The sequence below is a fragment of the Pseudomonas sp. WMBT8 genome (assembly GCF_050916005.1).
Classification (GTDB): Bacteria; Pseudomonadota; Gammaproteobacteria; order Pseudomonadales; family Pseudomonadaceae; genus Aquipseudomonas.
Genome location: NZ_CP188096.1, coordinates 2501269 through 2554438, shown reverse-complemented (window position 1 = coordinate 2554438; position 53170 = coordinate 2501269). Strand labels below are relative to the sequence as shown.

The following is a 53170-nucleotide window of genomic DNA, read 5'->3' as shown; positions in this document are numbered from 1 at the left end:
ACACACCACCGGCAGTGAAGACAGAAGTCCCCACTCATAAAATGAGCGTTGGCAACTTCATTTCACCGAAAGCGTGTACGAGTGGCAGCAATACGCTGAATGGCAAATTGATTGGGGCCAGCCTATGTATCCGATCGCAGAAATATGAAGTCTTCGGCGGCCCAGATATCACCCTGAGCTTCAACCGTGAGCTCGTTACGGTGCTTACCCCTGAGGAGGCAGTCAAAGGATTCACAGCTACAAAATACGGCATCACTGTTTCATTCAAGTGTGAAGATGTTCCGAAAAAAGACACCGATGATGGGCGGTCGTATCATTGCTCCTACGATGCAAGCAATCTTCCTTTGATCAGGGCCGACATCACATTTCCATAGACGAGCATGAACTCCAATCTCGCGCCACGATTTAGCGCATTCGAAAACGTGGCGCGGATTACTGCCCCGCACCGCTCCTGGGAAATTTGAACTCGGCGACCCGATCAGCAAAGTCGGCCAGCTTCTTCACGCCCAGGAACCCGATAAACACCCCGGCAGCCGTCGCAAGATTCTGCGGCAGACCGAAGTATTCAAGGACCGGGATCAGACCAATCGTGATCAAGGTGCAGATCGCCGCCTCGAGCAGAGCCTGGCGCCGGGTACCGCCGCCATAAATGATCCTGATACCAGCCATCAAGGCAGATAGGCCTGCGGCATAAAGCGTCGGCGAATGCTGACTCAGCCATGCAAGCACGATGAGCCAGGTGTCTGGTTTGTCTGGCATATTGGACATCTCGGTTCCTCCCCGTCAGGGAGTTAGGAATAAAGCAGGCCATGACCTGCGAATTTGAATCAGCCCCAGCAGCACTCCCTGCTCGGAGCGAAGGGTGTGGTGGAGCCGAAAACGAAAAAGCCCCGGCTTTTGCAGAGGCCTAAAAAGATGCTCGCCATGCGCCACCAGTTTCAGGAGCGCACAGCAAGCAAGTCACCGAACAATCTCTGAGAGCCTGTACACGATCTACTGAAAGCCGCTCAACCATGCTTAAGGCGGCATAAGCTACGCGCAGCAGCAAATCGTGATCCGACTCTAAAGCCGCCCTCCTTTCGCTTACGACAACAGGTCGTAAGAAATGTGTGTGTAGCCATCGTTGGTGCCGTTGATCCAAAGCCCATAACCAGCGGGAAGTTCAATCTGAAACGGACAAATTACGAAGTCGTTACCCGCACGTAAAACCAGCGGAAAATTATCCTCGTTAGCCCAGTTTGGCTTTACCTGCCCAGTGAACAACTTCGCGCCAATGAGATTTATGGTGCGAAGTACCACCCCCTTGGTGTTGATAGCAGGGTCAACGATTTGTACGTAGTCGCCCGTACGCGAGTACGCATACTTTGAGCCGAATTTTACTGGTTCCATTTTTTCACCTATTGAGTCGAATGATTAGTCGCGGAGGATTCCGCTTTCATGTCGCTCAAAGGCGATTGCTCGAGGCTCGTGGCCTTCACATGATTCAACGTCCCGCATCGGGAACATTTGATCTGGAGCTCTGTAAACCCACCCGTACGGGCGAGAAGTCTTTTGCAGTTACCGCATCTGAATTCTTTCAACATCTGCAAATTCCTTTTGCTGAATCACCCTTTCCTTGGGCAATAAAAAACCCGGCACAATGGCCGGGGTTTCTGAGTTCTTGCCATAGCTCCGCCAGTATGGCCGGTGATGACTTGTGTAAAGCGGTTATTTCAAATCCCGCGCCAACTGTGCCTCCACCTTCTTGCGAAACTCATCCAAAGCAGCCCGCTCTTCGACGCTGTATTCCTTGGCATCCTCGTGCAAGGCGCAGACGGTGCCATACACCTCACCGTCAGGGCCGCGTACTGGATAGCCTAAATAGTTGCTCAGCCCGAACTCTACCTCATCTTCATTGCCAGCCCAGTCGGACTCCAAACGCGAGTCCTTGACGTATAGCGGCTGTTCAGCGTCCACAACCCGCTCACAGTAGAGCTCTTGGCCGTTGTGGGCCAGGCTACTTTTCTTGCCCTGGGCGCCTATGGGATAGGTATCTTCATGACGTCCGCCAGAAGCCTCTACCTGCATATGCTGGGGCAGGGAACGCATGACAAGGATAGAGCTGACACCGAGTTGTGCGGCTAGCGCATCAATGTCCTGGCGTAGCGAGTCGAATACTGAGCTGGATTTGGCCACAAGAAGGTCCGGACTATTGGTTGGAAAAGTCCAACTATAGGGCGCCGGATCGAGGATCCTAAATACCCAATGAGCATTAGGATAGAAGTCTGCGAGGCACACCAAGCGGTGCCACAAGACGCCAAATTTACTAAGCAAAAAACCCGACACTTGGCCGGGCTTCCTTGAATGGTTAGTACAAGTTGCCGAAGGCAAAATACTAACTATGGGGAAATAATGCCCTCAGCCGTGCGGGAAGTCAAGCGGCCTCTTTCATCTTGTAAATTATCCCGCCAATTGGGCTTAGTGCCTTGGCGTCAATGTCATAGCAGGCATCGAAGCAGAGCTGCACAAAAGGCTCCCAGTCCCTCCCCCAAGCTGCCGACGGGAGCTTGATGCCGTACTCCCCTTCCAACCAGGCACGAAAAATCTCTGGTTTGATGAGTGGATCAGGGTTCGAAGACTGCCCGCCCTGGTGCATATATCGATACCGGCGAAATACACCCTTAGCGACGTACGTGGCGCGATCACGCTTGCTGGAAGTCATGCGCTCTACTCGGGAGCAAGCCAGGTTGAAAACTGCCTCTTCCGCTTCCTCCCGATCATCATCGGTCGGCTCTGCCGCGTACATAGCATTGCCAAAGGCGCGCAACTGGTAATGGAGACGCGCGATCGCCGACTGGATGTGACCAGCAAGCGCTCCGTGCACCGCGTGATTTGCAGTAGGTCCTCGCTGGGTGCTCTGCACCACCACCCCAAGCTCTGCGGCATCTGAGGACTGGCCAGGCGCTGGGTTGTAGTTGCAGTCATGCCATGCCTGGCGCGCTGAATTGATCTTCATGCGGCAGCCCTCTTCAGTTCTTTTGTCTTCGCCCGGTAGTCGGCGGTCATAGCCTTCAGCTCTTCGACCGTGTACTTCTTGGCCTCATGAGGGCCTTCAAGCCATGCCACCTTTTCCTCGCCAATTCTCTGTAGGAGCGAGATTCGGTAATTGATGAGGTTTCCTGAGAGGTGGTTATTGCACGGGGCGCATTGTTTCCAGGCGTTGAGCGGTTCATATCTCAACTCTGGGTTCGCTCCTACAGTGCGGTAATGGCCTGCATGATATTGGCCGTCATGGTGGCGACCGCAACTGATGCAAGGCAGATCCGCGTCACGGGCGCGCACCCAGGCGTTGAAGGCCTGCTGCGTGTCTTTGAGGTGATCCGCCCTGCTCTTCAGCTTCTCCTTGCGCACCTTGATGTCCCGGCGACCAACATCAGCTAGGGCCTTCTTGGCGCTCGCCTGCCCCTTCTCCGACTTACCGTAAGCGATGGCGCACTCGATATCGCCGCATACCGCCTGCGAATCGCGCGTTTTAGTGAACATTACTCGGCACACAGGGCAGCGCTTGCGGCGTGGCCCACCGGACGTGAGCGGGGTTTTGCGTTGTAATGGGGTGCGCTTCATGCGGCCTCCTTGAATGCTTCGAACTCTGCCATTTCGGTCAGGCGCTCTTCCGTGAGCGTCGGCCAGTCATGCAGCACCAGGTACGCACAGCACTGGCGCCAGAAGTCTTGGAATGTCTCCTCCCCCATCGAATCGTAGGAAAGGCTGCGGGGTGTCTTGCGGGTGAGTTGGCCCAGACCAGGGATATCGAACTGCTCCTCGTCGCAGTACACGCCCGACTCAAGTTGCAGTGCCTTGATTGCGTCGTGGGACTGCTTGCCAGAGAACCGATCGATGTTCTGGCTCAGTACCCGGCCCAGGCCGTGGACCAAACCGTTGAACCGTGGATTGCGCGGCTGCTTTAGTTCGGCGCGGATCTTGGTATTGATTCGGAAATCACGCTCACGAAGGATCGATCGGTCAGCGTCGGAGGACGGCACGAAAGCGGCCACCTCCCTGCCGGTGGCAGGATCAATCAGGCGGCGCAGCACCAGGTACACGGGCATTGGGCAGGGCTTTGCCGGTTTGGTCATGTCAGAACCCCTCCTTGCCGCGCTGCGACTCCCACTCGAACGGGATGACGATCACCCCGCCCTCCCGCAACCGATCAATGCAGCGCTCACCGAGTGCGTCCGGCAGCGCCTTCGCATCAAGGTTGGAGACGATCACAGTCGGGCGCATTTGCTCGTACCGGCCGTTAATGATTGCGAACAGGGTGGTCAGCTCAAAGTCGCTTGGCTTTTCCTTGCTGACGCCGACCTCATCCAGGATGAGCAGAGAGGGGCTGATCAGGCTCGACAGAATCTGGCTTTCACTCTGGTCACTGGAGTGGTCGTAGGTGGCACGAATGGACTGAAGGACGGCGCCGATAGTGCGGTACACCGCCGTTGCGCTGGACTTGGCCATGATCTCGTTGGCGATGGCGACAGACAGGTGTGTCTTGCCGGTACCGGGCTTGCCCAGCAGCAATAGGCAGCGGCCCGATTCGGCGATCTGCGCGAACTCAGCGGCATACCGACGGCAGGTGTTCAGCGCCTTTCGCTGTTCCGTGGAGGTGGCGACGTATCCATCCAGCGTCTTGCTGGCGAAGCGCTTGGGGACCAGAGCGGCGCCGAGTTTGCGCTCCATGGCCATGCGTAGCTCCATCGCCTTGCTGGCCAGCTCAGCAGCTTCAGCCTTCTCACGGATGATCCGGCCGCACTCAGGGCAACCACTTCTCAGCTCTTTGCCAAGTACTGGGAAAACCTTCTGTTCGTACTGGCCGTGGGTCTCGCAATCAGCGGGCTGGATGCGGGTGCCCGGCGGTAGTTCAGGCGTTGGGGGAATTGGCTCAGATCGCATAGGAACCGTCCTCACGCTGAATCAGGCCATCGGTGTAGTTGCGTTCAGCAAATCCCGTGTGGCGCGACTGAGGGGCCGGCACCGGTGCGGACTCCGCCAAACGCTTAATAACCCAGGACGCCTTGAAGCCCTGCCAACCGGAATTCAGCGCTTCGGTTATTGCGTCGTCTGCGTTGATACCGGCCTCAGCACACTTGGCCAGTTCGGTGTTCACGGTTGACCAGACAGTGGCGGTCACGGCGGCACGTTTGGCCTTGCGCTGGATCAGCCAGTCGGCGAGCAGCTGCTCAGGGACGTTGTGCGGGTTGTCGGCCAGCAACTGGGCCATGCCGAACGGAGCCTTGCGATCAGGCTTCGGCATCTCGGTTTTTGGTTGGGGCGGATTAATCTCTTTCGAAGAAAGAGTTAATAGGGGTTCTTTCTTTGTATAAAGAAGGGAGTCGTCGGTTATGGTCTGTTTCGCGGCTGAGCCGATTCGGACCACTTGAGCCGAATCAGACGATATGGTCTGTTTCGGCTCTACTACGAAGATCCACTCTTTTGGGTCACAAACGCCGATGTCACCGCGTGCACCACCCTCTCGGTACAGCACGCGACGGCGCAACAGGCCGGATATAGCCTTCGACACGGTGTCAGGGTGGATGTGGGTTGCCTTGGCGATATCGACCGCCGGGATGCGATGGGCGCCCGTGCTGAAGTTCAAGGTGGCTTTTGCCACGTACAGAACGATCTTCATTTCGCGCGCTGACAAATCGATGGCCATCAAGCCATCCATCATCTGGTTGTCCATTCGGGTGAACCCCCGAGGGTTGTGTATCGGAACAATGTTTGGCATGATTTCTCTCGCTTGAAGCTGTTGAAGAAGCCGACCTCGTACGTCGGCTTTTTTATTGCCTGTAATTCAGCGCCGAAGCGCCACCATCCCCGCCCGACTCCCCGCTCAGCCTCTCTCAAAGCCCACTGGATAAAACTCCAGCGACTTCAGGTTTCTTACTTCGCAGACCGTCTGGGCCGATACTGGGTACACGGATTTGCGGATAGAGATCTCGCTTAGGCGGCCATCTCGGCCCAGGGAAACGAAGGACAAAGGAACTCTTTTTTGAAAACACCTCCGGTCACCGCCTCTGCTCGTTTGGCAACCACTGGAGACATGCCGTGCTTCCCGCGAACCCAACCGGAAACGGTGCTTTGATCAACCTTGAGCTTTTCAGCGGTGACCTCCTGGGTGCCAATGAAGGCAACGAGGTCTTTGTAAATAGTGTTCATATCGCCCCTCCATACGGGAATACCCATATAGTAGGTTATGGGAATACCGATTTGCAAGGATATGGGAGCACCCGTAATACTCGAGGAATGGAATTCAAAGACCGTTTAAAGACAGCGCGCCGGCACGCCAAGCTCAATCAGGGCGAATTGGCCGCTAAAGCTGGTATCACGCAGACGTCGATTTCTGACCTTGAGCGTGGAAAATCGAAAGCCACCGCGCACGTCGTGAAGATCGCCGATGCATGCGGGGTGAGCGCCAAATGGCTTTCCGATGAGATCGGGCCAATGCTGACCCAGGGGTCGAGTGCAGGCTCTGTTGAATCGAACATCTCAATTGCCGCCCAGCCCAACAAATCATTCCGCTACCCATTAATCAGCTGGGTTGCTGCTGGCGCCTGGGCGGAGGCCGTCGAGCCCTACCCGGCCGGCTTCTCGGACACCTACGAGTTCTCGGAGTATGACTCCAAGGGCACAGCTTTTTGGCTGAAGGTGAAAGGTGACTCGATGACAGCGCCCGCCGGCCAGAGCATCACCGAGGGCACTCTGATCCTGGTGGACACAGAAGCTGAGGTCGCACCAGGTAAGCTGGTGGTGGCCAAGCTACCGGATAGCAATGAGGCGACGTTCAAGAAGCTGGTCAGCGATGGCGGCCGGCTGTTCCTGAAGCCACTGAACCCGAGCTACCCAATTGAGGCGGTAGACGAGAACTGCCGGATCGTGGGCGTAGTTGTTCAGGCGCTGCAGAAATTTTACTGATCAAGGGATTTGATTAAATTTTGCAGAACATCTGAAAAGGAAATCGAGATGCGAATGCCCGCAGTTCTAATCCTGATAGCAGCGCTTTATGGCTGCGCCGACTCCCATCAATGGCTACCAAGTCAGTCTGGCTCTACTCAGCAGCTCAATCGAACAAACAAGATAATCATCGCTACTCCGGTAGATGGTGAATACGGCGACCACGTTTACAAAGGCTCCGGTCGTAATACAGCTCAAATCCTCTACGCGGCGTTTGCGAGGCGATCGGCAGGAGTAACGGTGGATTCAGAAGCCTCGAGCTATGATCTGGCCTTAGAGAAAGCGAAACGCAGCGGGCAAGACATCCTGGTTCTTCCGACCATCCTGCATTGGGAAGATCGCGCAACTGAATGGTCGATGATCCCTGACCAGGTAGAGGTCAAGATAAGCGTAATTCAGGTTTCTTCAGGGGCTGTAATCAGCTCCGGGATCGCGTCCGGTGAAAGCGGTATTGCAACATTTGGCGGGGATCACCCCCAGGATTTACTGCCCGAGCCGATTGAGGCTTTCGTCTCATCTTTATACTGAGCAGGCGCCAACATCTAGCGCCTACCAACTCGGAGGCCACCATGCCCCTCACCAAGCCCAACCAGCAACTGCGCCGCGATCTCAAGGCGATCGCCTCAAACCTTGAGGAGTCCTGTATCGACCTGGGCAAGCTCGCAGAAAAACTAAGCGATGCAGACGCCATAGCCATGATGGGATTGGTAGGTACGCTTTATGAGGAAGCTGACAGGCTAGTGGGTTACGCGGATGAGGTGAAGGCCGGCCGGATAGGCCGGGCTTCGAGACAGACCAAATGACTGCATGGCGAGAGCAGAGCTTCTGGAGCAAGGCTGGAGTCATAGCTTGCCTAGCGTTCCTTATGATGCTCCCCGGCTATTCCGACGCGGCAGGGTTGGGCGGAAGCCAATGCGGCCGCAAGCGGGTATTCAGTCCTGGGTTCGTTGTACTTTGCATTTTCGTGGCGGTGCTTGAACTGATCGTGCTGAAACACCTCTACGCTGCACCTTGATGAAGGAATGTGGGTTGGACCAAGGAAGTAGCGAAAATCAAATTACTTAGTTACTGTCATAAAGGGACTTAAATGAATTACTACCAAGATACAGTCGCAAACATTGAAGGCAATAGCAAGCTACGCTCTCCCCAGATAGAAGCGTACTTACAAATAAAAAAATACTTCTCAGACAATCCTAATGGAGAGGCGCTGGTAGTACTACCAACTGGCACTGGCAAAAGTGGCTTAATCTCAATAGCACCTTATGGCGTTGCGAATGGCAGAGTATTAATAATCACACCAGGACTCGTCACAAAGAACAGCATAAAAAAAACCCAAGAAGCTTTGGAGGATAACTTCTGGGTAAATTGCAACGTTCTATTAGATCCGGATGACCTGCCAACAATCACAGAGTATGATTCAAGCACGCTCATCGCCAATCTTGACACATGCAACATGGTGTACACCAACATCCACCAAGTCTATAATACAAGAGGCAACAGCCTTGTAGATCGAGTACCCAAAAACTATTTTGACTTGATTATAGTAGACGAGGCTCATCACGCACCAGCAGAAAGCTGGACTCAGACATTAAGCTACTTTAATGCGGCAAAAAAACTATTCTTAACGGGTACTCCTTTCAGAGGGGACAACCAAGAGTTGCCAGGCGAGCTAATTCACGAAACACAATTATCTGAAGTAATGCGCGACAGATACGTGAAATGGCTTCGCAAGGAAACCGTTAATGCACACAACTTATCTTTCACGCTAGCGGCCTACCCAGGGCGAAACTTTTCTAAAGAGGAAGTTCTTCAATTAAAGGATAGAGAGTGGCTTGAGAAAAGTGTCGCCTTATCAGAAGCATGCTCTAAAGACGTCATTCAACACAGCTACTCCAAGCTCAGAGAGCTTAAAAGTGAATCCCCCTCTGTACCTCATAAAATCCTTGCTGTAGGTTGTAGTATTCGTCATGCCAACGATCTTCACTCGTGGTATGAAGAGCTCGGCACAACAGTAGTTACAATTCATAGCGAGATGAGCCAGGAAGACCAAGAACAAGCGTTCCGAAAAATTGAAAATCATGAATGCGAAGTTGTTGTTTCGGTAAATATGCTTATGGAGGGATATGACCATCGCTACCTCACAGTCCTTGCGCTTTTTCGTCCGTACCGGAGCCTGAACGCGTTTGCTCAAATTGTCGGTCGGGTGCTGCGAGCGATACCGGAAAACGAAATCAAAGCATTTGAGATAGACAATAACGCACTGATAGTTTTTCATCAGGAAACGGGGCTTGATGTGATGTGGCAAGCATTCCAAACAGAAGTCGATCGAGCCAAGCATAAACGCACTAGAGAGTATGAATTCAGCGAATACGAATACACCGAACGAGATAACGCTCTAGCAGGTATAAGTACAGAGGACGTTTTTGCAGGACAAACGGACTCCTATCTGGACGATATAGATTTTAATGAGCTATTCGAAAAAAAGCGATTAGAGATCTCGCAATCAGCAGACAAACAACTTGAAAAACTGAAAACTTCCGGACCAGCTCTAGATCTATCCACCATCGAAAAATTACGCAGCGTATTAATAGACGCTGAGCTAAAGAAGGCATCTTCAGAAATAAATCCAAACCTTATTGCGAAGCGTCCCGAGCTAGCACGCAAAGATCTTAGAGCTCTTTTGGTGAAAAAATCCCAAGACGCTGCCGCAAGCTTGATTAGCGACAAAGGCCTTGAGGACAAGGGCACAGAGCTATTTCCTAGATTTGCCAGACATCTTAAGTACATGAAGAAGGACACTCCAAACGATGGCGTGCTTGTAATGTACATCAATGCCAAGATACACTCACGCTATGGTGCGCGCGATCAGATGGACAACAGACAGCTTTTAAACGCTGTAGATATGATGCCGCACATTGTTAATGAGCTTCGAGGCATGTTGAAATGAACAAACTACTGAAGGAAGCCTTAGATGAGCTTACTGCACTGCATCTTTTTAATGGGGTGCAGCCTTCAGACCTAGCAGATGCTATGTATGAAACCCCATATTTAGAGTTTAAAACTACTAAAACCGTCGAGCACTTAACTGTTGAGCTTAGCTTTATTGATGAGTATGAAGAGACTGCAAACACAGTAAAGATGAAATACGTTTACAGCTTAGATAGAAAATTGCAGCGCATTGACCAAAAAATAGGTTCAAAAAAATTCGCCACGCAGTGGTGCCGAAAAACTGCTACTAGCGATGCCATTACCAAGGTTGAATCAGCCTTCAGAAAAATGAGAGTTACTGATAAAAAAATCAGCGAGATTATGTCCACTCTCCCAAGTAGCGCAAGATCTCAAGTTCGTGCGAGACTGTCTTTAGTCGCTTGAGGCAACTACTCACATAAAGCCCGGCCTAGCGCCGGGCTTCTTGTATCTGCCCTCTCCCACTCAACCGCTCTATCCGAGAACTCAATATGCTCGCAGATCTTCCCAAGATGCTTCGTTGTCCAGAGGCGAAGGCCAGTCGCATATTGCAGATCGGAGAATCCCATATTCGCCCTTTAACTCATTTTGTTGACCAGCTACGCGAAAATGCTGGGCCAGGTGCGGGCATCCCCTACTTTGACCCGTGGGATGGTGGCGTCGATGCTGAAGTGCTGTTCTTGCTGGAGGCACCAGGGGCTAAAGCGGTAGCTTCGGGGTTTATTTCACGAAACAATCCTGACGAAACAGCGAAGAATATGTTCGAACTCGGGGTTGAGGCTGGCATTGATCGCAAACACACAGTGCTTTGGAATGTCGTACCTTGGTACATCGGGACTGGAACAAAAATACGAGCAGCCACCCCTCTAGATCTCGAGGCTGGACTTCAACCGCTGCCTCGATTGTTAGCGCTACTACCAAAGCTACGGGCTGTCGTTTTACTGGGCAAAAAGGCAGAGAGGGCCGCAGCAGCCATTGCCTCAGTCCGGCCAGGTCTGAAGCTGTTCATTTGCGCTCACCCGAGCCCGCTATACGTAAATAACGCAATAGGCAACCGCGAAAAAATCCTTACAACTCTTCGTCTAGTCAGCGCACATTTACGGCAAGGTTGACTCGAAGCCCGGCCCAGCGCCGGGCTTCTTGTATCTGCCCATTCACACTCGGGCTCCTCTGGTCATCCCAATTACTCGTAAACCCGCTTAAGCCCGACCTCCGCGGACAAATCCGCCGAGGCATATCTTGTTACAACCATTCGCCCGTAGGCAGTCCCCGTAGAGAACTTCAAACTTTGAGTCTAGTCCTAATGCTAGGCGTGCTTTAAACCGTGAGCGCCTGCTGACAACCCATAGAGGTTCACAAAATGAAAATGACACTACCCGCCCTAGCTTTGGGTGTCCTCATTTCGCAAGGAGCGATGGCAGCCGGAGATGGCACAGCCGCTCTTGGAGGCGGCGTTGGTGGTGCACTTGGCAATATCGTAGGTCAACAGCTCGGCGGCTCAACCGGCGCAGCCGTAGGTGCAGGCGTAGGTGGTGCTGCCGGTAGTGCTGTTGGTGCCCAAAAAGGCAACAGAGCCGAAGCTGCATTAGGTGGAGGTATCGGCTCTGCTGGTGGCTCACTAATTGGTAATCGCCTGGGCGGCACAACTGGCTCGACTATCGGTGCAGGTCTCGGCGGCGCCGCGGGTGGTGCGATCGGAAACAACCTGGCGGACGATGAGAGCAATCATCGATCTGATGGTAAGAAGCACAAAGGCAACAACAAGCATAAACACAAGAACAAACATCGTTAGTTTCTGACGCTATTCCATCGAAGTCCGGCCCAGCGCCGGGCTTCTTGTTTCTGCCCTTACCAGTTAGGATCGGTGATCGCATCCGTATGGAGGGGGGCTGCATGAAACCCACCGCAACCAAGCTCGTCAAAATCACCGCGCTCATGAGTGTGTGCGCTAGCGTGAGCTATGTGGCCCATGTCGTGAGCCGAGAAGTGGCTTACGTCCATGCGAAGGTGAACAGATCAACGAGCACTGACGCCCCACGGCAAGAGCTTCGATGGCCAGAAGCTGTCGCTCTGCCAGAGTTGCGAGTACCTCCGTTGAAAGTGCAAGACCAACTGGGTGCTGATGATTAATTAATCTCGCAGACTTTGACGTCCGGCATTTCACAAACCTTTCACAGCTGAACGCATATGGTTACCACAGCTCCTAAAGAACATCCCTTTAAGCCCGCTACTCCCCATCGCGGGCTTTTCTTTGCCTGCGATTTGGAGGGCCGACTCTCGCCCTCCCCGACTTACCCGACGACGGCTATACACGCCCACCTTCAAAATGACACGATAACGCCTCGCCTTCGTAAGTAGGAATACAGGATGTTCAGTCACGTAACCGTTGGGACAAACGATCTTGATAAGGCCTCGACCTTCTATGACGCGGTGCTGATCCCCCTGGGGCTCTATCGTAGGCCTGTAACGCCTGATGGCGGGCCACCTTCGGCTTGCTGGATTAAGCCAGATAGCGTTCTCCCTCGCTTTTATGTGTACAGCCCTTATGACCGCAATGAAGCCGGAGCAGGGAATGGAAGCATGGTGGCTTTCACCGCACCATCTCCAAATGCGGTAGACAGCGCCTATGCAGCTGGGCTTCTTGCGGGCGGATCTGATGATGGTGAACCTGGCCAACGTCCCCACTATGGTGACGGTTACTACGGTGCGTACCTACGTGATCCAGATGGCAACAAGGTACATATCGCTCATCGTGGTGATTTGGACTTGGCGCGGTAGCCGCCGTTCACCGTATTTGCTTGGAGCCCGCCCAACGCGGGCTTTTTCATGCCTGCCGGAAAGCACTCATCATAAAATATGCATTTATGCATGAAACTTCTTGCTGTCCTCTTGCCAATACATGACAGCATCAATACTGTGTATGCATACAGCAATCGCAAGGAGCGAAGCATGAATCAGGTACCCTACCCCACATCAAAACCGCGCAATTCCTATGAGCTTGTTGGCCGCCGCCTGCAAGGCTTGATCGCTTCCCCTCGAGTACAGAGGATCCAACTGATCGAGGTAGCCAGACGTGACGACGAAAGCCCTGAAGCTTGGCGCCAGGTTATTCAAGACATCGGCGACACCGTCGGAATAAGGATTGAACATTTGGATGATGGCGCCGTCCGGATAGGCTGGCGCGAGTACTGCGACACATAAAAGATCCCGCCAGTGAGCGGTTTTTTTATTGTCTCCCATAAAAAATATGGGAATACCCATTGACGACAAATATGGGATTGCCTATATTTACATCCAGACCAGCGACGAACACCGCCGGCCAGCAGCGAAAGCTGCGCCGCTCTTTAACAGTCAGCGAAATACAGAAATACCAACAGACCGCATTGCCTCTACCGGCGACCGGCGATCAGACGGGTCAGATAGCCCGCCCACGACAGGAACACCCTGTACGGCTGATCGAGAGCGAAACGCTCGAACCGCGCGAATGACCTGGCAAGCAATGCGCCCCGAGAATCCCAGCGGCAGAAGGGAGATTCAACTGAACAGAATTAGCGGTCCCGATAGCCTCGGCAGGGAACGCCGGACCTCATGCACCCTGCCCCACTAAACCAGGGCATTCAGAGCTGTAGCGTGCATGTTGTAAGGACCTGTGATCCACGGCGAACAGATGCTGTTTGACGCCGTGAGGAGGAAGCTCACCGCCCACCCACGAAGACGACCGGCCAGCCCTGCAATCAGCAGCGGGCAACGAGCCACACCGCTGACGCAACAACCCCGGCCTGTCGCCAGTAGCGAGGCCGGGGGTTTCACCGATAGTCCTTGGCAACAGGGCCTAACGGGAAACCAACTGGGAGAAATGTATGGCCAAGAAAGTTGGCAGAACGACCAAGACAGAGCCGATCGGGGCCCGGGTCAACCCACGAACGCGGTACCTCATGGATGTAATGGGGCGAATTCAACGGCGATCTTTGACGGCGGTCATCGAAGCGGCTGTAGAGAGCTACGCGACAGAGGCGGAAAGCTCGCTAGCCGCCCACACCTGGTCAACCGATGAAGGCGAGCGCCTGCTTAATTTGTACTCGAAGGCACCGCACCTCTGCTCATTTGACGAGGAGATTGATGCCAAAGCAGCCCTAGCCGCGCGCAGCGAGTAATCGGAAATTTTCACTTCTGCCACCGCCTCGGTGGCAGCGGGAAACCAACCGAGGGTTACAACGATGGAAGCAACAATCATCAACGGTTCATGGAAAGGCCACCTCGGACGTGGCCTAGCGCCGCGAGAACTTCAGTTCCTGCTTTGGATTGCCCAGGGCTTCACCTCGAAAGAGATCGCCCGGGAAGCAGGGATTGAGGCAGGCACCGTCAAGAAGCGCCTGACCAATGCGATGTTCAAGCTGGGCGTGACGAAGCGTACGGCGTTAGTGGCTGAGGCCATGAAGCGCCAGATCATCACGCCGGTTTGCTTTGTACTGGCGGCGCTGCTTGCCATGCACTCAATGATCAGTGACGACTCAATGCGTCGTGATCGCCGGGCGCCGGAAAGGTGCATGACTCAGGTGCGGATGGTGCGCCGGGCAGAGCGTGTTGAGCTGACAGCCTAAGCGCTCCAGACTTTTTCACCGATGCACCTGGTTACCCGGGTGCATTGGGAAAACAACCGGAGCAAGACGAGATGGTCATCATTGAAGACGACTTCACAAGCGGCGCACAGGTGAGCATGCAGATGGACAAAGAGGCGGGTGAGCTGTTTGTGTTTCATTGCCCTGCTGGTCAAGGCTGCAAGGTTAGCAAGTGGCCTCTGGATAGCTACCACATGCCAATCGCAGTGGCTCATTACGAACAATGCTGCGAGCTGGAACGCGCCGGCTGAACAACCAGCACCACGACAGCCTGTCGCAAACTGCCCGAGGGCCTGGTACTTCCCAGAACCAGGCCTTATCGGGGAGAGATCTGAAACGCTGCCGAAAGGATCCCTCGGACAGCCGGAATCCCTGAGTAAGTCAGGGAAAATCACACCCCGAGCTGGCCTGATTAAAGAGCTTCAAACGTCCAGGGTGTGATCTCTGCATCACGAGGACGAATCGTTAGATTTAGAACAACGTGATCGGTAGGTTCGTTTGGCATCGTCGCCGGCAAGCAATAAACGGGGCCGTAAATGCATGGGCACGCGGACATATTGAAGTCGTCCCGAGAGTTAACAAACTCCTCTTTAAGCCTCTTCATGAGCACCTGCTCAACGGATATCGCATCCTCTACGTCTGGCATCCGTTTCGCGTCGAAAAGCAATTGAGCAGTAGCTTTCAGGTTGCCTTTATCGATGAAAAACTTTGGCATTGCATCACTCCTTAGATGGGCATCAAAAAAGCTTGATCGATCAATAATGCCACAACGCCACCATCGAGAGAGCTACTTTCCTTCCCCGCCTCTACCCGTCAGCACTCCTCCCCCGCGCCCATCGGCAACCAGCGGGAGGCATGAGTGCTGACGAATACAGGTGAACAACCCGCCAAACTGGAGGCGATCATGATCCAAAGTCACCAAGCTCACTGCGATGTAGCACTTGCAATGAACCAGCGCCGCAATATGTCCTTGGCCCTTTGTCTTGGGCTGGTCGGCTCCAGCACGCCAAAGAGCTCCCCCCGCTACCGTGTAGTTCCAGCGGGCCACGAGTTCTTCCACGTCGTTGATTCCGCCACCGGCAAGGTGAAAGGGTTTCGCCGCAACCACAACGAAGCCTGCGCCCTTGCCCGCTCCCTGGAGTCTCGTCATGCAAACAAGCTATGCGGATAGCGCCCAGGCCCGGGAATCCGAAAGGCGCTGGGATTTACCGAACTTCGGAAGGACTCAGCATATCGATCTGTTCCACGAGTACACGGCAGATGACCTGGCAGAGCGTGAGGCGCGTCGTCTCAAAGAGCGCGCCAGCCTAAAGCTGCGTATCAGCGTTGCTATGGGGCAGATGGAACTGATCTGCCCGCCAGTAAGGAATGCTGAATGAACATCGCCCAGCGAGACCACCAGATAGCCGTGGGCTGGATAGAGGCCGAGATAGAAAACCTGATCCGGGATCTGGGTAAGGAAAATGCCAGCGCCGCGGCGCGGTCATGCATAACCCTGGCTTTTATGCTGAGAGCCATCGACGAAGCTGAGCACCGTCATTACCAGGCGCAAATTGACCAGATCTACGCCAAACACAACGCCTCTACCGTTTCCGCCGCATAACTCTGCTGACCCACACCACTTTCAATGCTGCGCCAAGCGCGGCGAGGGATCGTCATGTCCAAAAATACCAATCAAGCACTCGCACAAGAATCGCTCGAAACATCTGAGGCTCAAGAAGTACATAAATCTGTAGCGCCTGCTGTTTCGATCACCGACATCGTCGAATATCAACCGCATGAAGAGCAGATCGTTCGCCTGGAGACCACCTACGCGAAGCTGGTCGTTGATTGCTCGACGAGCGAAGGTTTGGCAAATGCCAAAGAGGTTCGCGTTGACATCCGCGACGTGCGCTATGCCCTGGCGAACACCACCAAGACAGCACTGGTGCCATACCAGCAGAAGGTGAAAGAAGCTCAGGCCCGAGTTAATCAGGTCAAGGATTTTGGCGAGGCGTTGAAGGCCCGCGTTTTGGTGCTCGAAGAGCCAGTTGATGAAGCCATCAAAGCTGAAGAAAAACGTGTCGCTGACGCGAAGGCGGAGAAAGAGCGCCTGGAACATGAGCGCATAGAAGCCATCCGGGCAAAAATCAACCGCTTCAGCTCTGTTGCTGCCGCCTATGCAAGCCGAAGCGCAGCCGACGTCTTTAACACCCTGCAGAACGTCAAGGAAGCGGTGATCCTGCCTGAAGAATATGGCGAGTTTGAAGCTGAAGCCACCATCGCCCGCGACAATGCGATTGATCAGTTGGAAGCGCTGCACAAGTCTGCCCTGGAGCGCGAAGCGGCCGCTGAAAAGCTACTGACCCAGCAAAGGGAGCTTGATGAGCTACGCGAAAAGCAGCGAATCGCCGACGCCGAGGCTGAAGAACTGCGCAAACAGCGCGCAGAGGAAGACCGCAAGCGCTTGAAGCAGCAACAGGATGAGTTGGACCAGCAGCGACGTGACATGGAGGCTCAGCAACGTCAACAGCGTGAGCAACAGGAAGAGCAACAACGCCAGCAGCGCGAGCGCGAGGCACAGTATCAGCGCGACCAGGAAGAGCTGGCCCGTCTGCGCGCCCAGGCTGCCGCGCCTGCTCCATTAGCGGCTGTCGCTGCCGCTCCAATCGAAAAGGAAGTTGAAACTGTGCCTGTTGCAGTAGTCGCCGCCTCCATGGCTTCCATCGACGTAGACCCGACTACACCCCCGGCTGAAGACATTGTCGAAGTGGTCGCCCTGGGCTTCGACGTTGACATCGACACCGCTCGCACTTGGCTGCGTGCCCACAGCTTCTAACCACCCTTTCCATCTGACGGCCAGCACAACCCATGCTGGCTACGGAGAGTGCTATGACCGACACAGACACCCAAGCACAAACCGGCCTCGCCACTTATCACGACCCATCGCACAACGCTGCGGCACTCATCCTCGACCCAGGCACCATGAAGTCGATGAGCGATCTCGCGATGATGATGTCGAAGGGCGTTACAACAGTCCCTAAGCACCTCAAAGGCAACCAGGCTGACTGCATGGCGGTAGTGCTACAAGCAATGCAATGGCAGATGAACCCATTCGCGGTGGCGCAGAAGACCTTTATCGTCAACGGTGGCGCATTGAGCTATGAGGCCCAGCTCGTGAACGCAGTGATCACCGCCAAGGCGCCGGTCAAAAGTCGCTTGAACTTTGAGTGGTTCGGCTCCTGGGAAAACGTCATCGGGAAGATGCGCGAAGTCACCAGTAAGACCAAGAAGGACGAAGATACAGGCGAGCCCAAAAAGTATCGTGTTCCAGCCTGGAGCTTTGATGATGAGAAAGGCTTAGGGATCAAGGTCTGGGCAACCTTCAAAGGCGAAGACGAACCGCGCACTCTTGAGCTGTTACTGACCCAGGTTCGCACACGTAACTCTACGCTCTGGGCGGAAGACCCGAAGCAGCAAATCGCATACCTGGTCACCAAAAAATGGGCGCGACTCTTCTGCCCTGACGTGATCCTTGGTGTTTACACCCCTGACGAATTCGAGGACTCGTATGGCGGCGAGATCGACATCACCCCCGCCAAGCAGACTGCGAACACCGCTGCCGCGGCGGGAGTTTCGTTCGGGCCTAAATCTCCGTCGCCTGAAATCGACGGAGTATTTGCTGACCTTCTGGTCGTCGCGAAGCGCCAGGACATCGAAGCCTACGCAGCAGCTTGGGCAGGCCTCAAGCCGAAGCAACGTGCGGCAATCGGTCTGGAATGCCACGAAGCACTCAAGAGCATGGCAGCGACTGTTGATGCTGACTTCACCGACATGAGCAGCTCCAACGCAGACCAGCCCCATACAGAGGAGGCCGCGTAGTGAGAACTGAGCTTCAGGGCACGGACAAGTGGCATGCAGACCGATCTGGTCGCGTGACAGCCAGCCGCTTTAAAGACGTGTTGGCCTGGGGAAAGCCTGACAAACATGGGAAGCGCGAGCCGATGGGCGCGCGCACCTCCTACATGCGCGAACTGTGCTTCGAGCGGCTAGCAAAGAAGTCCAAACACAACGTCAGCAGCGCCTCCCTGAAATGGGGGCACGCTGAAGAGCAAAAGGCCCAGGACGCCTACGAGATGCTGACCGGCAACATCGTCCTCCCCTCCGAATTCATCGTCCACCCCAAGTACGACTGGCTTGGCTGCTCTCCAGACGGCCTGATCAACGATGACGGCGGTACTGAATCAAAGTGCCCTTTCAACGAAGCAATTCACATCAGAACCTGGCTCGAAGGCATGCCCGAAGAACACATCCCGCAGATTCAGGGATGCATGTTCGTTACAGGTCGCAAGTGGTGGGACTTTATTTCGTTCGATTCTCGCCAGGATGAAGAGTGTCAGCTCTATATCGAGACGATTTACCGCGACGAGGACTACATCGCAAACCTGCACAAGGAGCTGGTCCAGTTCAACCTGGAACTCAATCGCATGGTCGACGAGGTCGCAGACAAGGCGCGGGCGCAAGCCCACCGCCTGGGAGCCTGACCATGCGCCGCATAACCCGCATCCAGCAACGCAAACGTCAAACCTGGCTCGCATTGCCGGCCAGCGGAATAGAAGAGGCAGGCCATGGCAGCCGAACAAAAGGAGCGCACGGCAAAGCTTGCCGAGAAGCGGCAGGAACTGGGCGAGCAGGAGTTGCGGCACACGGTACCGCACGGCACCCGGCAGATGCTCGACGAGTTGATGCTCTGGCATAAGGTCGAGGAAGTAAGCGAGGCGGTGCAACTGCTGGTGCTGAATGGCCGGGCTGAGGATCTGTCGCCGGCGCCGCCGAAGGTCAAAGGGCCGTCCGACATCATCCGCCACTACTTCCGCCAGGGAATGCGGGACCGGTTGGCAGCGCTCACCGCCGAACTGGGCCAGACGAAGGACCGGGCTACCATCTGGAGACTGATCGCGCATGCCCACTCTCTGGGCCCCAAGAAATCCGCAGCCCTCTTCAAAATTAAGCGCCACGGTTACGAAATAACTAAAAACGTGGCGCGCAAATTACGGCAAGCAGGATTTGCCGAATCGCTCCAGATGAACGCTATAGACGACGGCGACGAATAAGCCACCCTCCCCGCGGTATCCTGAAGGCGACCTTTCCCTAGAAATGATCATTGCAGCGAGGGGAAAAAGGTAATGCGCAAACCGCTATCTGAGCCCTCTATTGAACTGTAGAGTTGCTGTCCGGGTAAACTGCATCGCCGACGCTACTCGCTCTGAATCAGAAAGGCACGGACGCGTATTTCCTTTTTCTGGATTTAGGCACCAGAACATGAATATCGAAGGATAGGGATATGAATCACATCTACAAAACGTTTCTACTACCTATGGGTATCGGTATTGCGGTGTTGTGCTCGATGAATGTCGAAGCGATAACGCGGGAAGAAATGCTCAAGCTCAATGCCGCGTACCCGCCCGGTAGCGTTGTTAGCTGTGAGACGCAGCTTGAAGGAAACGGCAAAAATATATTGCCAACGCTCCTAAAAACTCGCGCACACATCAAAGAGAGAACGGGAAACCTGACGCGTACTGATGTCAGCGTAACGTTTATCCCAAAGGGATTATCATCCAACACAATGACCGTGAATTACCAGTCGCGGGCAACCATGGAAGATGACGGTGAGTTAATTGATATTGACCCTGCTAGTCTAACTGTCTCCTTCAGCGCCGCGAATCCAGCGGGTGAGGAAATTGTGGCGAACAAAATGCGCAGTACTCTCCCTCCTACTGGAAGCGATCTCAGGCTATACAAGACGGTAAAAATCACCGATTTCCCTTCCTTCATAATCACTCCCCAAGATCAGCCTCCCACCTACTGTTCTAAGGAAGAATAAGCAGTGACACTTTGCATCATCGATGCCGTGTCAGACTTGGAATACGCTAGACCCTGGCCGACCTGATGGAATGGTCAGGCATTACTGAGCAGGGCGAGGCGATGACGCTGATGATTCATCACCTGCATGCCTTGGGCGCTGCGAAGTGCCAGCCTCTACTGCATCCACCGCGCCACGAAATCGAGATATCGCAAAACGTGGCGCGGGAATTTCGCAATAAAAGCCTGCTCGCTATCCAAAAAGACCCTGGCGACGAGATTATTGAGCCCGGGTAAGCTTATTTTTGCGCATCGCTTTCGCTGTAGATTACTTGCGATGATCCAACGCCAGTGATTTTCCGAACAGGTGATCGAGTCGTAATGAGCTCCGTAGCCACTCTGCGTCCTTCTGTTTCTGCCTCTTCGAACGTAGTCCAGTTTTTCCTGATTGCGTCAGAAGATGCTGCCAAATTGGTGTTACGAGCAGGCTCCCGGATAGAGACTTTTACACTCGTCGGGATATTGCCAAGCTCTGCCCAGCCGAAGCCGATAAAAACTTCAAACTGGCCTTCGATGTAGCTTATGTTGCGGGGGCGATCCTCGGCCAAACGATTATCTGACATATTTTTCTCCTTGTACCGACCCCATGCCGGTCACCCGTAATACCCCAACCTAAACCAAATTGTCACCACCGGACACCGGAGGGCGGTGCCTACCCAATATCGCGATCAACCCAATGCTTTGCGAGCCAGGCTGGGATCAATAACGTTCGTGCTGCATTCAACTTTGTCCTGGCATCTGGCGAGCGATCGATCTCAGTGCCGAAGTAAGCGATCCAGCTTCCGTCAGGCTGCAACACAAGCTCCGTCAAGTACGTGCCGACTTCAGCTACGGTCAGTCCACTTTGCTCTGCTAGCAGCTTATTAGAAGGTTTTCTGTCCACTCTTTCCTCCTTGATCCGGCTCCATGCCGGTCACCCGTAATACCCCATATCAACGAATCACGCCAGCCGGCGAGGATCCCCTATGTCTCCCTACAAATTGTCCGGGACGACGGTCGTCAGCTTTTCCGGCGGACGCACCAGCGCCTACATGCTGCGCCAGGTGCTGGACAACAACGATGACTTGAGCGATCTGGTCGTCACCTTCGCCAACACCGGGAAGGAACACCCAGCCACCCTGCAGTTTGTTAGGGAGTGCGCCGAGCGATGGTCGGTGCCCATTGTCTGGTTGGAGTTTCGCGACGATGACGCGGGATTTGCGGTGGTGGATTACGACACTGCAAGCCGCCAGGGCGAGCCGTTCGAGGCCCTGATCCGCAAACGCAAGTACCTGCGCAGCCTGGGCCTTTCGACCGAGGAGTCGCCGGTGGACATGATGACCGGCATCCGTGCCGACGAACCGCGCCGAGTCGTGAAGATCCGGCACCGCAAAAGCACGAGCGAAAGCAAGTGGGCAACCATGGTGATGCCGTTGGCCGATGCCGGTGTCGGCGTGCAGGACGTGACCGACTTCTGGGCGGACCAGGTTTTCGACCTGATGCTGCCGACGATCAACGGCAGGACACTGGAAGGCAACTGCGACCTTTGCTTCCTTAAAGGTGCCAAGCAGGTCTATTCAATCATCGCCAGCGACCGCGATGAACCGATCCGCAAGGGAGATTGGTGGGCACGCATGGAGAGCTCAGTTGTCTCCGGCGGGAAGTTCACCGGCGACGGGGCCCGCTTCCGCAGTGACCGCCCTAGTTACCAGCAGATGATCGACTACTCGGACATCCAGTTCGATTTGTTCGCTGAGCACGACGAGGCCATTCACTGCTTCTGCGGGGATTAATCTAGAAATTAATTGCTTCGAAACGGCGTGGTTGATCGAATTACATTAATTCCACTGCACTGAGATCCGTCGGCCTGTTTCACTCTAATGATTTCATCAACAAACATACTCATTGAACTACAGGCTAGGTCTTGGTCTCTCATCGGACCGACATGAACAGCCTTAATGCTATGAAACGGAAACGGAACCTTAATGTAAGGAATTAAAACTCCCGACCTAGAACGAAATTGCAACGGAAAACTGCAATCAATTTTCTCAACCAGCATCCTAATTTCTTGCTCCTCTGAAAAGCTCTCATGCTTCAAAGTCGCAGCAGCTATTGCTAAATCAGAATATGCCCTAAGCCCTTTTAAACATGGGACGCCACTATTAGATCGCATAGATCTACCAAGCCCACGAACAGCTGTCAAAGTGGCATCGTAGGCTCTTCGCCCTTTTTCTTGAGGCCCATACAAGCACTCATATAAATCATGACTTATAGAGTCTTCGCAAAACTCAAGCGCATAGTTACCATACGCCCTCCACTGACTTAGCAGATCAGGCGCCCGGCTAAATGAACAGACAAAAATCGGGTTTAGATTCATCAACGTTCCCACGTGTGAAGAAAGTCCCTTGGTAATAAAATCTGTCGCAGCAACGGCATATTCTTTACTGATCCTCTCCTGAACCCCTCGCCCATTTATGAGACTCATAATTAATTCTACGCCATGGGTCATTTCTTCCGAGTCATTTAAGAATCGCATATCTGTCAACCACATCTCTCCATGTTCGATAATGGCTTTAACAGCATTCACGTCCGTGTAGTGGAATAAACTCATAGCGACCTCTAATGATTTTTCACTTCGCAATATACCGGCGAGGAGCCAGCATGCCCATCACTTACGGAAGCGTGTGCAGCGGCATAGAAGCCGCGACACAGGCCTGGCACCCGCTGGGCATGCGCGCCGCCTGGTTCGCCGAGATTGAGCCGTTCCCCTCGGCGGTCCTGGCCCACCACTACCCCGACGTGCCGAATCACGGCGACATGACCAAGCTGGCCGCCCTGGTGCTGGCCGGCAAGATCCCGGCACCGGACGTGCTGGTCGGCGGTACCCCATGCCAAGCCTTTTCGGTAGCCGGTATGCGCGAAGGCCTCACCGACCCGCGCGGCGCCTTAACCATCAAATACGTGGAGCTTGCAGATGCAGTTGACTATGTTCGAGCCGGCCAGCGAAAGCCCGCCAGCGTTATCGTCTGGGAGAACGTCCCCGGCGTCCTCAGCGACAAAGGGAACGCCTTCGGATGCTTTCTTGGCGCGCTTGCTGGGGAAGACTGCGAGCTGCAGCCTCCAGGGAAGAAATGGCAGGACGCTGGTTGTGTGTATGGACCCAAAAGAACAATCGCGTGGCGGATCCTGGACGCCCAATATTTCGGCCTGGCCCAGCGACGCCGTCGTGTGTTCGTTGTCGCAAGTGCTCGAGACGGGTTCGATCCCACCGAGGTACTTTTTGAGCGCGAAGGCGTGCGCCGGGATACTGCGCCGAGCCGAGGCCAGGGGCAGGACGTTACCGGAACAGCTCCTTTCGGCCCTGCGCTCCAGTGCGGAGAAGGATGTGAGCACGTCTTCCCTGAGCAGCTAGGCGTCTATGGCTGCCCGAACTGTGAGGGTGACTTCGGGCCGGCGGTATCGATGTTCGGCGGCATCCCGGCCTTTGGTGCTGGGCGCATGTCCGGATCCATCGAGAAGGCTGGCACCCTCACACATCATGAAGGCGGCAACGACCTGGACAGCGAGACGTTCTTTGTTCAGCCCGATGTGATCGGGGCCCTAACAAGCCACGCCTACAGCGGCGGTGCAGGAGGAAGGCCCGAGGGCGCCGCGGCTGGGCACTTCCTGGCGGTAGCCGGTGCGCTGCGCAGCACAGAAGGCGGCGCCGATGTCGACCACGCCCAGGCCGGCCACTTAATCGCGGGCACGCTCAACGCCAACGGCAAGGCAGCAGGCAGCGCAACCAACCAAGACGCCGAGTCGGGCTTGCTCGTAGTGCATGGTACCCAAGACCCTGGCGTTAGCGACAAACTTGCCTTCGCCTTGGGTAGGAACAACGGCCAGGAAAACGCCGTGCTGGCGTTCTCCTGCAAGGATCACGGCGCCGATGCCGGAGTAATCGCACCTACGCTGCGCGCAATGAATCACTCAGGCAGCCACGCCAACGCCGGTGGCCAGGTGGCCGTGTGTATCACCGGTGATGTCACACACACCCTGAAGACTGAAGGTTTCGACGGCAGCGAGGACGGTACCGGGCGCGGACAACCAATCGTTCCCGCTTATTCCACTAAGCTGCATCACACAGCCGCTCTTGGCGCTGGCAAGTGGTACGAGGAATACACGGCGTCATTGGATGCATGCAGTCCGCCTCCCGCCCTGCTTGCGCCAACCCAGGTCCGCCGCCTGACTCCCATCGAGTGCGAACGCCTCCAGGGCATGGCCGACAACTACACCCTGATCCCTTGGCGCGGCAAGGCCGCCGAGGAATGCCCGGACGGCCCCCGCTACAAGGCGATCGGCAACAGCAAGGCAGTCACCGTGGTCCGCTGGATCGGGAGGCGCCTTATACGTCAGCTTGGCGCTACGTAGAGAACAACTGATATGCCGCCACCTCCGCGCGGGAAATTACGGCGGGCTTACCGGCAGCGACAAATCCATTGATGCAAGCCCTGGTGATAGGGATGTTGAAGTGGCTGCCTCTTGCCTTCATGTCATCTAACACCGTTTGTGACATCAGATACTTACCGCAATCGGGGCACTCAACATCTCTGAACTCCCCTACCGCAAATGCCTCCTTGCCTTTCCCGCCACATACAACACACACGTAATTGTCCATAACCACCTCCGTTTGGTTGTTCGCTGAACTGTAGCTGACCCCGTCCAAAATTCCACGGCCCGGGCTTGGCCCGGCAAGGACACCCCATGTACGCAACGAAACTCACCCTGCTCATAACGGCCATCGTGTTGTACGTGGCGGGGTCCACCTTCTGGTTTTTCTGGCAGGTGCCGGAGCTGCTCTCCACCGGTACCGAACAAACCCTGATCGCAGCATTCGCCGGCACCGTCGCCTGGATGCTGCTCACTTTCGGTTTCATCATCCACATCATCAAGACGGCGCGGCCCACTGCGGTCGACGGGAGGTAGGTATGCAAGCAGAGATCCTGTCGGACGACGAGCTCGCCGACCTAACTGGCTACAAGCAGCGCGCTCACCAGCGCAAATGGCTGAAAGACCGAAACTGGGTATTCATCGAGAGCCGTGGCGGCCGCCCTCTGGTAGGCCGGATGTTCGCGCGCATGAAGCTTGGCATGGTTAACGCCGCGATCGCAGATCCAAACCCGCAGCCGACGCGTCCGGCTTGGACGCCTGATTTCTCCAGAGTGAACTGATATGCGTCCCCGGAATACGGAAAACAGGGACTTGCCACCAGGCATGGTGCGCCGTAAGCGCCCAAGGAAAAATGGCAAGGTCTGGATCGGCTACTACTACCGTGACTCAGCGGGAAAAGAGATCCCGCTTGGAACAGACCTGAGCAAAGCCCGTTTAAAGTGGGCCGAGCTGGAGGCCAAAGAAAAGCCGGCGGATCTGACAACGATGAAGGGCATCTTCGACCGGTACGTGCGCGACGTCATCCCAAAAAAGGGAGAGCGGACCCAGAAGGACAACATCGCCGAACTGAAACAGCTCCGCCCTACGTTTGATGAGGCGCCCATCGATTCAATTACGCCGTTCAACATCGCCGGTTACCGGGATGCCCGCTCAGCGAAGGTTCGTGCCAACCGCGAGATCGCGCTCCTGTCCCACGTTTTCAACATGGCCAGGGAGTGGGGGCTCACGGAGCGGGAGAACCCTTGCCAGGGCATCAGGAAGAACAAGGAGGCGCCGCGTGATTACTACGCCAACGCGGCTGTTTGGGATGCCGTCTACGCGGTTGCCGAACAAGAACTAAAGGAAGCCATGGACCTGGGCTATTTGACCGGTCAGAGGCCTGCTGACGTGCTGATCATGCGCAGCGACGATACCGAGGGTGACTACTTCTTGGTAACGCAGGGCAAGACTGGGCAGAAGCTCAGAATCCTGATGCGTACGGAAGCCGGGGAAAACAGCTTAGGGAGATTGGTTAGGGAGATCAGCGAAAGGAATGTCGGTCATTCGTCCAAGTACCTGTTGATCAACAGACACGGAAAGCGGATGACGAAGGGGATGTTGCGCTTGCGCTGGGATAAGGCGAGGGAAAAAGCCAAGCAGAACGCCATCGAACAAGGCGACCCGCTGCTCGCTACCAAGATTGGAGGGTTTCAGTTCCGCGACATCCGGCCGAAGGCCGCGTCGGAAATCATCGATATCGGGGATGCCAGCCTGCTACTGGGACACAGCAAACAGGAGATCACAAAGCGGGTTTACAGGAGGATTGGCGCCACCGCGAAACCCTCCAAATAGGCAGAGTTTCGGAACTCCTACCCGAAAGTTTCGGAACTCCAGCCAAAAGCAGGAGAAACCTTCTCAAACCCCAGAAACACAAAAGCCCCGCAATCGCGAGGCTTTCGTCTGAATCTTGGCGGGAAACCAGGGATTCGAACCCTGGGAACGCTATTAACGTTCGCCGGTTTTCAAGACCGGTGCATTCAACCACTCTGCCAATTTCCCTTGTGCAACACAGGATTATAGTAGCCCATCCTGTCTCAGCGGGCGCCATAATACCCGAATGAAACACACTGTCAAACTCTCTGCATAGCTTGTTACAGAGCGTCTGTTATGATCTTTGCGACTGAACGTTTCAAAACTGAAGGAGTGTCGCCATGCGCGAACAGGATTACGCAGTTAATAGCAACGTGCAGGCTGAGCAGCTAGAGGTTAGCCGCGTCCTGCGCAATACATACGGCCTGCTCGCCCTCACCCTCGCATTTAGCGGCGTGATGGCGTATGTGGCGCAACAGATGCGTGTCGGCTACCCGAATATTTTCGTGGTACTGATCGGTTTCTACGGCCTGTTTTTCCTCACCAACAAGCTGCGCGACTCGGCCTGGGGCCTGGTGTCGGCGTTTGCCCTGACCGGTTTCATGGGGTTCCTGCTCGGCCCGATCCTTAACCGTTACCTGGGCATGCAGGGCGGCGCGGAAGTGGTCAGCTCGGCATTTGCCATGACGGCCTTGGTATTTGGTGGCCTGTCGGCGTATGTGCTGATTACCCGTAAGGACATGAGCTTCCTCGGCGGCTTCATCACTGCAGGTTTCTTCGTGTTGCTGGCGGCTGTGCTGGCGAGCATGTTCTTCCAGATCAGCGGCCTGCAATTGGCAATCAGCGCAGGTTTCGTGCTGTTTTCCTCGGTCTGCATTCTGTTCCAGACCAGCGCTATCATCCATGGCGGCGAGCGTAACTACATCATGGCGACCATCAGCCTGTATGTATCGATCTACAACCTGTTTGTCAGCCTGTTGCAGATCTTCGGCATCATGAGCCGCGACGACTGATCCCAGCCTTACCAAAAAGCCCGCTTCGGCGGGCTTTTTGTTGCCTGCGGCTTTATCATTGGCAAAGGTTTGCCAACAGAGTGTTCCATGAAGTTCGCGATTGCGCTTTTTTCCGCCGCCCATGCGCCCTCCTCGCGCCGCGCCCTGCAGTTTGCCCAGGCTGTGCTGGCCGGTGGGCATGAGATTGTGCGGCTGTTTTTCTATCAGGATGGCGTCTACAGCGCCGCCAATTCGGTGGTCACGCCCCAGGATGAGCAGGATATCGCCCAACAATGGAGCGCCTTCGTCAGCAAGCATCAGCTTGATGGCGTGGTCTGTATCGCTGCGGCGCTGCGCCGTGGGGTGTTGAATGCTGAAGAAGCTGCGCGCTACCAGCGCAGCGCGGTGAATCTGGATGCGCCGTGGGCGCTGTCAGGCCTTGGGCAGTTGCATGATGCCATCCAGGATGCCGACCGCCTGATCTGCTTTGGAGGGCCATGAAATGTCCAGATCCTTGTTGGTAATCAGCCGTCAGGCGCCGTGGTCCGGACCCAGTGCGCGAGAAGCGCTGGATGTGGTGCTGGCCGGCGGCGCATTCGACTTGCCGATTGGCCTGCTGTTTCTTGATGACGGGGTGTTTCAACTGGCAACCGCCCAAGATGCCAAGGCCGTGCAACAAAAGGACGTGACGGCCAACCTGCAGGCACTCTCGCTGTTTGGCATCGACGACGTGTTCGCCTGCAGCCACAGCCTGGCGGAGCGTGGATTGACCGCCCCTGATAGCGCGCAGCCACTAAGCAGCGCACAGATTTCCCAGATGATTGACCGTTACGACCAGGTGATGACCCTCTGATGTCGACCTTGCATGTGTTGTCCCACTCCCCTTTTTCCGACAGCCGCCTGGACAGTTGCCTACGCCTGTGTGGCGCGCAAGATGTGATCTTGCTGTGCGGCGATGCAACCTATGCCCTGCAAGCCGGCAGCGCGCCCTTCCAGGCCCTGCAAGCCAAGGCCCTGGGCATCTTTGTACTGGCCGAAGATGCCCAGGCCCGCGGCCTGGTGTTGCCGCAGTGGGCCAAGAGTGTCGACTACCCGGGGTTTGTGCAGCTGTCGATCGAGCATGACAAGGTCAACACCTGGCTATGAACACCTTGACCGTAGGCACACACACCCTTGAGCTGGACAAGGATGGTTACCTGGTTGACCTGGATGCCTGGTCGACCGAGGTGGCCAACGCCCTGGCGAGCACCGAAGCGCTGGAGCTGACTGACGAACACTGGGAAATTCTTGAGCTGCTCAGGGGTTTTTACCAGGAGTTCCAGTTGTCCCCGGCCACCCGCCCACTGATCAAGTACACCGCCCTGAAGCTGGGCCCGGAAAAGGGCAACAGCCTGCACCTCAACCGACTGTTCAAAGGCACTCCCGCCAAACTTGCCGCCAAGCTGGCGGGCCTGCCCAGGCCGACGAATTGCTTATGACCGACTTTGCTCCGTTGATCACCGAAACTCCCGCCGAACACCCCTTTGCGCCGTTTGTGCGGATCCTCGGCAAAGGCAAGCGTGGCGCCCGCAGCCTGACGCGCGAAGAAGCCCGGCAAGCCATGGGCATGCTGCTCGACGAGCAGGTCGAGGACTCCCAGCTCGGCGCGTTCCTGATGCTGCTGCGCCACAAGGAAGAAAGCCCGGAGGAACTCGCAGGCTTCACCGAGGCCCTGCGCGAGCGCCTCAACCCGCCATCTCTGAGAGTGGATGTCGATTGGCCCACCTACGCCGGGAAAAAGCGCCACCTGCCGTGGTACCTGCTGGCCGCCAAGTGCCTGGCGCAGAGCGGCGTGCGGATTTTCATGCACGGCGGCGGCGCACACACGGCCGGCCGGCTGTACACCGAACAGTTGCTGGGTGAACTGCAGATTCCACTGTGCCGCAATTGGCAACAGGTCGAGACCGCCCTGGAGCAAGGCAGCCTGGCGTTTATGCCGCTGGGCGACTGGGCCCCACAGCTGCAACGCATGATTGACCTGCGCAATATCCTCGGCCTGCGCTCGCCCATCCACTCCCTGGCCCGCATCCTCAACCCGCTGGGCGCACGCTGCGGCCTGCAAAGCATCTTCCATCCCGGTTACCAGGGCGTACACCGCGATGCCAGTGGTTTGCTAGGTGACAACACCATTGTGATCAAGGGCGATGGCGGCGAGATCGAGATCAATCCCGACACCACCAGCCACTTGTACGGCACCACCGGCGGCGCAAGCTGGGATGAGGAGTGGCCTGCCCTCTCCACCCAGCGCCACGTCAAGCCGGCCAGCCTCGACCCCGAGCATTTGAAGGCGATGTGGCGCGGCGAGGTGCAGGACAGCTACCCGCAATTGGCGCTGATCGCCACCATGGCCCTGGCCTTACGCGGCCTTGGGCAACCACGGGAACAGGCCTTTGTACTGGCCCAACAGTACTGGGACGCGCGGGATAGATCGATTTAATCGATCATTAACTCTGACCCTTTGCGCTATTTGTTCGAACCCAGACGATTAGACTGCACTCCAACGCTTAATAGCCAAGGAGTCAGTCATGGGTTTGCTGATTGAAGGACGCTGGCACGACCAGTGGTACGAAAGTAGCGCAGATGGCGCCTTCCAACGGGAACAGGCGCAACGCCGCAACTGGGTCACCGTCGACGGCCAACCTGGCCCGAGCGGTGATGGTGGCTTCAAGGCCGAAGCCGGCCGCTACCATCTCTATGTTTCACTAGCCTGCCCGTGGGCGCACCGCACCCTGATCCTGCGCAAGCTCAAGGGCCTGGAAAGCCTGATCGACGTGTCGGTGGTCAGTTGGTTGATGCTGGAAAATGGCTGGACCTTCGACAAGGCCCATGGCTCAACCGGTGACAGACTCGACGACTTTGCCTACATGCACCAGCGCTATACCGCCGATACCGCCGACTACACCGGGCGTGTCACGGTGCCGGTGCTGTGGGACAAGAAGCTCAAGCGCATCGTCAGCAATGAATCGGCGGAGATCATCCGCATGCTCAATAGCGCGTTCAACGGGCTAACTGGCAATAACCTGGACTTCTACCCCGAACCACTGCACCCCACCATCGATGCGCTGAACGAGCGGATCTATCCCGCCGTGAACAATGGCGTGTATCGCGCAGGCTTTGCCACGTCGCAGCAGGCGTATGAAAGCGCATTTGATGAGGTGTTTGCCGAACTGGATCACCTGGAACAACACCTGGGCAAGCATCGTTACCTGGCCGGTGAATACCTAACCGAGGCCGATGTACGACTGTTTACCACGCTGATTCGTTTTGATGCGGTGTATTACAGCCACTTCAAATGCAACCTACGGCGGATTGCGGATTATCCGAATCTGTCGAATTGGCTGCGGGAGCTGTATCAATGGCCGGGGGTGGCCGAGACCGTGGATTTTGCGCATATCAAGGGGCATTACTATGCCAGCCACCGGACGATCAATCCGACAGGGATCGTGCCGAAGGGGCCGTTGCAGGTGTTTGATAGCAAACATGATCGAGAAAGATTGAGCGGTAAAGAGATCTGGCGCTGATGCGCCAGCCTCATCGCGGGCAAGCCCGGCTCCCACAGTGGGTCTGTGTGCAGCCGGGCGAACAGGTTATACCTGGGACTGGGCGCCTTCAAACCACTTTAGCTTCTCACGCAACACCACCACTTCGCCTACGATCACCAGGGTCGGCGCATGCACTTCATGCTCCGCCACCAGGCGCGGCAAGTCGGCCAGGGTGCCGGTAAACACACGCTGGTTGGACGTGGTGCCTTGCTGGATCAGCGCAGCCGGGGTGTCCGCCGAACGACCATGGCGAATCAATTGCTCGCAGATGACCGGCAAACCGATCAGGCCCATGTAGAACACCAGGGTCTGCGACGGTCCCACCAGGTCATTCCAGGGCAAATCAGAGGTCCCGTCCTTCAGATGGCCGGTGATGAAGCGTACCGATTGCGCATAGTCGCGATGGGTCAAAGGGATGCCAGCGTAAGCCGCGCAACCACTGGCCGCGGTAATCCCCGGCACCACCTGGAACGGGATGCCATTGGCCGCCAGCTCCTCGATCTCTTCACCGCCACGCCCAAAAATAAACGGATCGCCGCCCTTGAGGCGCAGTACACGCTTGCCCTGCTTGGCCAGTTTCACCAGTTGCTGGTTGATCTGGTCCTGCGGCACCGCGTGATCGGCGCGGCGCTTGCCGACATACACGCGCTCGGCGTCGCGCCGGCACAGTTCAAGAATCGCTGGCGCCACTAGGCGGTCGTACAGCACCACATCGGCTTGCTGCATCAAGCGCAAGGCGCGAAAGGTCAAGAGGTCCGGGTCACCGGGGCCCGCGCCCACCAGATACACCTCACCCGGGGCATGGGGCGGCTTGCCATTGACCTTTTCTACCAGCAAACGCTCGGCTTCATCGCCTTGCCCAGCCAGTTGCCGATCAGCAATCGGGCCCTGGAAAACCTCTTCCCAGAAAGCCCGGCGTTGCTGCACATCAGGATACAAACCCTTGACCTGGGCGCGAAAGCGCGCGGCCAGCCCGGCCAATTGGCCGTAGGTGGACGGAATCCACGTTTCCAGCTTGGCGCGAATCAAGCGCGCCAGCACCGGCGCATCGCCGCCGCTGGACACTGCAATCACCAAGGGCGAACGGTCGACAATCGCCGGGAAGATCACGCTGCACAGTGCCGGCGCATCGACGACATTGACCGGTACGCACCGGCGCCGGGCATCGCTGGACACTTGCGCGTTCAGCGGCTCGTCGTCGGTTGCCGCGATGATCAGGGTGCAGCCATCAAGGTCCGCCTCCTGGTAACCACGCACAATCAATTCACCGCCACTGCCCTGCACCAGTTCACGCAACTGGTCTTCGATCAGGGGAGCAACCACCCGCAACAACGCGCCGGCATCGGCCAGCAGCCGGGATTTGCGCAAGGCAATCTCCCCGCCACCGACGACCAACACACGACTGCCGCGCAGGTTATGAAACAGTGGCAGAAATTCCATTTAGCCGATGACCTCAACGCCCGCCATGTACGGCTTGAGCACTTCAGGTACGCGGATCGAACCATCGGCCTGCTGGTAGTTTTCCAGCACCGCGACCAGGGTCCGCCCTACCGCCAGGCCCGAGCCGTTGAGGGTGTGGACCAGCTCCGGCTTGCCGGTTTCCGGGTTGCGGAAACGCGCCTGCATACGTCGGGCCTGGAAATCACCGCAGTTGGAGCACGAGGAAATCTCGCGGTATTTGTCCTGGCTCGGCACCCAGACTTCGAGGTCGTAGGTCTTCACCGCGCTGAAACCCATGTCGCCGGTGCACAGCGCCAATACGCGGTACGGCAGCTCCAGCAGTTGCAGGACGCGCTCGGCGTTGGCGGTCAGGCCTTCCAGGGCTTCCATGGAGGTCGATGGCTCGACGACCTGCACCATCTCGACCTTGTCGAACTGGTGCTGGCGGATCATGCCGCGAGTGTCACGCCCCGAGGCACCGGCTTCGCTGCGAAAGCACGGGCTGTGGGCGACGAACTTGATCGGCAATTGCTTGGCGTCGAGGATCTCGCCGGCCACGATGTTGGTCAGCGACACTTCGGCGGTCGGGATCAGGTACAGATCGGCTTCGCCGTCGCGGCTGATCTTGAACAGGTCTTCTTCGAATTTCGGCAGTTGACTGGTGCCCATCAACGCCGGCGCCTGCACCAGGTACGGGGTGTAAGCCTCTTCGTAACCGTGCTCGCCGGTATGCAGGTTGAGCATGAACTGCGCCAGGGCACGGTGCATGCGCGCGATCGGGCCGCGCAGCAAGGCAAAGCGCGCGCCGGACATTTTGGCCGCGGTTTCAAAATCCAGGCCGCCGGTCAATTCGCCCAGGGCGACGTGGTCCTTGATCTCGAAATCAAAGGTTTTTGGCGTGCCCCAGCGGCGTACTTCGACGTTGCCGTCTTCATCTTCGCCAACCGGTACCGACTCGTGCGGCAGGTTGGGAATACCCAGCAGGATCGAATCCAACTCGGACTGAATCTTGTCCAGCTCGACTTTACCGTCGGACAGCTCGCTGCCCATGCGTTCGACGTCCGCCATCAACGGCGCGATGTCTTCACCACGCTGCTTGGCCTGACCGATGGATTTGGAACGTGCATTGCGCTCAGCCTGCAGTGCTTCGGTGCGGGTCTGGACGGTCTTGCGCTGTTCTTCCAGCGCTTCGATGCGCGCAACATCCAAGGCAAAGCCACGGGATGCAAGGCGGTCCGCTACGTCCTGAAGGTTGCTACGTAACAGTTTGGAATCGAGCATGTCGGTCTCTCGTTTATCAAAGTTTGGTCAAGGACAGGCCAGCCCAGGTGGCAAGCAGCCCGCCGAATACACTGATGGCCACATAGCTTAAAGCCAGCGGCACTTGCCCGCTTTCCAGCAGGCGCACGGTATCCAGTGAAAAGGATGAAAAAGTCGTCAGGCCGCCAAGGAAGCCCACCATCAACCCGGCGCGCACTTCAACAGGCACCTCCGGGCGTAACAGGAACAGGCCGTATAACACCCCGATCAGCAGGCAGCCCACGATATTAACGACCAGCGTCGCGGTATAGAAGTGTTTCGGCCAATTGGCGTTGATCCAATTGCCGGTGGCAAAGCGCAATAGGGTGCCGGCCACACCGCCTACGGAAACAGCAATCACCAAGGGAATCATGGTTTTCTCCGCTGTTTGGGGCTCAGGCGGTCAAGTTGCGCCAGATGGTTGAGCTTTTCCCCGATCTTCAACTCCAGGCCACGAGGCACCGGCTGGTAGAACGGTTGTGGCTCAAGGTCGTCGGGAAAGTAGTCTTCACCGGCGGCATAGGCATCTGGTTCATCGTGGGCGTAACGGTATTCGTCGCCGTAACCCAGTTGTTTCATCAGCTTGGTCGGCGCGTTGCGCAGGTGCAGCGGCACTTCCAGCGAGCCATGCTCGGCCGCCGCACGCAGCGCCGACTTGAAGCCCATGTAAACTGCATTACTTTTCGGCGCGCAGGCCAGGTAGGTGATGGCCTGCGCCACCGCCAACTCGCCTTCCGGGCTGCCCAGGCGCTCCTGGACCTCCCACGCCGCCAGGCACAGGCTCAGGGCCCGCGGGTCGGCGTTGCCAATGTCTTCGCTGGCCATGCGCACCACACGCCGGGCCAGGTACAACGGATCGCAGCCACCGTCGATCATGCGCGCAAACCAGTACAGCGCGCCGTCCGGGTTGGAACCGCGCACGGATTTGTGCAGCGCGGAAATCTGGTCGTAGAAGGCCTCACCACCCTTGTCGAAACGCCGCCGGGTATCGCCCAGCAGGCTTTGCAGCAGGTCGACGCCAATCTCGCTATTGTCTTCAGCCAGGTCAGAGGCGTTTTCCAGCAGGTTGAGGAAACGTCGGCCATCGCCGTCGGCCGCCGCCAGCAGGATCTTGAAACCCTCGTCACCCAGGCTCAGGTGGCGCTTGCCCAACCCCTTGTCCTCGCCCAGCGCCCGCTGCAGCAACCTCTGCATCGCGGCTTCGTCGAGGCTCTTGAGCACATACACCCGTGCCCGCGAGAGCAAGGCGTTGTTCAGTTCAAACGAGGGGTTTTCCGTGGTAGCGCCAATAAAAATCAGCGTGCCATCTTCCACGTAAGGCAGGAATGCATCCTGCTGCGACTTGTTGAAACGATGCACTTCGTCGACGAACAGGATAGTGCGCCGGCCATACTGCCCCGCCTGCTGCTTGGCGACTTCCACCGCCTGGCGGATCTCCTTGACCCCGGCCAATACCGCCGAGACCGTTTCAAAGTGCGCATCCGAGACTTTCGCCAGCAGTCGCGCCAGGGTGGTCTTGCCCACGCCCGGCGGCCCCCAGAAGATCATCGAGTGCAGGGCACCCTGCTCCAGGGCCTCGCGCAGGGGCTTGCCGCGGGCCAGCAAGTGCTCTTGCCCGACATACTCATCCAGGTTGGTCGAGCGCAAGCGCGCGGCCAGGGGCTGGGCAATCGGGTCACTGCGAAACAGGTCCATGGGCAGCGATTTACTCCTGGATCACATCGGCACCCTTGGGGATGTCGAACTTGAACGTGGAGGCCGGGACCGGCTCATTGGCCTTGACCCCGGTGAACAAGATATTGGTGCGTTGGCCGACGCTGTCGACCAGTTGCATATCGTTGATCACGCCATTGCGAAACGACAGGCGCAGGCTGTCGAACAACGTGTCCTTAGACTTGGGCTTGAGGGTGAAGTCGATCACGTTGCTTTGTTGCTTGGAGGTAATCTCGAAACTCTCGCTGATCTGCGACACATCACCCGACAGCAGCAAGGCCGGGGTCTGGCTCAGGCGTGGGTCGAGGGTCTTGATGGTCGCCTGCTCCAGGTCCGGGTCCCACAGCGTGACTTTCTTGCCATCGGAGACGATGGTCTGCTCGTTGGGCGCGTCGGTCTTCCAGAAGAACAGCCCTGGGCGTTGCACGGCCATTTCACCGGCTGTTTCCTGCAACTGGGTGCCGCCACCGTCCAGGGTCAACTGGGAGAAGCGCGCAGTCAGGGTCTTGGATTTGTCCAGCAGGTTGGTCAGGCTCGCGACGGATGCCTGGTCTGCGTGGGCCGAAAACGCGGTCAGGGCCAATGCCGGCAACAACAGCATGCGGATAAGACGCATGGGAGTCCTCATAGAATAATGTGAAAGGCGCGCCGCATGCTGCCACGCGGCACGAGGTCAGTCGCGCATCGGCCCTGGCGCGATCACTTCGCGCGAGCCGTTGGTGTTCATGGCCGTGACGACGCCGGCCATTTCCATGGATTCGATCATACGCGCGGCGCGGTTGTAGCCGATCTTCAGTTTACGTTGCACCGCCGAGATCGAGGCGCGACGGCTTTCCAGCACGAACGCCACCGCTTCGTCGTACAGCGCGTCGGTCTCGGCATCATCGTCGCCGCCGCTGCCACCGTCGAAGCCGCTGCCGGCCTCCTCGACACCGGCCAGGATATCGTCGTTGTATTCCGGCGCGCCGCGCAGTTTCCAAGCCTCGACCACACGGTGCACTTCGTCATCGGAAACGAAGGCGCCGTGAACACGGATCGGTAGGCTGGTGCCGGGCGGCATGTAGAGCATGTCACCATGGCCCAGCAGTTGCTCGGCGCCACCCTGGTCGATGATGGTCCGTGAGTCGATCTTGCTCGATACCTGGAACGCCATACGGGTCGGGATGTTGGCCTTGATCAGGCCGGTAATCACATCCACCGACGGCCGCTGGGTCGCGAGGATCAAGTGGATCCCGGCCGCACGGGCCTTCTGCGCGATACGCGCGATCAATTCTTCGACCTTCTTGCCGACGATCATCATCATGTCGGCGAATTCGTCGACCACCACGACAATGGTCGGCAGCTTGGTCAGTAGCGGCGCTTCATCGTGAATGCTTTCGCGCTTGTACAGCGGGTCGGTCAATGGCGTACCGGCGTCCTGGGCTTCCTTGACCTTGGCGTTGAAGCCAGACAGGTTACGCACGCCCATCTTCGCCATCAGTTTGTAGCGCCGCTCCATCTCGGCCACGCTCCAGCGCAGGGCGTTGGCGGCGTCCTTCATGTCGGTCACCACCGGGCACAGCAGGTGCGGGATGCCTTCGTAGATCGACAGTTCAAGCATCTTCGGGTCGATCATGATCAGCTTGGCGTCTTCCGGGCCGGACTTGAACAGGATCGACAGGATCATTGCGTTCACACCCACCGATTTACCGGAGCCGGTGGTACCGGCAACCAGCAGGTGAGGCATTTTCGCCAGGTCCGTGATCACCGGCTTACCGCCGATGTCATGCCCGAGAGCCAGGGTGACCGGCGATTTGAAGTTGTCGTATTCCGGGGTCGACAGCACTTCGGAGAAGCGCACGATCTGCCGGTCTTCGTTGGGAATCTCGATACCCACGGTGGTTTTGCCGGGAATTACTTCCACCACGCGCACGCTGGTCACGGCCAGGGAGCGCGCCAGGTCTTTGGCCAGGTTTGCAATACGGCTGACCTTGACCCCAGCGGCCGGCTGGATTTCGTAACGGGTGATCACAGGGCCCGGGTGGATCGAGTCCACCGACACCTCGACGCCAAACTCCTTGAGTTTGATTTCCAGCAGATGGCCGACCGCCGCCAGGGATTCCGGGGAATAGTTGAGCTGTTTCTTTTCCGCCGGATCGAGGATCGAGATCGGCGGCAAGGTGCCTTCGACGGCGCTGTCGATAAATAGCGGCGCCTGCTTTTCTTTCTGCACCCGATGGCTTGGCTCGGGTGCCTTGACGGGCGCCGGGGCGATAACCGGCGGCACTTGCTTCTCGCGGTCGGACATGTGCTTGGTCAGGGCCTGCTCGCGTTCGATCAGGCGCTCCTTGACCTTGGCCTGCTCACGGCGGTCCGGCGTGCTCGGGGCCACTACTTCGTTGACCCGGGTATCGACTTCACGCAATTGCGCAACCATGCGCTTGCGGTCCACACGGGCGGCCCACCAGCGGTTGGCGGCGCCCTGGAACAGCTCGAACAGGTCGAGGGTGATCTTGCCGGTCACATCCATGACCTTGAACCACGACAAGTCGGTAAATACCGTCAGGCCGAACAAGAACAGGGCGATGAACATCAGTGTGCTGCCCTGGATATTCAAGGTCTTGCGGGCCAGGTCACCCAGGCTTTCGCCCAGGGCACCACCCGCACCCGCCGGCAGGCCAGTCGGCGCATGGAAATGAATATGTGCCAGCGCTGCGCCCGACAACACCAGGAACACTAGGCCGATCAGGCGCCAGGAGAACAGCCAGCCGCTCCACTGCCACGGTTCATGGCGCTGGCGGAAGATCTGCCAGGTCTTGATCGCCAGCAGCAGCGGGAAGATATAAGCGAAATAGCCGAGGATCATGAACAGGATATCGGCGCTGTAGGAGCCCACGGGCCCGCCGAAGTTCTGCACATCGTCGATCTTGCTGTTATGGCTCCAGCCTGGATCATCCTTGCCATAGGTCAGCAAGGCCATCATCAGGAACAGGCATAAAGCACCGATGGCAATCAGCGCGCCTTCCTTGAGCCGATAGTGCAGGTGCTGGCGCCAGGCCGGTACCACTGCTGTTTTGGGTGCTGCGGCGGATTTCTTCAAAACGGGTCTTTTCCTGCGCCTTAAGCGCGTCCAACAGTTGAATGACTATAAAAATACTGCCCAATCCGGGCAGATGAAAAGTGAACGAGCGTCGTCAAACGTCCTTTAACACTCCGTGACTCATTCATGAACGGGCGTTAATGCCGGCCCACAAGGACATAGTGCCGCCATTGTACGGGTTTGTGTGCCCGTTGCCACGCTGCCGGCCTCGCTCATGTAGCATAGACAAGCGCATTGCTCATACGCTTCAATTTGAGCATGCATTGTCTTTACTGACAAAGGCTTATGAGCTGTTTTTATCAGACTGGACAAGCTTTACCCAGCATTCCCGCCCAACGGATGGCGACATGACGCGATTACGACCGCACCACCGCTATAGAGTTGCAGAAACACGCGCTCATGCATCAGGGCATTGATTACATGATCGGGCTGGCCGAGTGGCGCCGTGTCGACAATAATCACTGCTTACACGACGGGCCCTGGCCTGTCACCGCCCTCCCCTTCCGTAAGCCTGACTACCCATGCTCACCTGGCTGCAACGCAACACCCTGACGTTTCCACCGCTGGCCAAAGCCATGCGTGAACCCAACGGCCTGCTGGCTGCCGGTGGCGACCTGTCTGCCGACCGCCTGGTCCAGGCCTATCGCCATGGCTGCTTCCCCTGGTTCTCCGAAGGCCAGCCCATCCTGTGGTGGTCGCCAGACCCGCGCACGGTACTGTTCCCCACAGAGCTGCACGTGTCCCGCAGCCTCGCCAAGCTGCTGCGCCAGCAACGCTACGAGGTGACCTTTGACCAGGACTTCGCCGCCGTCATCCAGGCCTGCGCTGCGCCTCGCAGCTATGCAGACGGCACCTGGATCACCGAGGCCATGCAGAATGCCTACCTGCAACTTCACCAACGGGGCTATGCCCATTCCGTCGAGGTATGGGACCAGGGCGAACTGGTCGGCGGCCTGTATGGCCTGGCCATGGGCCAGCTGTTTTTTGGCGAATCGATGTTCAGTCGAGCAGACAACGCCTCGAAATACGGCTTTGCCACGCTCGTCAGGCAATTGCAGGCCTGGGGCTTTGTGCTGATCGACTGCCAGATGCCCACCGATCACCTGCACAGCCTCGGTGCCCGCGCCATTCCCCGCAGCGACTTTGCCGGTTACCTGCGCGACCATCTTGATCAGGCCAGCAGTGGGCCATGGGTTTCTTAGGCGACTTGCGCGCACCTGGCTTACACTTATTTCAAAGCTTATCCGAGGGTTGATCATGACCGAGTTGGCGCGCTTGAAGTTTTATGCCACTCAACCCCACTCTTGCAGCTACCTGCCCGAAGAACAGGCCACCACGCTGTTCCTCGACCCCAGCCAGCCGATGGACGTGCATGTGTATGCCGATCTGTCAGAGATGGGGTTTCGGCGCAGCGGCGACCACCTGTACCGGCCGCACTGCCAGAACTGCAACGCTTGTGTGCCGGCGCGCATCCCCGTAGCGCAATTTTTGCCGGATCGTAATCAAAAACGCATCCTCAAGCGCAATGCCGACCTGATCGTGACCCCCGCCAAGCCCGGCTTCAGCGAAGAGTACTTCGATCTTTACCAGCGCTATATCGAACAACGCCACGCCGACGGCGATATGTTCCCACCCAGTCGCGACCAGTTTTCCACGTTCCTGGTGCGCGACCTGCCGTTCTCGCGCTTCTACGAGTTCCGCCTTGAGGGAAGGCTGCTGGCGGTCGCGGTCACCGACCTGCTGCCCAATGGATTGTCGGCGGTCTATACCTTTTATGAACCCGCCGAGGAGCGTCGCAGCCTGGGGCGTTTTGCCATTTTGTGGCAGATCGGTGAAGCATCCAGGCAAAATCTGGAAGCGGTGTACCTGGGGTACTGGATCAAAAACTGCAAAAAGATGAACTACAAGACCCAATATCGGCCCATTGAGCTACTAATTAATCAAAGATGGGTCACGCTTAACTAGAACCCCTTGGCTTAAACACCCTTTTTCGGGCACAATGCACGCCGCTTTTGCCTGGCGCAGTTGCACCGGGCCATTCACTGGATACCGAGGGCTTTACTGCATGTCGAAAGAAGACAGCTTCGAAATGGAAGGCACTGTCGTCGACACCCTGCCCAACACCATGTTTCGTGTGGAGTTGGAAAATGGGCACGTCGTAACCGCGCATATCTCCGGCAAGATGCGCAAGAACTACATTCGTATTCTTACCGGTGACAAAGTGCGCGTCGAGCTGACGCCCTATGACTTGAGCAAAGGGCGCATCACTTACCGCGCCCGCTAAACAAGTCAATACAAGACGCCCGGTTATGCCGGGCGTTTTTGTGTGTGTGGGATTTAACCAGCACCGCAGAATGAGTGTGGGAGCTGGCTTGCCTGGGATTTGGCGGACAGCAAAAAGGCGCCTTTCGGCGCCTTTTCTACTGCTGCGAAGCATCAGGCCATTTCAGCAGTGGTCTCGAACTCGAAGGTCAGCTCGCCGTCCTTCAAATCGATATGCACCACGCCGCCGTGGTCGGAGAGCTCGCCAAACAGGATCTCTTCGGCCAACGGCCGCTTGATCTTGTCCTGGATCAGACGCGCCATTGGACGAGCGCCCATTGCCGCGTCGTAACCACCCTCGGCGATCCAACTGCGTGCCGCTTCCGTCACCTCCAGCTGTACGCGCTTGTCTTCCAACTGCGCCTGAAGCTCGGTAAGGAACTTGTCCACCACGCTCTTGATAACCTCATGGCTGAGGCGACCAAACTGGATAATGGTGTCCAGGCGGTTGCGGAATTCCGGCGTGAAGCTCTTCTTGATCACTTCCATGGCGTCGGAAGAGTGATCCTGATGAGTAAAGCCAATGGAAGCCCGCGCGGCCGTCTCGGCACCGGCGTTAGTGGTCATGATCACGATCACGTTGCGGAAATCCGCCTTGCGCCCGTTGTTGTCGGTCAGGGTCCCGTGGTCCATCACCTGCAGCAGCAGGTTGAAGACTTCCGGGTGAGCCTTTTCGATTTCATCGAGCAACAGTACGCAATGCGGCTGCTTGGTGATCGCCTCGGTCAACAGGCCGCCCTGGTCGAAGCCGACATAGCCCGGAGGCGCACCGATCAGGCGCGACACAGTGTGGCGCTCCATGTATTCGGACATGTCGAACCGCACCAGCTCAATGCCCATGGCCTTGGCCAACTGCCGCGCGGCTTCGGTCTTGCCGACGCCGGTAGGGCCGGCGAACAGGAACGAACCCACCGGCTTGTCCGGCGACTTGAGGCCGGCCCGGGACAGCTTGATCGCCGTCGACAGCGAATCAATCGCCGCATCCTGGCCAAATACCGTCAGCTTGAGATCGCGCTCCAGGTTACGCAGCAGCTCCTTGTCGGAACTGGTGACGTGCTTTGGCGGAATACGCGCGATTTTCGCCACGATATCCTCGACCTGGGCCACCTCGATGCGCTTCACGCGCTTCTCTACCGGCTGCAGGCGCTGGTAGGCACCCGCTTCGTCAATCACATCGATGGCTTTGTCCGGCATGTGCCGGTCATTGATGTAGCGCGAAGCCAGCTCGGCGGCTGCACGCAGCGCCTCATCACTGTATTCGATGCCGTGGTGTGCTTCGAAGCGTCCTTTCAGGCCGCGCAGGATGCCAATAGTGTCTTCAACCGAAGGCTCGGACACGTCGACTTTCTGGAAGCGCCGTGCCAGGGCACGGTCTTTTTCGAAGATCCCGCGAAATTCCTGGAACGTGGTCGAGCCGATGCAGCGGATATCACCCGAAGACAGCAGCGGCTTGAGCAGGTTGGACGCATCCATCACCCCACCGGAAGCCGCACCGGCGCCAATGATGGTGTGGATCTCATCAATGAACAGGATCGCCTGCGGACGCTTTTTCAGCTCGCCAAGCAAAGCCTTGAAACGCTTTTCAAAGTCGCCACGGTACTTGGTCCCGGCGAGCAGCGCCCCCAGGTCCAGGGAGTAGACGACACTGTTGGCCAGCAGGTCAGGCACCTGGTTATCAACAATGCGCTTGGCCAGGCCTTCGGCAATCGCGGTCTTGCCCACGCCCGCCTCGCCCACCAGCAAAGGGTTGTTCTTGCGACGACGCGCGAGGATCTGCGCAACACGCTCAACTTCCATCTCGCGCCCCACCAGCGGATCGATCCGCCCCTGGCGCGCCAGTTCGTTGAGGTTGCTGGCGTAGGCATCCAGCGGGTTGCTTGAAGAAGAAGACTCACCGCCCTCGTCATCTTGCATATCCTGCTCACCCTCGGAGTGATCGCCATGCCCTGGCACTTTCGAGATGCCATGGGCGATGTAGTTGACGACATCGATACGCGCCACGCTCTGCTGCTTGAGCAGGAATACCGCCTGGCTTTCCTGCTCGCTGAAGATGGCAACCAATACATTGGCGCCCGTCACTTCCCGCTTGCCGGAGCTCTGCACGTGGAAGACAGCACGCTGCAACACCCGCTGGAAGCCCAGAGTTGGCTGGGTCTCGCGGTCCTCGTCATGCACGGGGATCAGTGGCGTGGTGGAGTCGATAAACTCCTGCAAATCATGCTTGAGCTTGTCGAGGTTGGCGCCGCACGCACGCAGGACCGTGGCGGCAGCTTCGTTATCCAAAAGTGCCAGCAGCAGGTGTTCGACGGTCATGAATTCATGACGCTTCGAACGGGCCTCCTTGAAGGCAAGATTGAGGGTGACTTCGAGCTCGCGGTTTAACATAGCTTCACCTCATACCCAAGTGGTCGGAGTTAACCGTCCTTCTCGATTTCACAGAGTAGCGGATGCTGGCTTTCCCTGGCGTACTGGTTGACCTGCATGGCCTTGGTCTCGGCGATGTCGCGGGTAAACACTCCACATACTGCCCGTCCTTCTGTGTGAACGGCCAGCATTACCTTGGTCGCCAACTCGCGGTTCAGATTAAAAAACACCTCGAGCACTTCGACGACGAAATCCATCGGCGTGTAGTCATCATTGAACAAAACCACCTTGTACATCGGCGGCGCCTGTAAAGCAGGCTTGGCCTCCTGAACAGCGATGCCTGCAGAACCGTCATCGTCTTCTAGATGATCCGGGCGATCCTGATTGAATGTTAGTCGAATCTGGCTGAATGCATGCATGGAAAGAAAGGTTCGTCTGTTGTGCATTTACAGTGATGGGGGCGACCTGTCAGAAATTCAACTCCGACCGACTGGTCACCTTGACTATCGGCAAAACGGTGTTACAACCAATAGAACCCACAGTGGGTAAAAAAGGTCCGCGCAGTCAACCTTATTTATTCGGGTTAGGACGGATAAACTGGATGATACTCCAGTGATGGAGTCTGGTGCAGAGGGATATGGGTATGTCTGGCGTCAAGATCAGTGGCAAGGTCAAATGGTTCAACAATGCCAAGGGGTACGGCTTCATTAATGAAGACGGCAAGGAAGAAGACCTTTTTGCGCATTATTCGGCAATTGCCATGGAGGGCTATAAAACGCTGAAAGCAGGTCAATTGGTGTCCTTTGAAATCATCCAGGGGCCCAAGGGCCTGCACGCTGTAGCTATCAGTGCAGCAGGCGCGACCGCACCCGGGAAACAGCACGAAGACAAGCACAACAATAAAGGTAAACCCGCTCATTCCAAAGAGCAGCAAACGGCCTGATCAGCCACTGCGCATAAAAAAACGGCCACCCTGAGCTATCAGGATGGCCGTTTTTTATAGCCTTCGACTTACATATGTGAAATCAGCGCATCACCGAAACCCGACGACGACACCAACTTGGCGCCGTCCATCAGACGCTCGAAGTCATAGGTCACGGTCTTGGCCGAAATCGCCCCGTTGGTGCCCTTGATGATCAGGTCGGCCGCCTCGGTCCAGCCCATGTGGCGCAGCATCATTTCCGCCGACAGAATCAGCGAACCCGGGTTGACCTGGTCCTTGCCGGCGTATTTTGGCGCAGTACCGTGGGTGGCTTCGAACATTGCCACGGTGTCGGACAGGTTGGCGCCCGGCGCAATACCGATGCCGCCCACTTCTGCCGCCAGGGCGTCGGAGAGATAGTCACCGTTGAGGTTGAGGGTGGCGATCACGTCGTATTCGGCCGGGCGCAGCAGGATCTGCTGGAGCATGGCGTCGGCAATCGCATCCTTGACCACTACATTGCGGCCAGTGCGCGGGTTCTTGAACTGCATCCACGGCCCGCCATCAAGCAGGGTTGCGCCGAACTCTTCGGCCGCCACTTCGTAGGCCCATTCCTTGAAGGCACCTTCGGTGAACTTCATAATGTTGCCTTTGTGCACGATGGTCAGCGACTCACGGTCGTTATCCACTACATATTGCAGGGCCTTGCGCGCCAGGCGCTTGGTGCCCTCTTTGGAAACCGGCTTGATGCCAATCCCGCAATCCTGGTCGAAACGAATCTTGGTAACACCCATCTCATCCTTGAGGAACTTGATGACCTTGATGGCCTCAGGCGAACCGGCCTTCCACTCGATGCCGGCGTAAATATCCTCGGAGTTCTCACGGAAGATGGTCATGTCCACATCGCCAGGCTTCTTGACCGGGCTTGGCACACCTTCGAACCAACGCACCGGACGCAGGCATACATACAGGTCCAGTTGCTGGCGCAGGGCCACGTTCAGCGAGCGGATACCACCACCGACCGGCGTGGTCAGCGGGCCCTTGATGGAAACTACGTAGTCCTTGACCGCGTCCAGGGTTTCCTGGGGCAGCCAGGTGTCCTGGTCGTAAACTTGAGTCGCCTTCTCGCCGGCATACACCTCCATCCAGGAGATTTTGCGCTTGCCGCCGTAAGCCTTGTTAACAGCTGCATCGACCACCTTGATCATCACCGGGCTGATGTCGACGCCAATACCGTCACCTTCGATGAAGGGAATGATCGGGTTGTCAGGAACATTGAGAGAATGGTCTGCGTTGACGGTGATTTTGTCGCCGACTGCCGGAACCTGAATCTTCTTGTATCCCATGCTGAACTCCGTTTGTGGATTGAACATCTGGCTGTGCCCGAGCCTACTCCAGTTGTATGTGGACTGGAACCTTGCACCCGGCACATTTGCTGCGAAAACCGTAGATTTAGTCGCCTACAACCTTGAAACAAAAGGGAAAAACGCCAAACTTGAGCACTGTGTGCGACTTTAGGCGCAATCCGGTCCCTGCGACCTTTAGACCAATGGACGACCCACCTTTTGTATGAAGGCTCGGCGTAAGCATAGCGACCTATGTATAATGCTGCCGCTGACCAAAGAGTCACGACGGCCGACCGCTCTATATCGAGCACCTGCGCCTGAAAAAGCCGGGCTGCCACCGTAGCCCACCCGCTTGACGCTCGACTGATGCAACCCAACATCACCGCGAAGAAACATCGACATTCGGCTCATGGATGACTTTGAACGAACGCGCTTTACCCGGCGCATCTCGAGTTTCCGCGCACGCTTTTAGCAAAGAAGAGAGTTAATCCGAATATGCCCACCCGCTCGAAGATCATCTATACCTTCACCGACGAAGCCCCAGCCCTCGCCACCTATTCACTGCTGCCTATCGTAGAGGCCTTCACCGCTTCCGCTGATATTGAAGTGGAAACCCGCGACATCTCCCTCGCAGGGCGCATCCTCGCAAGCTTCCCCGAGCAACTGGGCACCAAGGCCGTTGCGGACCACCTCGCCGAACTGGGCGCCCTGGCCGTTACCCCTGAAGCCAATATCATCAAGCTGCCTAACATCAGCGCCTCGACCCCGCAGCTGCAAGCCGCGATCAAGGAACTGCAGGCCCAGGGCTACGCCCTGCCAGACTACCCGGAAACCGTAACCACCGACGCGGAAAAAGAAACCCGTGCACGTTACGACAAGGTCAAGGGCAGCGCCGTGAACCCGGTCCTGCGCGAAGGCAACTCTGACCGCCGCGCGCCACTGTCGGTCAAGAACTACGCACGCAAGCACCCGCACAAAATGGGCGCTTGGGCTGCTGACTCCAAGTCCCATGTGGCTCACATGAGCAACGGCGACTTCTACGGCAGCGAAAAAGCCGTACAGATCGAAGCCGCCGATGCTGTCAAAATCGAGCTGGTCGGCAAGGATGGCAGCACCACCGTCCTGAAAGAAAAAACCTCCGCACTGGCCGGCGAGATCCTCGACAGCGCCGTGCTGAGCAAGAACGCCCTGCGCGCGTTCATTGCCGCCGAAATCGAAGACGCCAAGAAACAAGGCGTGCTGCTGTCGGTCCACCTCAAAGCCACCATGATGAAGGTCTCCGACCCGATCATGTTCGGCCAGATCGTTGCCGAGTTCTATAAAGACGCCCTGGCCAAGCACGCCACTGTGCTGGAGCAGATCGGCTTCAACCTGAACAACGGCATCGGCGACCTGTACGCCCGCATCAAGGCCCTGCCGGCCGACCAGCAAGCGCAGATCGAAGCTGACATCCAGGCGGTCTACGCCGCTCGCCCTTCCCTGGCGATGGTCAACTCCGACAAAGGCATCACCAACCTGCACGTGCCGAGCGACGTAATCGTCGACGCCTCGATGCCGGCCATGATCCGTGACTCCGGCAAGATGTGGGGCACTGACGGTCAGTTGCACGACACCAAGGCCGTGATCCCAGATCGCTGCTACGCCACCATCTACCAGGCGGTCATCGAAGACTGCAAGGCCAATGGCGCCTTCGATCCAACCACCATGGGCAGCGTGCCAAACGTTGGCCTGATGGCGAAGAAAGCCGAAGAGTACGGCTCCCACGACAAGACTTTCCAGATCAAGGCCGACGGCGTAGTCCGCGTCACCGACAGCCAGGGCAAGCTGCTGATGGAACAGTCGGTTGAAGCCGGCGACATCTTCCGCATGTGCCAGACCAAAGACGCGCCGATCCAGGACTGGGTCAAACTGGCCGTCAACCGCGCCCGCGCCAGCAACACCCCGGCCATTTTCTGGCTGGACCCGCTGCGCGCCCACGACGGCGTAGTGGTCGAGAAAGTCCAGGCCTACCTGAAAGACCACAACACCGAAGGCCTGGACATCCGCATCATGTCGCCGGTCGACGCGATGAAGTTCACCCTGGAACGCACCCGCAAGGGCCTGGACACCATCTCGGTGACCGGCAACGTACTGCGCGACTACCTGACTGACCTGTTCCCGATCATGGAACTGGGCACCAGCGCCAAGATGCTGTCGATCGTGCCGCTGATGAACGGTGGCGGCCTGTTCGAAACCGGCGCTGGCGGTTCGGCGCCAAAACACGTGCAGCAACTGCTGGAAGAAAACTTCCTGCGTTGGGACTCCCTGGGCGAATTCCTGGCCCTGGCAGCCTCCCTTGAGCATTTGGGTGTGAACTACAACAACCCGAAAGCCCTGGTACTGTCCAAGACCCTGGACCAGGCTACCGGCCAGTTCCTCGACAACAACAAGTCGCCATCGCGCAAAGTCGGCAACATCGACAACCGCGGCAGCCACTACTACCTGGCGCTGTACTGGGCACAAGCCCTGGCCACCCAGACTGAAGATACCGCGCTGCAGGCGCAGTTCGCTCAACTGGCAAAAACCCTGGCCGAGAACGAGGCAACCATCGTTGCCGAACTCAACGCCGTACAGGGCAAGCCAGTGGACATCGGCGGCTACTACGCGCCGAATCCTGAGCTGACCAGCAAGGCCATGCGTCCGAGCGCTACCCTCAATGCGGCCATCGCTGCACTGAAGTAATGCTGTAGGGCGACATCACAAACCCCGGCCATGTGCCGGGGTTTGTGTTTTCAGCCTTTTAAAACCGCGCCGTACTCCGCACGCCAGGCGCTCTCGATAATCGCCAGCAACTGCGACCTGTGCCACGGCTCCCAACCCGCCCGCGGCCTAAGCTCGACGCCAAACCGGGGTAGCTGCGGCAGATGGGCAAGCGCCTCCAGGCTTTTGAGGCCCTGCACCTGGGCGAACCAGGGCAGCAGCGTCACGCCAACCCCGGCCTGGACTGCTGAACGCAACGACACCAAGTCCTCGGACTCATACACACAGCGCCATCTGATCCCACTCTCCTCTAAGCGCCGGATCGCCAGACTCCTGAATATGCAAGGCGCCTTGAACAACGCCAACAAGAGCTCCTGCCCCTCGGCAGGCACGCCAGCATGCTCGCCACCCAGCCACCTCAGTGAAAGCGCATGCAAAGGCTCCCCGCTGACCTTGGGCAGCTCGTCAATCATCAGGCCAATATCAATCCCGCCCTCGTTGAACGCCTGCGCAAGCACCAGGGAACGCGCCACTTTGACCCCGATCCGGACTGACGGCAATTCAACGGCCACCGCTGCGATAACGCGCTGCAGGATCTGCTCGGAAAAATATTCGGGGATGCCGAGCGTCACGGACTCCTGGCTACGGCTGACATCGAACAGCCCACCGACCTTGTCGTTGAGCTCCAGGATCTGCTGGGCATAACCGATCAGTCGCTCACCTTCGAGAGTCAGCAACACTTGGCGGTTATCGCGGACAAAAAGCCCGACGCCGAGTAATTCCTCCAGACGCCGGACCTGCTGACTAATCGCAGGCTGCGTCAGACTCAGCGCCTGGGCAGCCCGGGTAAAACTGCCCAACTGCGCAACCTTGAGGAAGCTGCGCAGGGACTGAACATCAAGATTGACTCTCATGGCACACCGAAGCGAATGAGTAAATGCGCCCGAGCATTAGTGCAAGGTGGCACCCCGATCTGTCAAGAACGCCAACCTCCCTAACGGGTGTGCGCATGGTTCATCAGGTAAACACCCACTCCGGACACCACAAAACCTGCAATCGCCAGCGCACCTGGAGCCTCCCCCAACGTCACCGAGGCCATGATCTGAGTGACCGCTGGAATCACATGAAACAGATTGGTGGCCTTGCTCGCCTCGCCTCGCCGAATCATGAGGTACAGCAACGTCAGTGCGCCTACCGAGTTCATCAGGGTGATCCAGGCCACCGAAGCGGCGAAGGGCACCCATTCTGTGACGTGCATGGTTTCTGTGGTGTAGGCCAGCGCCAGCATTACCAACGACGCGGTGACCATCTGAATGAAGCAGCCCACCCACAGGTTGACCCCACCCAGAAAGCGCTTTTGATAGAGCGTGCCAAGCGTAATCCCGACCAGCGCTAGACATACTGCGCCGTAACCGCCCATTGACGCCCCGGAGCCAAAAAAACTGTTGGCCACAACGATGGCGACACCGCCCACGCCCAGGATCGAGCCCGGCAGATCACGCCAACTTAATTGTTCACCCAGGCAGAAATAGGCACCGATTACCACGAACACTGGCATCAACCCGACAATCAGCGCAGCTTGCCCAGCCGGGACGCCCTGACTTATCCCGGTGTATAGGCCGCCAAATTGCAGAGCCTGCAAGAGCAAGCCCACGGCTGCCGCGTGAAGGTAAGGTGTAAGCCGCCTGGGCCACTCAGCCTTGATGGCGAGCGCAACCCCCAGGAAAACCAAGGCCGCCAGAGTAAAACGGTAGAACGTCATGGTGAAAGGCTCGCCATAACGCACACCAAAAGCGCCACCGATATAACCAGAGCTCCACAGCAGGATGAAGGCAATGGGCAGCGGGGAGGTAAGACGCACTTCGTAGCTTTTGTGGGCAATCGGCTTCATGACACTCTCCAATAACGACTGTTCTGGAGAGGTAAACTGCGCCCCGGCTTGCCAGCGGTAAAATCATATAATGTGCGGCGCAGCATGCATTTTGCTTATGCACCACCTGCCCACTGCGCAAACCGAATCAGAATGCGGGAGCTGGCTTGCCGCTCCCCCATTGATAGCAACCCTGTCCAAAAACAGCGCCATCCCTTGAACCGAGGCACTCCATGACCTGGCAACCCCACATCACCGTCGCCACCATCATCGAAGACAATGGCCGCTTCCTCATGGTCGAAGAGCTCAAGGGCGGCCGCGCCGTGCTCAACCAGCCTGCCGGCCATCTCGACCCGCACGAAACCCTGACCGAAGCCGCCGTGCGCGAAACCCTCGAAGAAACCGGCTGGGACGTCGAAGCCACCGGCATCGTCGGCATCTACCTGTACACCGCCCCCAGCAATGGCGTGACCTACCAACGGGTGTGCTTCATCGCCAAGGCCCTGCGACACCACCCGGACTATCAACTGGACGAGGGTATCGTGCGCGCCCGCTGGCTGAGCCGTGACGAGCTGATAGCCTTGCGCGACGACTGGCGCAGCGAGTTGATCATCCGCTGTATCGATGACTATTTGGCCGGTCAGCGCCATAGTCTAGAGCTGATCCGCCCTTCTCTTTAGCCTTGCGGGCTCGGGCCTGCTAGAATCGCGTCCTTTTTCAAGACACCCGTTGAAATCCTATGCGTGATCCAGCCCCTTCTGACACACAAAAGAAGCGCGTCATCGTCGGCATGTCCGGCGGCGTGGATTCTTCCGTTTCCGCCGTTCTGCTCATGGAGCAGGGTTATGAGGTGGAAGGCCTGTTCATGAAGAACTGGGAAGAAGACGATGGAACGGAATACTGCACCGCCATGGACGACCTGGCGGACGCCCAGGCCGTGTGCGACAAGATTGGCATCAAGCTGCACACCGCCAACTTTGCCGCCGAGTACTGGGACAACGTGTTCGAACATTTCCTGGCCGAATACAAGGCCGGTCGTACGCCGAACCCGGACATCCTGTGCAACCGCGAAATCAAGTTCAAGGCGTTCCTCGATTACGCCATGATCCTCGGCGCCGACCTGATTGCCACTGGCCACTACGTGCGCCGTCGCGATATCGATGGCCGCACCGAATTGCTCAAGGGCCTGGACCCGAACAAGGACCAGAGTTACTTCCTGCACGCCGTGGGCGGTGAACAGATCGCCAAGACCCTGTTCCCGGTGGGCGAACTGGAAAAGCCCGAAGTGCGCAAGATCGCCGAGAAACACGGCCTGGCCACCGCCAAGAAAAAGGATTCCACCGGGATCTGCTTTATCGGCGAGCGCCGCTTCAGTGACTTCCTCAAGCAGTACCTGCCGGCACAACCGGGCGAGATCAAGACCACCGAAGGCGAAGTCATCGGCCGTCACCACGGCCTGATGTACCACACCATCGGCCAGCGCCAGGGCCTGGGTATCGGCGGCCTGAAAGACGCGGGGGAAGAGCCGTGGTACGTGCTGGTCAAGGATCTGGAACACAACGTGCTGATCGTCGGCCAGGGCAACGAGCATCCGCTGCTGTTCTCCGGCGCGCTGCTGGCTTCGGAGATTTATTGGGTCAACCCGATCGACCTGAGCAGCCCACGCCGCTTGACCGCCAAGGTGCGCTATCGCCAGAGCGACCAGCCCTGCACCCTGGAAAAAACCGCCAATGGCTACCGTGCCACGTTCGATGACCCGCAACGCGCGGTCACGCCCGGCCAGTCCGTGGTGTTCTACGACGGTGAGATCTGCCTGGGGGGCGGTGTGATTGAAGTCGCCGAACCCTGGAGCACCCTGGCATGAGCCCGACCCAGGAGCAATTGACAGCACTGGGCGGGGTGTTTCTCGCCGCAGTGCTGGTGGACAAGATCGCCAAGACCGGCCAGGTGACCGAGGCGGGCCTGACCTGCATGCTCGGCAGCCTGCTGGTGGTCGACCCGAAGGACACCCTGGATGTGTACGGTGGCGATGACCTGAGCCTGCGCGAAGGTTATCGCGCGCTGATCGGCGCCCTCGAGCGCGACCCCAGCACCCTGCAGCGCGAGCCGCTGCGCTATGCGCTGTCGATGCTCGGCCTTGAGCGGCAACTGGCCAAGCGCGACGACCTGCTGGAAACCATCGGCAAGCGCCTGCCGCAGATCCAGTCCCAGGTAGAGCACTTCGGCCCGGCCCATGAGAACGTGATCGCGGCCTGTGGCGCCTTGTACCAGGACACCTTGAGCACCTTGCGCCAGCGGATCCAGGTCCACGGCGACATGCGCAACCTGCAACAACCCAACAACGCCTCGAAAATCCGCGCCCTGCTCTTGGCCGGTATCCGTTCAGCGCGGTTGTGGCGGCAGTTGGGCGGTCATCGTTGGCAGTTGGTCATCAGCCGTCGCAAATTGCTCAAAGAGCTTTACCCGTTGATGCGCAACGAATAAGTCGCAGCCGCGGGCTATTTTCAAGCCGTTACGCGTAATACGCCGGTCAGTTGGCAACGGACCGGCGGATTTTTTCATGTATGATACGCGCCCCATTTCGTTGCCCGACTGTCCGAGAACACCCCATGCAGCTCTCTTCGCTCACTGCGGTTTCCCCTGTTGACGGCCGCTACGCCGGCAAGACCCAGGCCCTGCGCCCTATTTTCAGCGAATACGGCCTGATCCGTGCTCGCGTACTGGTTGAAGTGCGCTGGCTCCAGCGCCTGGCCGCTCACCCTGCCATCAGCGAA

At 57.4% G+C, this 53170-nt stretch carries 67 protein-coding genes, 1 tRNA gene and 1 pseudogene (2 of these 69 running past the window's edge); 44 read left to right on the top strand and 25 right to left on the bottom strand.

Annotated elements, in window-relative coordinates:
* Positions 1–374 carry the 3' portion of a hypothetical protein gene (locus tag ACO77H_RS11960; protein WP_432755530.1) on the top strand. Its footprint begins 73 nt before the window's first position, so only the last 374 of its 447 coding nucleotides appear in the window; its start codon lies off the left edge, out of view; it ends in the stop codon at positions 372–374.
* A gap of 58 nt (positions 375–432) precedes the next feature.
* Here the strand turns inward: ACO77H_RS11960 and ACO77H_RS11955 are convergent, their stop codons facing one another.
* The 10 genes from ACO77H_RS11955 to ACO77H_RS11910 all read right to left on the bottom strand — a co-directional run bounded on the left by ACO77H_RS11955 (position 433) and on the right by ACO77H_RS11910 (position 6189).
* Positions 433–768, bottom strand: coding sequence for a phage holin, lambda family (locus ACO77H_RS11955; protein ID WP_029294997.1), 336 nt, complete (start codon positions 766–768; stop codon positions 433–435).
* Positions 769–1083: 315 nt separating this feature from the next.
* On the bottom strand, positions 1084–1389 hold the full coding sequence (locus ACO77H_RS11950) for a hypothetical protein (protein ID WP_432755529.1): 306 nt from the start codon (positions 1387–1389) through the stop codon (positions 1084–1086).
* 8 nt (positions 1390–1397) lie between these two features.
* Positions 1398–1583 carry a zinc finger domain-containing protein gene (locus ACO77H_RS11945; RefSeq protein WP_081044268.1) on the bottom strand — a complete coding sequence of 62 codons (186 nt, stop codon included), beginning with the start codon at positions 1581–1583 and terminating at the stop codon, positions 1398–1400.
* A gap of 124 nt (positions 1584–1707) precedes the next feature.
* On the bottom strand, positions 1708–2175 hold the full coding sequence (locus ACO77H_RS11940) for a GAF domain-containing protein (protein WP_432755528.1): 468 nt from the start codon (positions 2173–2175) through the stop codon (positions 1708–1710).
* Positions 2176–2413: 238 nt separating this feature from the next.
* Positions 2414–2995, bottom strand: coding sequence for a hypothetical protein (locus tag ACO77H_RS11935; protein ID WP_432755527.1), 582 nt, complete (start codon positions 2993–2995; stop codon positions 2414–2416).
* Entirely contained in the window at positions 2992–3603 is a 612-nt protein-coding gene (locus ACO77H_RS11930; RefSeq protein ID WP_432755526.1) for a recombination protein NinG, read from the bottom strand. The genes ACO77H_RS11935 and ACO77H_RS11930 overlap by 4 nt, the downstream gene beginning before the upstream one ends.
* Entirely contained in the window at positions 3600–4115 is a 516-nt protein-coding gene (locus tag ACO77H_RS11925) for a hypothetical protein (RefSeq protein WP_432755525.1), read from the bottom strand. The genes ACO77H_RS11930 and ACO77H_RS11925 overlap by 4 nt, the downstream gene beginning before the upstream one ends.
* A gap of 1 nt (position 4116) precedes the next feature.
* Positions 4117–4923 carry an ATP-binding protein gene (locus ACO77H_RS11920; RefSeq protein WP_432755524.1) on the bottom strand — a complete coding sequence of 269 codons (807 nt, stop codon included), beginning with the start codon at positions 4921–4923 and terminating at the stop codon, positions 4117–4119.
* The gene (locus tag ACO77H_RS11915; RefSeq protein WP_432755523.1) at positions 4913–5713 is read right to left on the bottom strand and encodes a replication protein; all 801 of its coding nucleotides are present in this window, start codon (positions 5711–5713) and stop codon (positions 4913–4915) included. The genes ACO77H_RS11920 and ACO77H_RS11915 overlap by 11 nt, the downstream gene beginning before the upstream one ends.
* 260 nt (positions 5714–5973) lie before the next feature.
* A complete protein-coding gene (locus ACO77H_RS11910; protein ID WP_432755522.1) occupies positions 5974–6189 on the bottom strand; it encodes a hypothetical protein in 216 nt (71 codons plus the stop codon).
* An 87-nt stretch (positions 6190–6276) separates the two neighbouring features.
* On the opposite strand from ACO77H_RS11910, the gene ACO77H_RS11905 reads away from it, so the two are divergent.
* From ACO77H_RS11905 to ACO77H_RS11845, 13 genes are all read left to right on the top strand, one after another.
* A complete protein-coding gene (locus ACO77H_RS11905) occupies positions 6277–6945 on the top strand; it encodes a LexA family protein (RefSeq protein ID WP_432755521.1) in 669 nt (222 codons plus the stop codon).
* Positions 6946–6999: 54 nt separating this feature from the next.
* Positions 7000–7512 (top strand): DUF4823 domain-containing protein, encoded by a 513-nt coding sequence (locus tag ACO77H_RS11900; RefSeq protein ID WP_432755520.1) that lies wholly within the window; start codon positions 7000–7002, stop codon positions 7510–7512.
* Positions 7513–7553: 41 nt separating this feature from the next.
* Complete coding sequence (locus ACO77H_RS11895) at positions 7554–7787, top strand: hypothetical protein (protein ID WP_432755519.1); 234 nt, start codon at positions 7554–7556, stop codon at positions 7785–7787.
* A complete protein-coding gene (locus ACO77H_RS11890) occupies positions 7784–7999 on the top strand; it encodes a hypothetical protein (RefSeq protein ID WP_432755518.1) in 216 nt (71 codons plus the stop codon). The genes ACO77H_RS11895 and ACO77H_RS11890 overlap by 4 nt, the downstream gene beginning before the upstream one ends.
* A 72-nt stretch (positions 8000–8071) precedes the next feature.
* A complete protein-coding gene (locus ACO77H_RS11885; RefSeq protein ID WP_432755517.1) occupies positions 8072–9931 on the top strand; it encodes a DEAD/DEAH box helicase in 1860 nt (619 codons plus the stop codon).
* A complete protein-coding gene (locus ACO77H_RS11880) occupies positions 9928–10356 on the top strand; it encodes a hypothetical protein (protein WP_432755516.1) in 429 nt (142 codons plus the stop codon). The genes ACO77H_RS11885 and ACO77H_RS11880 overlap by 4 nt, the downstream gene beginning before the upstream one ends.
* Before the next feature lie 86 nt (positions 10357–10442).
* The gene (locus ACO77H_RS11875; RefSeq protein ID WP_432755515.1) at positions 10443–11063 is read left to right on the top strand and encodes a uracil-DNA glycosylase; all 621 of its coding nucleotides are present in this window, start codon (positions 10443–10445) and stop codon (positions 11061–11063) included.
* Between the two features lie 248 nt (positions 11064–11311).
* The gene (locus tag ACO77H_RS11870) at positions 11312–11743 is read left to right on the top strand and encodes a glycine zipper domain-containing protein (RefSeq protein WP_133714871.1); all 432 of its coding nucleotides are present in this window, start codon (positions 11312–11314) and stop codon (positions 11741–11743) included.
* Between the two features lie 575 nt (positions 11744–12318).
* Positions 12319–12729, top strand: a complete 411-nt coding sequence (locus ACO77H_RS11865) for a VOC family protein (protein WP_432755514.1) — start codon at positions 12319–12321, stop codon at positions 12727–12729.
* Between the two features lie 171 nt (positions 12730–12900).
* Positions 12901–13152 (top strand): DUF1654 domain-containing protein, encoded by a 252-nt coding sequence (locus tag ACO77H_RS11860; protein ID WP_432755513.1) that lies wholly within the window; start codon positions 12901–12903, stop codon positions 13150–13152.
* 659 nt (positions 13153–13811) lie between these two features.
* On the top strand, positions 13812–14105 hold the full coding sequence (locus tag ACO77H_RS11855) for a hypothetical protein (RefSeq protein WP_432755512.1): 294 nt from the start codon (positions 13812–13814) through the stop codon (positions 14103–14105).
* A gap of 63 nt (positions 14106–14168) precedes the next feature.
* Entirely contained in the window at positions 14169–14552 is a 384-nt protein-coding gene (locus ACO77H_RS11850) for a response regulator transcription factor (protein WP_432755511.1), read from the top strand.
* Between the two features lie 71 nt (positions 14553–14623).
* Positions 14624–14821 (top strand): hypothetical protein, encoded by a 198-nt coding sequence (locus ACO77H_RS11845; protein ID WP_432755510.1) that lies wholly within the window; start codon positions 14624–14626, stop codon positions 14819–14821.
* A gap of 161 nt (positions 14822–14982) precedes the next feature.
* On the opposite strand, the gene ACO77H_RS11840 is transcribed toward ACO77H_RS11845, so the two are convergent.
* Positions 14983–15285, bottom strand: coding sequence for a hypothetical protein (locus ACO77H_RS11840; RefSeq protein ID WP_432755509.1), 303 nt, complete (start codon positions 15283–15285; stop codon positions 14983–14985).
* Between the two features lie 249 nt (positions 15286–15534).
* Here ACO77H_RS11840 and ACO77H_RS11835 point away from each other — a divergent pair, with 249 nt between their 5' ends.
* From ACO77H_RS11835 to ACO77H_RS11795, 9 genes and pseudogenes are all read left to right on the top strand, one after another.
* Complete coding sequence (locus ACO77H_RS11835; RefSeq protein WP_432755749.1) at positions 15535–15741, top strand: hypothetical protein; 207 nt, start codon at positions 15535–15537, stop codon at positions 15739–15741.
* Positions 15719–15949, top strand: coding sequence for a hypothetical protein (locus ACO77H_RS11830; protein ID WP_432755508.1), 231 nt, complete (start codon positions 15719–15721; stop codon positions 15947–15949). The genes ACO77H_RS11835 and ACO77H_RS11830 overlap by 23 nt, the downstream gene beginning before the upstream one ends.
* A complete protein-coding gene (locus ACO77H_RS11825; protein ID WP_120731824.1) occupies positions 15946–16173 on the top strand; it encodes a hypothetical protein in 228 nt (75 codons plus the stop codon). Before ACO77H_RS11830 ends, ACO77H_RS11825 begins: the two co-directional genes overlap by 4 nt.
* 54 nt (positions 16174–16227) lie before the next feature.
* Complete coding sequence (locus tag ACO77H_RS11820; RefSeq protein ID WP_432755507.1) at positions 16228–17388, top strand: hypothetical protein; 1161 nt, start codon at positions 16228–16230, stop codon at positions 17386–17388.
* Between the two features lie 53 nt (positions 17389–17441).
* The gene (locus tag ACO77H_RS11815; protein WP_432755506.1) at positions 17442–18431 is read left to right on the top strand and encodes a RecT family recombinase; all 990 of its coding nucleotides are present in this window, start codon (positions 17442–17444) and stop codon (positions 18429–18431) included.
* Entirely contained in the window at positions 18431–19093 is a 663-nt protein-coding gene (locus tag ACO77H_RS11810) for a lambda exonuclease family protein (protein WP_057442113.1), read from the top strand. Before ACO77H_RS11815 ends, ACO77H_RS11810 begins: the two co-directional genes overlap by 1 nt.
* An 84-nt stretch (positions 19094–19177) precedes the next feature.
* Positions 19178–19663: a hypothetical protein gene (locus tag ACO77H_RS11805; RefSeq protein ID WP_432755505.1), complete on the top strand. Its 486-nt coding sequence runs from the start codon at positions 19178–19180 to the stop codon at positions 19661–19663.
* A gap of 230 nt (positions 19664–19893) precedes the next feature.
* Positions 19894–20433, top strand: a complete 540-nt coding sequence (locus ACO77H_RS11800; RefSeq protein WP_432755504.1) for a hypothetical protein — start codon at positions 19894–19896, stop codon at positions 20431–20433.
* Between the two features lie 20 nt (positions 20434–20453).
* A pseudogene (locus ACO77H_RS11795) lies at positions 20454–20708 on the top strand (hypothetical protein); the annotation flags it as partial.
* A 2-nt stretch (positions 20709–20710) separates the two neighbouring features.
* On the opposite strand, the gene ACO77H_RS11790 reads toward ACO77H_RS11795, so the two are convergent.
* Positions 20711–21034 carry a hypothetical protein gene (locus ACO77H_RS11790; RefSeq protein WP_432755503.1) on the bottom strand — a complete coding sequence of 108 codons (324 nt, stop codon included), beginning with the start codon at positions 21032–21034 and terminating at the stop codon, positions 20711–20713.
* A 402-nt stretch (positions 21035–21436) separates the two neighbouring features.
* On the opposite strand from ACO77H_RS11790, the gene ACO77H_RS11785 reads away from it, so the two are divergent.
* Positions 21437–22243, top strand: a complete 807-nt coding sequence (locus ACO77H_RS11785) for a phosphoadenosine phosphosulfate reductase family protein (RefSeq protein WP_432755502.1) — start codon at positions 21437–21439, stop codon at positions 22241–22243.
* Between the two features lie 8 nt (positions 22244–22251).
* Here ACO77H_RS11785 and ACO77H_RS11780 read toward each other — a convergent pair whose 3' ends face one another.
* The gene (locus ACO77H_RS11780; protein ID WP_432755501.1) at positions 22252–23061 is read right to left on the bottom strand and encodes a DUF2971 domain-containing protein; all 810 of its coding nucleotides are present in this window, start codon (positions 23059–23061) and stop codon (positions 22252–22254) included.
* 50 nt (positions 23062–23111) lie between these two features.
* Between ACO77H_RS11780 and ACO77H_RS11775 the strand changes: the two genes are divergently transcribed.
* From ACO77H_RS11775 to ACO77H_RS11760, 4 genes are all read left to right on the top strand, one after another.
* The gene (locus tag ACO77H_RS11775) at positions 23112–24860 is read left to right on the top strand and encodes a DNA cytosine methyltransferase (protein WP_432755500.1); all 1749 of its coding nucleotides are present in this window, start codon (positions 23112–23114) and stop codon (positions 24858–24860) included.
* Positions 24861–25193: 333 nt separating this feature from the next.
* Complete coding sequence (locus ACO77H_RS11770) at positions 25194–25415, top strand: hypothetical protein (protein WP_432755499.1); 222 nt, start codon at positions 25194–25196, stop codon at positions 25413–25415.
* Between the two features lie 2 nt (positions 25416–25417).
* Positions 25418–25660, top strand: coding sequence for a DUF4224 domain-containing protein (locus ACO77H_RS11765; protein WP_432755498.1), 243 nt, complete (start codon positions 25418–25420; stop codon positions 25658–25660).
* 1 nt (position 25661) lies between these two features.
* Entirely contained in the window at positions 25662–26711 is a 1050-nt protein-coding gene (locus ACO77H_RS11760; protein ID WP_432755497.1) for a tyrosine-type recombinase/integrase, read from the top strand.
* Positions 26712–26827: 116 nt separating this feature from the next.
* Here the strand turns inward: ACO77H_RS11760 and ACO77H_RS11755 are convergent.
* A tRNA-Ser gene (locus ACO77H_RS11755) sits at positions 26828–26918 on the bottom strand.
* Between the two features lie 152 nt (positions 26919–27070).
* Here ACO77H_RS11755 and ACO77H_RS11750 point away from each other — a divergent pair.
* From ACO77H_RS11750 to ACO77H_RS11720, 7 genes are all read left to right on the top strand, one after another.
* Positions 27071–27742 (top strand): Bax inhibitor-1/YccA family protein, encoded by a 672-nt coding sequence (locus ACO77H_RS11750; protein ID WP_029293588.1) that lies wholly within the window; start codon positions 27071–27073, stop codon positions 27740–27742.
* Between the two features lie 87 nt (positions 27743–27829).
* Complete coding sequence (gene tusD / locus ACO77H_RS11745; RefSeq protein WP_170043090.1) at positions 27830–28222, top strand: sulfurtransferase complex subunit TusD; 393 nt, start codon at positions 27830–27832, stop codon at positions 28220–28222.
* Between the two features lies 1 nt (position 28223).
* Positions 28224–28574, top strand: coding sequence for a sulfurtransferase complex subunit TusC (tusC, locus tag ACO77H_RS11740; protein WP_076963832.1), 351 nt, complete (start codon positions 28224–28226; stop codon positions 28572–28574).
* A complete protein-coding gene (tusB, locus tag ACO77H_RS11735; RefSeq protein WP_432755496.1) occupies positions 28574–28867 on the top strand; it encodes a sulfurtransferase complex subunit TusB in 294 nt (97 codons plus the stop codon). The genes tusC and tusB overlap by 1 nt, the downstream gene beginning before the upstream one ends.
* Positions 28864–29199 (top strand): TusE/DsrC/DsvC family sulfur relay protein, encoded by a 336-nt coding sequence (locus ACO77H_RS11730; protein ID WP_432755495.1) that lies wholly within the window; start codon positions 28864–28866, stop codon positions 29197–29199. Before tusB ends, ACO77H_RS11730 begins: the two co-directional genes overlap by 4 nt.
* Positions 29196–30197, top strand: a complete 1002-nt coding sequence (locus tag ACO77H_RS11725; RefSeq protein ID WP_432755494.1) for a glycosyl transferase family protein — start codon at positions 29196–29198, stop codon at positions 30195–30197. Before ACO77H_RS11730 ends, ACO77H_RS11725 begins: the two co-directional genes overlap by 4 nt.
* A gap of 88 nt (positions 30198–30285) precedes the next feature.
* Positions 30286–31281: a glutathione S-transferase family protein gene (locus tag ACO77H_RS11720; RefSeq protein ID WP_432755493.1), complete on the top strand. Its 996-nt coding sequence runs from the start codon at positions 30286–30288 to the stop codon at positions 31279–31281.
* 66 nt (positions 31282–31347) lie between these two features.
* Here ACO77H_RS11720 and cysG read toward each other — a convergent pair whose 3' ends face one another.
* The 6 genes from cysG to ACO77H_RS11690 are packed head-to-tail and all read right to left on the bottom strand — an operon-like array spanning position 31348 to position 38833.
* On the bottom strand, positions 31348–32742 hold the full coding sequence (gene cysG / locus ACO77H_RS11715) for a siroheme synthase CysG (RefSeq protein WP_432755492.1): 1395 nt from the start codon (positions 32740–32742) through the stop codon (positions 31348–31350).
* Positions 32743–34023: a serine--tRNA ligase gene (serS, locus tag ACO77H_RS11710; protein ID WP_076963826.1), complete on the bottom strand. Its 1281-nt coding sequence runs from the start codon at positions 34021–34023 to the stop codon at positions 32743–32745.
* 16 nt (positions 34024–34039) lie between these two features.
* On the bottom strand, positions 34040–34414 hold the full coding sequence (gene crcB / locus ACO77H_RS11705) for a fluoride efflux transporter CrcB (protein ID WP_432755491.1): 375 nt from the start codon (positions 34412–34414) through the stop codon (positions 34040–34042).
* Entirely contained in the window at positions 34411–35736 is a 1326-nt protein-coding gene (locus ACO77H_RS11700; RefSeq protein ID WP_169954339.1) for a replication-associated recombination protein A, read from the bottom strand. The genes crcB and ACO77H_RS11700 overlap by 4 nt, the downstream gene beginning before the upstream one ends.
* Before the next feature lie 10 nt (positions 35737–35746).
* Positions 35747–36370, bottom strand: coding sequence for an outer membrane lipoprotein chaperone LolA (gene lolA, locus ACO77H_RS11695; protein ID WP_029293564.1), 624 nt, complete (start codon positions 36368–36370; stop codon positions 35747–35749).
* Between the two features lie 57 nt (positions 36371–36427).
* On the bottom strand, positions 36428–38833 hold the full coding sequence (locus ACO77H_RS11690; protein WP_169954340.1) for a DNA translocase FtsK: 2406 nt from the start codon (positions 38831–38833) through the stop codon (positions 36428–36430).
* A 521-nt stretch (positions 38834–39354) separates the two neighbouring features.
* Here ACO77H_RS11690 and aat point away from each other — a divergent pair.
* The 3 genes from aat (at position 39355) to infA (ending at position 41117) form a co-directional block, all read left to right on the top strand.
* Complete coding sequence (gene aat / locus ACO77H_RS11685; protein ID WP_169954341.1) at positions 39355–40035, top strand: leucyl/phenylalanyl-tRNA--protein transferase; 681 nt, start codon at positions 39355–39357, stop codon at positions 40033–40035.
* Positions 40036–40090: 55 nt separating this feature from the next.
* Positions 40091–40798 carry an arginyltransferase gene (locus ACO77H_RS11680; RefSeq protein WP_169954342.1) on the top strand — a complete coding sequence of 236 codons (708 nt, stop codon included), beginning with the start codon at positions 40091–40093 and terminating at the stop codon, positions 40796–40798.
* A gap of 100 nt (positions 40799–40898) precedes the next feature.
* A complete protein-coding gene (gene infA, locus ACO77H_RS11675; RefSeq protein ID WP_002553999.1) occupies positions 40899–41117 on the top strand; it encodes a translation initiation factor IF-1 in 219 nt (72 codons plus the stop codon).
* Between the two features lie 152 nt (positions 41118–41269).
* Here infA and clpA read toward each other — a convergent pair whose 3' ends face one another.
* A complete protein-coding gene (gene clpA, locus ACO77H_RS11670; protein ID WP_070995983.1) occupies positions 41270–43540 on the bottom strand; it encodes an ATP-dependent Clp protease ATP-binding subunit ClpA in 2271 nt (756 codons plus the stop codon).
* A 29-nt stretch (positions 43541–43569) separates the two neighbouring features.
* Positions 43570–43938: an ATP-dependent Clp protease adapter ClpS gene (clpS, locus tag ACO77H_RS11665; RefSeq protein ID WP_029293391.1), complete on the bottom strand. Its 369-nt coding sequence runs from the start codon at positions 43936–43938 to the stop codon at positions 43570–43572.
* 224 nt (positions 43939–44162) lie between these two features.
* On the opposite strand from clpS, the gene cspD reads away from it, so the two are divergent.
* Positions 44163–44462 carry a cold shock domain-containing protein CspD gene (gene cspD, locus ACO77H_RS11660; protein ID WP_169954343.1) on the top strand — a complete coding sequence of 100 codons (300 nt, stop codon included), beginning with the start codon at positions 44163–44165 and terminating at the stop codon, positions 44460–44462.
* 68 nt (positions 44463–44530) lie between these two features.
* On the opposite strand, the gene icd is transcribed toward cspD, so the two are convergent.
* Positions 44531–45787 carry an NADP-dependent isocitrate dehydrogenase gene (gene icd / locus ACO77H_RS11655; protein ID WP_432755490.1) on the bottom strand — a complete coding sequence of 419 codons (1257 nt, stop codon included), beginning with the start codon at positions 45785–45787 and terminating at the stop codon, positions 44531–44533.
* A gap of 495 nt (positions 45788–46282) precedes the next feature.
* Here icd and ACO77H_RS11650 point away from each other — a divergent pair, with 495 nt between their 5' ends.
* Positions 46283–48508, top strand: coding sequence for an NADP-dependent isocitrate dehydrogenase (locus ACO77H_RS11650; protein ID WP_432755489.1), 2226 nt, complete (start codon positions 46283–46285; stop codon positions 48506–48508).
* A gap of 50 nt (positions 48509–48558) precedes the next feature.
* Here the strand turns inward: ACO77H_RS11650 and ACO77H_RS11645 are convergent, their stop codons facing one another.
* Together ACO77H_RS11645 and ACO77H_RS11640 are read right to left on the bottom strand one after the other, a co-directional pair.
* Positions 48559–49440, bottom strand: a complete 882-nt coding sequence (locus tag ACO77H_RS11645) for a LysR family transcriptional regulator (RefSeq protein ID WP_432755488.1) — start codon at positions 49438–49440, stop codon at positions 48559–48561.
* Between the two features lie 80 nt (positions 49441–49520).
* Positions 49521–50417, bottom strand: a complete 897-nt coding sequence (locus ACO77H_RS11640; protein ID WP_432755487.1) for a DMT family transporter — start codon at positions 50415–50417, stop codon at positions 49521–49523.
* Between the two features lie 212 nt (positions 50418–50629).
* Here ACO77H_RS11640 and ACO77H_RS11635 point away from each other — a divergent pair, with 212 nt between their 5' ends.
* The 4 genes from ACO77H_RS11635 to purB all read left to right on the top strand — a co-directional run.
* Entirely contained in the window at positions 50630–51076 is a 447-nt protein-coding gene (locus tag ACO77H_RS11635; RefSeq protein WP_170043102.1) for an NUDIX hydrolase, read from the top strand.
* A gap of 59 nt (positions 51077–51135) precedes the next feature.
* Positions 51136–52260 carry a tRNA 2-thiouridine(34) synthase MnmA gene (gene mnmA / locus ACO77H_RS11630; RefSeq protein ID WP_432755486.1) on the top strand — a complete coding sequence of 375 codons (1125 nt, stop codon included), beginning with the start codon at positions 51136–51138 and terminating at the stop codon, positions 52258–52260.
* Positions 52257–52880: a high frequency lysogenization protein HflD gene (hflD, locus tag ACO77H_RS11625; RefSeq protein WP_005789104.1), complete on the top strand. Its 624-nt coding sequence runs from the start codon at positions 52257–52259 to the stop codon at positions 52878–52880. The genes mnmA and hflD overlap by 4 nt, the downstream gene beginning before the upstream one ends.
* A gap of 125 nt (positions 52881–53005) precedes the next feature.
* Positions 53006–53170 carry the 5' portion of an adenylosuccinate lyase gene (purB, locus tag ACO77H_RS11620; protein WP_029293372.1) on the top strand. Its footprint extends 1206 nt past the window's final position, so 165 of the gene's 1371 nt are visible here — the first part of the coding sequence; it begins with the start codon at positions 53006–53008; its stop codon lies beyond the right edge, outside the window.

Bases quoted from the DNA above. Each gene is read 5' to 3' on its own strand.
- ACO77H_RS11835 (WP_432755749.1), top strand. From the start codon at position 15,535: ATGTCCTTGGCCCTTTGTCTTGGGCTGGTCGGCTCCAGCACGCCAAAG.
- ACO77H_RS11820 (WP_432755507.1), top strand. From the start codon at position 16,228: ATGTCCAAAAATACCAATCAAGCACTCGCACAAGAATCGCTCGAAACA.
- ACO77H_RS11645 (WP_432755488.1), bottom strand. From the start codon at position 49,440: ATGAGAGTCAATCTTGATGTTCAGTCCCTGCGCAGCTTCCTCAAGGTT.
- ACO77H_RS11805 (WP_432755505.1), top strand. From the start codon at position 19,178: ATGGCAGCCGAACAAAAGGAGCGCACGGCAAAGCTTGCCGAGAAGCGG.
- ACO77H_RS11900 (WP_432755520.1), top strand. From the start codon at position 7,000: ATGCCCGCAGTTCTAATCCTGATAGCAGCGCTTTATGGCTGCGCCGAC.
- clpA (WP_070995983.1), bottom strand. From the start codon at position 43,540: ATGTTAAACCGCGAGCTCGAAGTCACCCTCAATCTTGCCTTCAAGGAG.
- ACO77H_RS11950 (WP_432755529.1), bottom strand. From the start codon at position 1,389: ATGGAACCAGTAAAATTCGGCTCAAAGTATGCGTACTCGCGTACGGGC.
- ACO77H_RS11730 (WP_432755495.1), top strand. From the start codon at position 28,864: ATGAACACCTTGACCGTAGGCACACACACCCTTGAGCTGGACAAGGAT.
- ACO77H_RS11760 (WP_432755497.1), top strand. From the start codon at position 25,662: ATGCGTCCCCGGAATACGGAAAACAGGGACTTGCCACCAGGCATGGTG.
- ACO77H_RS11725 (WP_432755494.1), top strand. From the start codon at position 29,196: ATGACCGACTTTGCTCCGTTGATCACCGAAACTCCCGCCGAACACCCC.
- ACO77H_RS11635 (WP_170043102.1), top strand. From the start codon at position 50,630: ATGACCTGGCAACCCCACATCACCGTCGCCACCATCATCGAAGACAAT.
- ACO77H_RS11925 (WP_432755525.1), bottom strand. From the start codon at position 4,115: ATGACCAAACCGGCAAAGCCCTGCCCAATGCCCGTGTACCTGGTGCTG.
- ACO77H_RS11885 (WP_432755517.1), top strand. From the start codon at position 8,072: ATGAATTACTACCAAGATACAGTCGCAAACATTGAAGGCAATAGCAAG.
- ACO77H_RS11915 (WP_432755523.1), bottom strand. From the start codon at position 5,713: ATGGACAACCAGATGATGGATGGCTTGATGGCCATCGATTTGTCAGCG.
- tusD (WP_170043090.1), top strand. From the start codon at position 27,830: ATGAAGTTCGCGATTGCGCTTTTTTCCGCCGCCCATGCGCCCTCCTCG.
- ACO77H_RS11765 (WP_432755498.1), top strand. From the start codon at position 25,418: ATGCAAGCAGAGATCCTGTCGGACGACGAGCTCGCCGACCTAACTGGC.
- cysG (WP_432755492.1), bottom strand. From the start codon at position 32,742: ATGGAATTTCTGCCACTGTTTCATAACCTGCGCGGCAGTCGTGTGTTG.
- ACO77H_RS11720 (WP_432755493.1), top strand. From the start codon at position 30,286: ATGGGTTTGCTGATTGAAGGACGCTGGCACGACCAGTGGTACGAAAGT.
- ACO77H_RS11920 (WP_432755524.1), bottom strand. From the start codon at position 4,923: ATGCGATCTGAGCCAATTCCCCCAACGCCTGAACTACCGCCGGGCACC.
- ACO77H_RS11890 (WP_432755518.1), top strand. From the start codon at position 7,784: ATGACTGCATGGCGAGAGCAGAGCTTCTGGAGCAAGGCTGGAGTCATA.
- ACO77H_RS11930 (WP_432755526.1), bottom strand. From the start codon at position 3,603: ATGAAGCGCACCCCATTACAACGCAAAACCCCGCTCACGTCCGGTGGG.
- ACO77H_RS11815 (WP_432755506.1), top strand. From the start codon at position 17,442: ATGACCGACACAGACACCCAAGCACAAACCGGCCTCGCCACTTATCAC.
- ACO77H_RS11800 (WP_432755504.1), top strand. From the start codon at position 19,894: ATGAATCACATCTACAAAACGTTTCTACTACCTATGGGTATCGGTATT.
- ACO77H_RS11785 (WP_432755502.1), top strand. From the start codon at position 21,437: ATGTCTCCCTACAAATTGTCCGGGACGACGGTCGTCAGCTTTTCCGGC.
- aat (WP_169954341.1), top strand. From the start codon at position 39,355: ATGCTCACCTGGCTGCAACGCAACACCCTGACGTTTCCACCGCTGGCC.
- serS (WP_076963826.1), bottom strand. From the start codon at position 34,023: ATGCTCGATTCCAAACTGTTACGTAGCAACCTTCAGGACGTAGCGGAC.
- ACO77H_RS11935 (WP_432755527.1), bottom strand. From the start codon at position 2,995: ATGAAGATCAATTCAGCGCGCCAGGCATGGCATGACTGCAACTACAAC.
- ACO77H_RS11850 (WP_432755511.1), top strand. From the start codon at position 14,169: ATGGAAGCAACAATCATCAACGGTTCATGGAAAGGCCACCTCGGACGT.
- ACO77H_RS11860 (WP_432755513.1), top strand. From the start codon at position 12,901: ATGAATCAGGTACCCTACCCCACATCAAAACCGCGCAATTCCTATGAG.
- infA (WP_002553999.1), top strand. From the start codon at position 40,899: ATGTCGAAAGAAGACAGCTTCGAAATGGAAGGCACTGTCGTCGACACC.
- ACO77H_RS11865 (WP_432755514.1), top strand. From the start codon at position 12,319: ATGTTCAGTCACGTAACCGTTGGGACAAACGATCTTGATAAGGCCTCG.
- cspD (WP_169954343.1), top strand. From the start codon at position 44,163: ATGTCTGGCGTCAAGATCAGTGGCAAGGTCAAATGGTTCAACAATGCC.
- ACO77H_RS11770 (WP_432755499.1), top strand. From the start codon at position 25,194: ATGTACGCAACGAAACTCACCCTGCTCATAACGGCCATCGTGTTGTAC.
- ACO77H_RS11905 (WP_432755521.1), top strand. From the start codon at position 6,277: ATGGAATTCAAAGACCGTTTAAAGACAGCGCGCCGGCACGCCAAGCTC.
- ACO77H_RS11895 (WP_432755519.1), top strand. From the start codon at position 7,554: ATGCCCCTCACCAAGCCCAACCAGCAACTGCGCCGCGATCTCAAGGCG.
- ACO77H_RS11840 (WP_432755509.1), bottom strand. From the start codon at position 15,285: ATGCCAAAGTTTTTCATCGATAAAGGCAACCTGAAAGCTACTGCTCAA.
- mnmA (WP_432755486.1), top strand. From the start codon at position 51,136: ATGCGTGATCCAGCCCCTTCTGACACACAAAAGAAGCGCGTCATCGTC.
- ACO77H_RS11775 (WP_432755500.1), top strand. From the start codon at position 23,112: ATGCCCATCACTTACGGAAGCGTGTGCAGCGGCATAGAAGCCGCGACA.
- ACO77H_RS11830 (WP_432755508.1), top strand. From the start codon at position 15,719: ATGCAAACAAGCTATGCGGATAGCGCCCAGGCCCGGGAATCCGAAAGG.
- ACO77H_RS11790 (WP_432755503.1), bottom strand. From the start codon at position 21,034: ATGTCAGATAATCGTTTGGCCGAGGATCGCCCCCGCAACATAAGCTAC.
- ACO77H_RS11845 (WP_432755510.1), top strand. From the start codon at position 14,624: ATGGTCATCATTGAAGACGACTTCACAAGCGGCGCACAGGTGAGCATG.
- ACO77H_RS11640 (WP_432755487.1), bottom strand. From the start codon at position 50,417: ATGAAGCCGATTGCCCACAAAAGCTACGAAGTGCGTCTTACCTCCCCG.
- clpS (WP_029293391.1), bottom strand. From the start codon at position 43,938: ATGCATGCATTCAGCCAGATTCGACTAACATTCAATCAGGATCGCCCG.
- ACO77H_RS11780 (WP_432755501.1), bottom strand. From the start codon at position 23,061: ATGAGTTTATTCCACTACACGGACGTGAATGCTGTTAAAGCCATTATC.
- ACO77H_RS11700 (WP_169954339.1), bottom strand. From the start codon at position 35,736: ATGGACCTGTTTCGCAGTGACCCGATTGCCCAGCCCCTGGCCGCGCGC.
- tusC (WP_076963832.1), top strand. From the start codon at position 28,224: ATGTCCAGATCCTTGTTGGTAATCAGCCGTCAGGCGCCGTGGTCCGGA.
- ACO77H_RS11955 (WP_029294997.1), bottom strand. From the start codon at position 768: ATGTCCAATATGCCAGACAAACCAGACACCTGGCTCATCGTGCTTGCA.
- ACO77H_RS11680 (WP_169954342.1), top strand. From the start codon at position 40,091: ATGACCGAGTTGGCGCGCTTGAAGTTTTATGCCACTCAACCCCACTCT.
- tusB (WP_432755496.1), top strand. From the start codon at position 28,574: ATGTCGACCTTGCATGTGTTGTCCCACTCCCCTTTTTCCGACAGCCGC.
- icd (WP_432755490.1), bottom strand. From the start codon at position 45,787: ATGGGATACAAGAAGATTCAGGTTCCGGCAGTCGGCGACAAAATCACC.
- ACO77H_RS11880 (WP_432755516.1), top strand. From the start codon at position 9,928: ATGAACAAACTACTGAAGGAAGCCTTAGATGAGCTTACTGCACTGCAT.
- ACO77H_RS11750 (WP_029293588.1), top strand. From the start codon at position 27,071: ATGCGCGAACAGGATTACGCAGTTAATAGCAACGTGCAGGCTGAGCAG.
- ACO77H_RS11870 (WP_133714871.1), top strand. From the start codon at position 11,312: ATGAAAATGACACTACCCGCCCTAGCTTTGGGTGTCCTCATTTCGCAA.
- crcB (WP_432755491.1), bottom strand. From the start codon at position 34,414: ATGATTCCCTTGGTGATTGCTGTTTCCGTAGGCGGTGTGGCCGGCACC.
- ACO77H_RS11825 (WP_120731824.1), top strand. From the start codon at position 15,946: ATGAACATCGCCCAGCGAGACCACCAGATAGCCGTGGGCTGGATAGAG.
- ACO77H_RS11855 (WP_432755512.1), top strand. From the start codon at position 13,812: ATGGCCAAGAAAGTTGGCAGAACGACCAAGACAGAGCCGATCGGGGCC.
- lolA (WP_029293564.1), bottom strand. From the start codon at position 36,370: ATGCGTCTTATCCGCATGCTGTTGTTGCCGGCATTGGCCCTGACCGCG.
- ACO77H_RS11650 (WP_432755489.1), top strand. From the start codon at position 46,283: ATGCCCACCCGCTCGAAGATCATCTATACCTTCACCGACGAAGCCCCA.
- ACO77H_RS11875 (WP_432755515.1), top strand. From the start codon at position 10,443: ATGCTCGCAGATCTTCCCAAGATGCTTCGTTGTCCAGAGGCGAAGGCC.
- hflD (WP_005789104.1), top strand. From the start codon at position 52,257: ATGAGCCCGACCCAGGAGCAATTGACAGCACTGGGCGGGGTGTTTCTC.
- ACO77H_RS11910 (WP_432755522.1), bottom strand. From the start codon at position 6,189: ATGAACACTATTTACAAAGACCTCGTTGCCTTCATTGGCACCCAGGAG.
- ACO77H_RS11945 (WP_081044268.1), bottom strand. From the start codon at position 1,583: ATGTTGAAAGAATTCAGATGCGGTAACTGCAAAAGACTTCTCGCCCGT.